This is a genomic window from Neobacillus citreus (assembly GCF_018343545.2).
In the GTDB taxonomy this organism is placed as follows: domain Bacteria; phylum Bacillota; class Bacilli; order Bacillales; family Cytobacillaceae; genus Neobacillus; species Neobacillus citreus.
The window spans coordinates 26,664-84,334 of record NZ_JAGYPE020000015.1; the positions used below are offsets into that span (position 1 = coordinate 26,664).

51 protein-coding genes, 1 riboswitch and 1 other annotated feature (1 of these 53 only partly in view) are annotated in these 57,671 nt (G+C 35.4%); of the genes, 42 read left to right on the plus strand and 9 right to left on the minus strand.

From position 1 onward, the window contains the following. From KHB02_RS10700 to KHB02_RS10710, 3 genes are all read right to left on the minus strand, one after another. Positions 1-2,076 (minus strand): pectate lyase family protein (locus tag KHB02_RS10700; RefSeq protein ID WP_241113809.1); only part of this gene is annotated, 2,076 nt, incomplete at its 3' end. 589 nt (positions 2,077-2,665) lie between these two features. Then, complete coding sequence (locus tag KHB02_RS10705; protein ID WP_213144400.1) at positions 2,666-2,806, minus strand: anti-repressor SinI family protein; 141 nt, start codon at positions 2,804-2,806, stop codon at positions 2,666-2,668. 28 nt (positions 2,807-2,834) lie between these two features. Continuing rightward, positions 2,835-2,919: riboswitch (cyclic di-GMP riboswitch) on the minus strand. A 207-nt stretch (positions 2,920-3,126) separates the two neighbouring features. Beyond that, positions 3,127-3,477, minus strand: a complete 351-nt coding sequence (locus KHB02_RS10710) for a helix-turn-helix domain-containing protein (RefSeq protein ID WP_213144401.1) — start codon at positions 3,475-3,477, stop codon at positions 3,127-3,129. Between the two features lie 1,280 nt (positions 3,478-4,757). On the opposite strand from KHB02_RS10710, the gene KHB02_RS10715 reads away from it, so the two are divergent. The 32 genes from KHB02_RS10715 (at position 4,758) to KHB02_RS10865 (ending at position 37,180) form a co-directional block, all read left to right on the plus strand. Beyond that, positions 4,758-5,480, plus strand: a complete 723-nt coding sequence (locus KHB02_RS10715) for a YveK family protein (protein ID WP_213144402.1) — start codon at positions 4,758-4,760, stop codon at positions 5,478-5,480. After that, complete coding sequence (locus KHB02_RS10720) at positions 5,429-6,130, plus strand: CpsD/CapB family tyrosine-protein kinase (protein WP_213144403.1); 702 nt, start codon at positions 5,429-5,431, stop codon at positions 6,128-6,130. Before KHB02_RS10715 ends, KHB02_RS10720 begins: the two co-directional genes overlap by 52 nt. Positions 6,131-6,517: 387 nt before the next feature. Next, complete coding sequence (locus tag KHB02_RS10725) at positions 6,518-8,347, plus strand: polysaccharide biosynthesis protein (RefSeq protein ID WP_213144404.1); 1,830 nt, start codon at positions 6,518-6,520, stop codon at positions 8,345-8,347. A 41-nt stretch (positions 8,348-8,388) separates the two neighbouring features. After that, positions 8,389-9,057: a sugar transferase gene (locus KHB02_RS10730; protein WP_213144405.1), complete on the plus strand. Its 669-nt coding sequence runs from the start codon at positions 8,389-8,391 to the stop codon at positions 9,055-9,057. Beyond that, entirely contained in the window at positions 9,057-9,875 is an 819-nt protein-coding gene (locus KHB02_RS10735; RefSeq protein WP_213144406.1) for an aldolase/citrate lyase family protein, read from the plus strand. The genes KHB02_RS10730 and KHB02_RS10735 overlap by 1 nt, the downstream gene beginning before the upstream one ends. 21 nt (positions 9,876-9,896) lie before the next feature. Further along, entirely contained in the window at positions 9,897-10,823 is a 927-nt protein-coding gene (locus tag KHB02_RS10740) for an NAD(P)-dependent oxidoreductase (RefSeq protein ID WP_213144407.1), read from the plus strand. Between the two features lie 23 nt (positions 10,824-10,846). Further along, positions 10,847-11,413: a hypothetical protein gene (locus KHB02_RS10745; protein WP_213144408.1), complete on the plus strand. Its 567-nt coding sequence runs from the start codon at positions 10,847-10,849 to the stop codon at positions 11,411-11,413. A gap of 14 nt (positions 11,414-11,427) precedes the next feature. After that, a complete protein-coding gene (locus KHB02_RS10750; protein ID WP_213144409.1) occupies positions 11,428-12,312 on the plus strand; it encodes a 7-cyano-7-deazaguanine synthase in 885 nt (294 codons plus the stop codon). A gap of 19 nt (positions 12,313-12,331) precedes the next feature. Then, positions 12,332-13,435, plus strand: coding sequence for a glycosyltransferase family 4 protein (locus KHB02_RS10755; RefSeq protein ID WP_213144410.1), 1,104 nt, complete (start codon positions 12,332-12,334; stop codon positions 13,433-13,435). 11 nt (positions 13,436-13,446) lie between these two features. Then, positions 13,447-14,832, plus strand: coding sequence for a nucleotide sugar dehydrogenase (locus KHB02_RS10760; RefSeq protein WP_213144411.1), 1,386 nt, complete (start codon positions 13,447-13,449; stop codon positions 14,830-14,832). 3 nt (positions 14,833-14,835) lie between these two features. After that, the gene (locus KHB02_RS10765; protein WP_213144412.1) at positions 14,836-15,825 is read left to right on the plus strand and encodes an SDR family oxidoreductase; all 990 of its coding nucleotides are present in this window, start codon (positions 14,836-14,838) and stop codon (positions 15,823-15,825) included. Continuing rightward, positions 15,810-16,940 (plus strand): glycosyltransferase family 1 protein, encoded by a 1,131-nt coding sequence (locus KHB02_RS10770; RefSeq protein ID WP_213144413.1) that lies wholly within the window; start codon positions 15,810-15,812, stop codon positions 16,938-16,940. Before KHB02_RS10765 ends, KHB02_RS10770 begins: the two co-directional genes overlap by 16 nt. Before the next feature lie 24 nt (positions 16,941-16,964). Beyond that, positions 16,965-18,281, plus strand: coding sequence for a glycosyltransferase family 39 protein (locus tag KHB02_RS10775; protein ID WP_213144414.1), 1,317 nt, complete (start codon positions 16,965-16,967; stop codon positions 18,279-18,281). A 1-nt stretch (position 18,282) separates the two neighbouring features. Beyond that, positions 18,283-19,557 (plus strand): glycosyltransferase family protein, encoded by a 1,275-nt coding sequence (locus KHB02_RS10780; protein ID WP_213144415.1) that lies wholly within the window; start codon positions 18,283-18,285, stop codon positions 19,555-19,557. Positions 19,558-19,729: 172 nt separating this feature from the next. After that, positions 19,730-20,758, plus strand: a complete 1,029-nt coding sequence (locus KHB02_RS10785) for a polysaccharide biosynthesis protein (RefSeq protein ID WP_213144416.1) — start codon at positions 19,730-19,732, stop codon at positions 20,756-20,758. Continuing rightward, positions 20,755-21,516 carry an NAD-dependent epimerase/dehydratase family protein gene (locus KHB02_RS10790; protein WP_213144417.1) on the plus strand — a complete coding sequence of 254 codons (762 nt, stop codon included), beginning with the start codon at positions 20,755-20,757 and terminating at the stop codon, positions 21,514-21,516. The genes KHB02_RS10785 and KHB02_RS10790 overlap by 4 nt, the downstream gene beginning before the upstream one ends. Positions 21,517-21,785: 269 nt before the next feature. After that, positions 21,786-23,273, plus strand: a complete 1,488-nt coding sequence (locus tag KHB02_RS10795; RefSeq protein WP_241113810.1) for a lipopolysaccharide biosynthesis protein — start codon at positions 21,786-21,788, stop codon at positions 23,271-23,273. Positions 23,274-23,291: 18 nt separating this feature from the next. Then, positions 23,292-24,017 carry a DUF2334 domain-containing protein gene (locus KHB02_RS10800; RefSeq protein WP_213144419.1) on the plus strand — a complete coding sequence of 242 codons (726 nt, stop codon included), beginning with the start codon at positions 23,292-23,294 and terminating at the stop codon, positions 24,015-24,017. A gap of 52 nt (positions 24,018-24,069) precedes the next feature. Further along, positions 24,070-24,204 carry a hypothetical protein gene (locus KHB02_RS29760; RefSeq protein WP_277398219.1) on the plus strand — a complete coding sequence of 45 codons (135 nt, stop codon included), beginning with the start codon at positions 24,070-24,072 and terminating at the stop codon, positions 24,202-24,204. A gap of 179 nt (positions 24,205-24,383) precedes the next feature. Further along, the gene (locus KHB02_RS10805; protein WP_213144420.1) at positions 24,384-24,950 is read left to right on the plus strand and encodes a YdcF family protein; all 567 of its coding nucleotides are present in this window, start codon (positions 24,384-24,386) and stop codon (positions 24,948-24,950) included. Between the two features lie 184 nt (positions 24,951-25,134). Further along, positions 25,135-27,123 carry an asparagine synthase-related protein gene (locus KHB02_RS10810; protein ID WP_213144421.1) on the plus strand — a complete coding sequence of 663 codons (1,989 nt, stop codon included), beginning with the start codon at positions 25,135-25,137 and terminating at the stop codon, positions 27,121-27,123. Next, positions 27,077-27,199 (plus strand): paeninodin family lasso peptide, encoded by a 123-nt coding sequence (locus KHB02_RS10815; RefSeq protein WP_213144422.1) that lies wholly within the window; start codon positions 27,077-27,079, stop codon positions 27,197-27,199. The genes KHB02_RS10810 and KHB02_RS10815 overlap by 47 nt, the downstream gene beginning before the upstream one ends. Before the next feature lie 116 nt (positions 27,200-27,315). Next, positions 27,316-28,248, plus strand: coding sequence for an HPr kinase/phosphorylase (locus tag KHB02_RS10820; protein WP_213144423.1), 933 nt, complete (start codon positions 27,316-27,318; stop codon positions 28,246-28,248). Beyond that, positions 28,245-28,547: a lasso peptide biosynthesis PqqD family chaperone gene (locus KHB02_RS10825; protein ID WP_213144424.1), complete on the plus strand. Its 303-nt coding sequence runs from the start codon at positions 28,245-28,247 to the stop codon at positions 28,545-28,547. Before KHB02_RS10820 ends, KHB02_RS10825 begins: the two co-directional genes overlap by 4 nt. A gap of 57 nt (positions 28,548-28,604) precedes the next feature. Beyond that, a complete protein-coding gene (locus tag KHB02_RS10830) occupies positions 28,605-29,045 on the plus strand; it encodes a lasso peptide biosynthesis B2 protein (RefSeq protein WP_241113811.1) in 441 nt (146 codons plus the stop codon). After that, a complete protein-coding gene (locus tag KHB02_RS10835) occupies positions 29,023-30,201 on the plus strand; it encodes a nucleotidyltransferase domain-containing protein (protein WP_213144426.1) in 1,179 nt (392 codons plus the stop codon). The genes KHB02_RS10830 and KHB02_RS10835 overlap by 23 nt, the downstream gene beginning before the upstream one ends. Then, complete coding sequence (locus KHB02_RS10840) at positions 30,201-31,997, plus strand: ABC transporter ATP-binding protein (protein ID WP_213144427.1); 1,797 nt, start codon at positions 30,201-30,203, stop codon at positions 31,995-31,997. The genes KHB02_RS10835 and KHB02_RS10840 overlap by 1 nt, the downstream gene beginning before the upstream one ends. 212 nt (positions 31,998-32,209) lie before the next feature. Beyond that, positions 32,210-33,097: a glycosyltransferase gene (locus KHB02_RS10845; protein ID WP_213144428.1), complete on the plus strand. Its 888-nt coding sequence runs from the start codon at positions 32,210-32,212 to the stop codon at positions 33,095-33,097. Positions 33,098-33,174: 77 nt separating this feature from the next. Then, complete coding sequence (locus KHB02_RS10850) at positions 33,175-33,393, plus strand: helix-turn-helix domain-containing protein (protein WP_213144429.1); 219 nt, start codon at positions 33,175-33,177, stop codon at positions 33,391-33,393. Positions 33,394-34,057: 664 nt separating this feature from the next. Then, positions 34,058-36,019 carry an asparagine synthase-related protein gene (locus KHB02_RS10855; RefSeq protein WP_213144430.1) on the plus strand — a complete coding sequence of 654 codons (1,962 nt, stop codon included), beginning with the start codon at positions 34,058-34,060 and terminating at the stop codon, positions 36,017-36,019. Between the two features lie 4 nt (positions 36,020-36,023). Continuing rightward, entirely contained in the window at positions 36,024-36,179 is a 156-nt protein-coding gene (locus KHB02_RS30020) for a paeninodin family lasso peptide (RefSeq protein WP_213144431.1), read from the plus strand. A 74-nt stretch (positions 36,180-36,253) separates the two neighbouring features. Further along, positions 36,254-37,180: an aldolase gene (locus tag KHB02_RS10865; protein ID WP_213144432.1), complete on the plus strand. Its 927-nt coding sequence runs from the start codon at positions 36,254-36,256 to the stop codon at positions 37,178-37,180. 120 nt (positions 37,181-37,300) lie between these two features. Here KHB02_RS10865 and KHB02_RS10870 read toward each other — a convergent pair whose 3' ends face one another. After that, on the minus strand, positions 37,301-38,359 hold the full coding sequence (locus tag KHB02_RS10870; protein WP_213144433.1) for a lactonase family protein: 1,059 nt from the start codon (positions 38,357-38,359) through the stop codon (positions 37,301-37,303). Between the two features lie 211 nt (positions 38,360-38,570). Between KHB02_RS10870 and KHB02_RS10875 the strand changes: the two genes are divergently transcribed. Next, the gene (locus tag KHB02_RS10875; protein ID WP_213144434.1) at positions 38,571-39,269 is read left to right on the plus strand and encodes a DsbA family protein; all 699 of its coding nucleotides are present in this window, start codon (positions 38,571-38,573) and stop codon (positions 39,267-39,269) included. Position 39,270: 1 nt separating this feature from the next. Further along, positions 39,271-39,693, plus strand: a complete 423-nt coding sequence (locus KHB02_RS10880; RefSeq protein WP_213144435.1) for a disulfide oxidoreductase — start codon at positions 39,271-39,273, stop codon at positions 39,691-39,693. A 117-nt stretch (positions 39,694-39,810) separates the two neighbouring features. On the opposite strand, the gene KHB02_RS10885 is transcribed toward KHB02_RS10880, so the two are convergent. Next, complete coding sequence (locus KHB02_RS10885; RefSeq protein WP_213144436.1) at positions 39,811-40,701, minus strand: DUF2935 domain-containing protein; 891 nt, start codon at positions 40,699-40,701, stop codon at positions 39,811-39,813. Between the two features lie 85 nt (positions 40,702-40,786). Further along, positions 40,787-41,026: a glutaredoxin family protein gene (locus KHB02_RS10890; protein WP_213144437.1), complete on the minus strand. Its 240-nt coding sequence runs from the start codon at positions 41,024-41,026 to the stop codon at positions 40,787-40,789. Between the two features lie 274 nt (positions 41,027-41,300). On the opposite strand from KHB02_RS10890, the gene KHB02_RS10895 reads away from it, so the two are divergent. From KHB02_RS10895 to KHB02_RS10905, 3 genes are all read left to right on the plus strand, one after another. After that, a complete protein-coding gene (locus KHB02_RS10895; RefSeq protein ID WP_213144438.1) occupies positions 41,301-41,897 on the plus strand; it encodes a cell wall hydrolase in 597 nt (198 codons plus the stop codon). A gap of 194 nt (positions 41,898-42,091) precedes the next feature. Continuing rightward, positions 42,092-43,510, plus strand: a complete 1,419-nt coding sequence (locus tag KHB02_RS10900) for an NAD-dependent succinate-semialdehyde dehydrogenase (RefSeq protein WP_213144508.1) — start codon at positions 42,092-42,094, stop codon at positions 43,508-43,510. A gap of 155 nt (positions 43,511-43,665) precedes the next feature. Beyond that, entirely contained in the window at positions 43,666-44,790 is a 1,125-nt protein-coding gene (locus tag KHB02_RS10905) for an HAD family hydrolase (protein ID WP_213144439.1), read from the plus strand. A gap of 297 nt (positions 44,791-45,087) precedes the next feature. Here the strand turns inward: KHB02_RS10905 and serA are convergent, their stop codons facing one another. Continuing rightward, positions 45,088-46,731 (minus strand): phosphoglycerate dehydrogenase, encoded by a 1,644-nt coding sequence (gene serA / locus KHB02_RS10910; protein ID WP_213144440.1) that lies wholly within the window; start codon positions 46,729-46,731, stop codon positions 45,088-45,090. 102 nt (positions 46,732-46,833) lie between these two features. Beyond that, positions 46,834-47,047, minus strand: a binding site (T-box leader). Positions 47,048-47,338: 291 nt separating this feature from the next. Here serA and KHB02_RS10915 point away from each other — a divergent pair. The 3 genes from KHB02_RS10915 to thrB are packed head-to-tail and all read left to right on the plus strand — an operon-like array spanning position 47,339 to position 50,602. Then, positions 47,339-48,634, plus strand: coding sequence for a homoserine dehydrogenase (locus KHB02_RS10915; protein ID WP_213144441.1), 1,296 nt, complete (start codon positions 47,339-47,341; stop codon positions 48,632-48,634). Then, complete coding sequence (gene thrC, locus KHB02_RS10920) at positions 48,631-49,701, plus strand: threonine synthase (RefSeq protein WP_213144442.1); 1,071 nt, start codon at positions 48,631-48,633, stop codon at positions 49,699-49,701. The genes KHB02_RS10915 and thrC overlap by 4 nt, the downstream gene beginning before the upstream one ends. Beyond that, positions 49,688-50,602, plus strand: coding sequence for a homoserine kinase (gene thrB / locus KHB02_RS10925; protein ID WP_213144443.1), 915 nt, complete (start codon positions 49,688-49,690; stop codon positions 50,600-50,602). Before thrC ends, thrB begins: the two co-directional genes overlap by 14 nt. Positions 50,603-50,629: 27 nt before the next feature. Here thrB and KHB02_RS10930 read toward each other — a convergent pair whose 3' ends face one another. Together KHB02_RS10930 and KHB02_RS10935 are read right to left on the minus strand one after the other, a co-directional pair. Further along, positions 50,630-53,167 (minus strand): bifunctional diguanylate cyclase/phosphodiesterase, encoded by a 2,538-nt coding sequence (locus KHB02_RS10930; RefSeq protein ID WP_213144444.1) that lies wholly within the window; start codon positions 53,165-53,167, stop codon positions 50,630-50,632. A gap of 74 nt (positions 53,168-53,241) precedes the next feature. Beyond that, positions 53,242-53,385, minus strand: a complete 144-nt coding sequence (locus KHB02_RS10935; protein ID WP_213117933.1) for a hypothetical protein — start codon at positions 53,383-53,385, stop codon at positions 53,242-53,244. A 156-nt stretch (positions 53,386-53,541) separates the two neighbouring features. Here KHB02_RS10935 and KHB02_RS10940 point away from each other — a divergent pair, with 156 nt between their 5' ends. Both KHB02_RS10940 and KHB02_RS10945 read left to right on the plus strand, forming a co-directional pair. Beyond that, entirely contained in the window at positions 53,542-56,781 is a 3,240-nt protein-coding gene (locus KHB02_RS10940) for a winged helix-turn-helix domain-containing protein (protein ID WP_213144445.1), read from the plus strand. 154 nt (positions 56,782-56,935) lie between these two features. Beyond that, a protein-coding gene (locus tag KHB02_RS10945) for a substrate-binding domain-containing protein (protein WP_213144509.1) crosses the window boundary here: on the plus strand, positions 56,936-57,671 show its 5' portion. 461 nt of this gene lie beyond the right edge of the window; only the first 736 of its 1,197 coding nucleotides appear in the window; it begins with the start codon at positions 56,936-56,938; the stop codon falls past the right edge of the window.

Consider the following 57,671-nt stretch of genomic DNA (forward strand, 5'->3'; position numbering starts at 1 on the left):
TAATTCTAAATATATTTCTGCTTCATTAGGTACGTTTGAGACTGTAACCGTCTTAGTGGTGGTTGTTGTGTTGTCCACAAAAAATTTTCGGCTAGGGCTAGAATTTAGATTTAAAGCGACAGTACTTGCTTGTACACTAACAGGAATGAGCCTTGTAAGTTGATTGTCATTTGCCAACTCCGTTACATAGAATCCCGCTGGCTTAGTTGCTACCGAAGTTGGCATATAGACAGCTACTAAAATCCTAACATCATTTCCATTCGGTTGTAGTGTATATGAATCCTGTTCGTTTACTTTTATTCCTGCCTGTTTAGATACAAATGTAATCGGTCTTTGTCCTCCAGTTTCAACTGCAAATAACTTAAATTTTGTTCCGGTATCTAATTTAAGTGTATAAGCATTTTTATCATCTGGATGATTCTGAATAGTGTTAATGATTAAGTCGTTGTATACTTCATTAGTAGAAGGAGGATAAGCCACAAATTTTTCTTTTGGAATACTTATTTTACCTCCTGCAATTACAGTAACACCTTCGGGTACCTTTGCTTCTCTAGTAGGAAACATGCTCTTAAAATTTTGACCCATTGGCTCAATTATTGTCATGTTTGATGATTGTGATTCTACTGCTACATCTGCCCATGTGTTGTTTTCAAAATAAGGCTTAATCAGTGTGGCTTGTTTCAGTGGAGAGTTTCTGTATTTCCTTGCTGCTAGAACTCCTATATAGTTATAATGTGCAGTCAAGCTCTCGAACGATGGACCATATACGTTAGTCATACGAACCCCAACGCCTTTATTGCTTACTATGTCCGCCATAGCGACTAATATTACTCCGCTACTTTCTCCACCAATATACATACCTCCGCCTTGTCTTAACTCAATGGTAGGTGTATTCGTAAAAGGATATAAAAATCCAATAGTATAAGTCAATGCTGTTGCATCTTCTGTATAGGAAACAACTGGATTTGGTTCACCATCAATTACAAATACGTATTTTAAGAAACTCTCACCTACACCATCTTCAAAAAGTGATTGGTTAAATGTCATATGAGTACTATCAACAAATTTACCAGTTATTGATTTAGTTAATCCATTTAATCTACTACGAACAAATCCGTACTGAGTTAAGTTAGCATTAAAATCATATGTCTCACAAAGTAATCCGTAAATGCGAGCATCATGAACATCTATATGTTCGAAAATGCTTCGCCCACCTCCATAATGCTCAATGCCATATAATTTCTGTTTCATGGCATCTACTTCCAACCAACCATTAAAATAGACACGCTGTTGGATTCGGATAACAGCCCTACCTGTTTTATTGGTTTTTATTACTGTCCTATTAAAGTGGTAAACCGTTTCTTTCGTGAAATGCAAAGTATCTACTATATAAGTCTTCGATCCAAATACAATAGGAAAACCGCTGTCAATAGCTGTCTGTATTGCGACTGTATCATCTGTCACACCATCCCCTACAGCACCAAAACTTTCAGCTGTTTTAGTATTAGTGTCTGCTACGGAAGCTCCTGGCTTCCAAATACCACCAGTATACTTTAATACATTTCCCTCTACTGGTGTAACAGTTGAAGTATCAACGTCAGTTAATCCATCTAGGGTTGATGCACCAGCAGATGTAGGAGTTGTCCATTCTAAATTTCCAGAAGCGGAGTTATAAGTTAGCACTTTACCAATATCACTTGAAACTGGTGCAACTAGTTTATCAAGTGTAGATTTATTAATATGAGTATGCAATTCAGTATAAGTGTGATTTCCTCCACCATTACCCGCAGGTACTCCAACCAATTTTTCATATACATAGAAATCAAATGGTCTGTCTGAAAACTTACGTCCATCTTCAAAAGTTGCTGTCCATTGATATTTATAAACTCCTTCAATCGTTAAATCAGAGGTTAATAACATAAATTGGCATTTCCCCGAAGGAATATCTAAAATTTCGGCAGTTTTAGTAATCAGCTCTTCGCCTCTTTTAACCGTCACAGTTATGGTTGCTCCGTCAAGATTCATGCCAGTATTAAAAGGAATAACCCTTCCGTTATCACCTTGGACGATTGTCATAAACAAATCTCCTTTCTGGTAAATTAAAAAGAACCCAAGTAGGACCCTTTTTTATACTATATGTTCATATACCAACGACGGTGCGCCCCTTGTCCAAATCAAACAACTAGATAAAGTTTTTATTGTTTGACAAATATGCATCCTTAAGCACATCCGGATAATTCCCTTCATAATGGTAAAGGAAATAACTTGTAATAGTTTCGGCATGTGTAATCGATTGAACTTCCTTTGCGGTAAACCGAAGTCAACAAGGCACAGGAAACCGTTTTTGCTTTCACCTTAAGATTAAACTCAAAATCTATCTGAAAGCTATACGGGAATTATACTTTTACCTGTTGAATTAATTCAAAATAATGTAGCAGTATTAATATTGGACGGACAAGTATCTACATCAACAGATTCTTCAAACACTGCCCTTTGGCGTGGACCGGGGTCTGGTTTTCTGCGCCCATAATCTGAAAAAGTGGGACCTATACTTAATAACAATGAAGGATAAAAAAGAGTGGGAATCCATGTAGGGATTCCTAAAAAAACAGACTAAAATCCTTCAAAAATAAGAACAAAATAAAAAACTGACCCAAAAGAGTCGTCATTCAACGACCTTTTGGGTCAGCCTCTTTTTATTAAGAAAGTCTCTAATTTCCTCAATTGATATGCCAAAATCCAGAGCTTCCTCAATAAGTTGTACCCATTCTGTATCTAGTTCTTTCTCACTAGAAACAGCAGCCATAATATAGCCCCCTTAAAATATGTACATTTTAGACAACTTAGCCATCATAGTTGAAAAACCTTAGACCTGTAGCTTTGAGTCCCAATCTTTCGAGAGGTTTGCCTTTATCGATGTAATGGTTTTGAAGTCCTGTTTATATTTTACTCTAAATGTTTTGTAAATCGAACAACCGAAATTCCAAAAATTTCAACATGTGTAAAAATTGTAAATCTGATAAAGTGATATATAAAAATTAAAATATTTAGTTAAAAGTAGTAGTTAGACGATGTTCGCATTTCATAAAATCGCTTTATCGTATTTATAATAGAAACTGAAACTCCTTATTGATTTTTTTCCCAAATTTTGAATTTAATATAGTTTATATATTCCCTAAAATCTTCTTTATTGATCCCTTCTTCAATTGCTTTCTCAATCATGTTCCTCCACTCTTTATCTAATAATTTATCACTACTGCTGTTAGGACCATCTGCTTGGTCCAGCCCTGTAAGCAAATATTCAATCGATACATTCAAAGGCTTGGCAATCTTCATTAAAAAATGTATAGAAGGATTTTTATTTAGATTCCGTTCTATGTAACTCAAATAAGATTTGGAGACATTCGCCAGCTCTGCGAGTTCAGTAATGGAATATTTCTTTTGTTCCCTTATGTTTTTTATTCTTTCTCCGATCATAAATTTCTCCTTATAAAATTTATATGCTCTCTTCTAATAAGTTGTATTAAAAAGAGTCCTTTGGATTGATGTACAGTATTTTGAAAAAGTCCTGAAATGCAAACAAGAATAATATATTATTCTCTTTTTTCATATACGCAAAAAATTTGATGTTATTCCTATTATAATTGATAAACGGTTCTATTTAAAGAACAAATTCGTGTGAGAAAAGGAGCATTTTTAATAAAAAACAAGAAAAATGGTTCTAACACCAGAAAAATCAAAGAAATTTAAGCCATTAAAGATTTTGTATTTTTTAAAAAAACTATTATAATGTTCTTAATGACGAATAACTTATATAAGGATGATTAAAACGGAAAAGATTTGATTCATATTTAATACTTCAGTCGGGTCCATCACTTTTATTTTAGTATAGTTATAAAATTGAAAAAATAAATAGATGAATAAATTTTATAAATCTGAGCACATGCTGGCTAAATGAAAAACAAAAAAAGAAATACTCCCCAAAATGTTGAAATAGTAAGAGTACCAAACAAACATGGATAGTATTCTATAAGGGATGTCAAGAAAAACAGTGAAGAAAAAAATGATTTCTGGTATCTATAAGGTGAATCTTGCTGTAGGCACAAAGAGCCAATATATTCTTCAGTTAACCATTAGTTAAGGAAGCATAAATGATGGTAAAGCTGTTATCGCATTATTAAAGGGATGTTGGAAATTTCCAATTTGTATTTGTATACATTATGGAACTATGGATGCAGGATAAGATTTAGTTGCGGCTTCTCACAAATCCATCAAATGGGCGCTCATTCAAAATTGCATATAACAAGCGGGGGGGGGGGGTGAAATCAAAGGCTTTGATCAGTACTTCACACCAAGTTGTGTACGTGAGCATTTACATTGCTACCATAGCTATGACTCCATATACAGAACATTAAAATAAGTAAGAACAAAAGAGAGTAAAAACGGTCCTTTAGCCAATAGTGAACTATTCCAAGAAATTTATTAAAGGGAAATTGAATCTGCCCTGAGGAAGTATGCACCAACAACTGTGGCTCAAAAATTGGAAATTCCCTTTTACTGAGAGAACAGCTGTTGAAGTGTAATGTATATTTAAAAGAGTTTTCCAATGAACCATGTTCACCATAGTAAAGTGAAAAAACAATATTACATTTTAATTTAGTTACAATTTTGTACTTTACAAAAAAAAAATGCTATGTTAAAGTTCTTTATATAGAACGATAAATTCTTTATAATGTTGGATTCTTAAGGAGGTCTCCATGGGGGATAATTTTGATTTAAAAGATTTTTTGCTAATTATCCGTAAAAAAATTTTGTTCATAATTTCTTTAGTAATTTTAGCATCTGTTTTAAGTGCATATTATTCATACAATTTTTTAACTCCACAGTACCAGGCTGCAACCCAAATACTAATAAAGAGTGGAGGAAGTAATGGAGAAAAGGACAATCAATATATTAGTACCTATAAAGAAATTATTAGATCTTCTAAAATACTAGATATTGTTGCCGGGAAACTAGGTAATTATTCTAGCCCACAATTAAGACAAAAGGTTCAAGTTTCATCTTCTAATTTATTACTAATTATTTCAGCAACAGATTCTGATCCACAGGAAGCTGCTAAAATAGCGAATAAAGTTGCAGAGGTATTTATTAATGAGAATCCTTCTATATTAAACCTTAGTGGTGTTGAAATTTTAATACCTGCATCAACATCTGATAATATCTCTCCAGTTAGTCCTAGTCCCATAAGAAATATTGCTATTGCAATAGCACTGGCATTGTTTATAGGGATTGTAATTACCTTCTTGCTTGAATTTTTTAACAATTCAATAAAAGATGAGGATGACATTAAGAGAAATTTAAATGTACCTGTTTTAGGAGTTATATCAAAATATAATCGGAATTTAAAAGCTAGGGAGGTGCGAAAACAGTGGTCCAATCAAAAAAAGGTAGAAAAGTCAAATCAAATAAACTTGAGTTAATAACTAAATATATCCCTAAGTCATTTATTTCTGAACAATATAAGACTCTTCGAACAAATATTACTTTTTCAGGAAAGGATTCAACTATTCGATCTATTACCGTCTCCTCGCCTTTAAATGGGGAAGGTAAATCAACAATTTCAAGTAATTTAGCTGTTGTTTTTTCCCAACAAGGCAAAAAAATATTAATTGTCGACGCTGATCTTAGAAGACCGAGCCAGCATCATATATTCAAACTTTCAAATTCTGTAGGACTATCTGATGTAATAAATAAACAAACAGATTTAAAGGTGACTATCCAGGAGACGGATATAGATGGATTATTCGTATTGACAAGCGGAGGACAACCGCCAAATCCATCGGAGCTACTAAGTTCAGAAGCAATTGACCAATTTTTAGCAGATGTTTATAAGTTGTTTGATATGGTCATATTTGACACACCTCCTATACTAGCTGTAACTGATGCGCAGTTAATGGCAAATAATACAGATGCATCGATCCTAGTTATAGAAAGTGGTTCTACGGATATAAAAAGTGCCAGCCAAGCAATAGAAATACTTTCATCTACAAAGGGTAGATTTTTAGGCACTGTATTAAATAAAAAAAAGTTTAATAAAAAGGGGAATTATTACAATTACCTTGTAAGGTAAAAAATTTTTTACCAACTAATTCTTTAAAAAGAACGTTATAGTTACTTATAAGATTATTGAACTTTGTTTTCGGTGATGTCTTCTGACCGTTATAAATGAAGGCACTCGGCTATGCTGTGGGACGGTTTAACTGTCCTTAGACATGATTGTCAGTAGTGTAGTGTGAGGACGGGTTTGATGCCCATTTTAATTTAATTATAATTGAAATATTAATTGGTATTTAAAAATGTTTAATGATAGAACATCGATGAATTGTGTTTTATCATTAGATATTTTTAACCAATAAGCAACAAGGTCTCATTTTTTATAAGTTAATTGTAATGAAATATGACAAATGGGTGATATTTTACGAAGTGTTAAAGATGAGTAGAAGAGGGGACGTTTGAGGTGACATATGGAAAAAGACTTGTTTTGTTAGCAATATTAGATTCATTAATTGTTATAACATCTATTTTCGTCAGTATGATTATTATAAAAACAGATATTAATGTTTTCTTAACTCCAACTTTGTTTTTTTCAATTCTCATATTATTAATATTCCATCATGTATGTGCATTTATTTATCGCTTATATCATAGAGCATGGGCATACGCCAGTGTAGGAGAATTAATAGCTATTACTAAAGCTGTTTCATTTTCAATCCTCCTAACAGTATTTACCCAATTATTATTTTTTGAAGAAACGAATTTGAGAGTATTGGGTATTACTTGGATGTTCCATATTTTACTTATCGGAGGCTCCCGTTTTAGTTGGAGAATCTTTAAAGACCATTATATAAAACAAAAGGTACAAGTGAAACGAACGCTAATTGTCGGGGCTGGCTCGGCAGGAACGATGATCGCTAGGTATATTTTAAACAATAATGATACTGTAATGAAGCCGATTGGTTATGTTGATGATGATCCGAAGAAAATAAATCTAGACTTTTTTGGTTTGCCCATGTTAGGTAAAATAAGTCAAATCCAATCAATCGTAGAAAGTAATCGTATTGAGGTTATTATCATAGCCATACCATCATTAAAAAAAACTGAACTTAATATAATTTTTAAAGAATGTACTAAAACAAAAGCAAGAGTACAAATTATGCCTAAGATTGAAGATATAATGACCGGAAAAGTTTCGGTAAGTAGTTTTCGCGATGTTCAAGTACAAGACCTTTTAGGAAGAGAACAGGTGCAATTAGAAATGAATTTAATCTCTGAAAAATTATCAGGGAAAACTGTACTTGTGACTGGTGCTGGAGGTTCTATTGGGTCTGAAATTAGTAGACAGGTATGTGAATTTCATCCCCAAAAAATATTACTCCTTGGGCATGGTGAAAATAGTATTTATCAAATTGATATGGAATTACGACGTAAACATCTATCAGAATTTGAAATAATTCCAATTATAGCAGATATACAAGATCGAAGCAGGATTTTTGAGGTGATGAGAGAACACCATCCTGATGTTGTCTACCATGCAGCTGCTCACAAACACGTTCCTTTAATGGAATATAATCCAAAAGAATCAATAAAGAATAATATATTAGGGACAAAAAATGTTTCTGAAGCTGCAGGGTTTTATGGTGTGGATACATTTGTACTAGTTTCCTCCGATAAAGCTGTAAATCCAACCAATGTAATGGGTGCGACTAAACGTTGTGCAGAACTTATAATTCAAGAACTTAATCAGAAATATATTACGAAATATGTGGCTGTCCGATTTGGAAATGTATTAGGAAGTCGTGGCAGTGTAATACCATTATTTAAGAAACAAATTGAAGAAGGTGGTCCAATAACTGTCACCCATCCAGATATGACACGTTACTTTATGACAATTCCCGAAGCATCACGTCTTGTTATTCAAGCAGGTGCATTGGCGCGCGGTGGTGAAATCTTTGTCCTTGATATGGGCGAACCGGTTAAAATAAAAGATCTAGCTGAAAACCTCATTAAGTTATCTGGATATTCAATCGAGGAGATAGGAATTGAATATACAGGAATTCGTCCTGGAGAAAAAATGTATGAAGAATTACTAAATGAAAATGAAGTTAGTTCCCAACAGATATTTCCAAAAATTCACATTGGAAAAGCTATGTTACATGGGCAAGAAGAGTTGAAAAAATTAATAAGCGAATTTAATGAACTAAGTTCATTGGAAGTTAAAGAAAGATTGCTAGCAATCTCTAATGTATCAAAGCTAAGGGCCAATGTTGAACGAGTAGCGGTAAATTAATACTGTGCCATCGTTTACTCAAATCCGAGAGGTTGTGAGACATGAAGCATTATTTAAAAGTTAAGAGAATAGTAGATATAATTTTATCGTTTATTGGTTTACTAGTATCTTTTCCACTGATGGTTGTTATTTCAATTGCAATAAAACTTGATTCCAAGGGACCAATTTTATTTAAACAAGAAAGACTAGGATTAAACGGAAAATTGTTTCATATGTATAAATTTCGCTCTATGGTTGTGGGAGCAGAAAAAGGCGGAGTTTATGAAACAAAGGGAGACCCAAGGGTAACGAGAGTTGGCAAATTTATTAGGAAAACTAGTTTTGATGAATTTCCCCAGTTTTTCAATATTTTAAAAGGTGATATGTCTTTAATTGGACCAAGACCAACTTTGCCCTATCATCCATGGCCCTTGGAACAATATTCTGATGAACAAATTATCAGATTTAAAGTTCGACCAGGTATAACGGGTTGGGCACAAATTAATGGCAGGAAAGATTTGACTTGGGGAAAAAGGATTCAATTTGACGTTGAATACGTTCAAAATGTATCCTTTTTTTTTGATTTAAAAATATTCTTAAAAACAATTATTAAGGTTGTCATGATGAAAGACAACCTTAATATTGGAGAAACTGAACAAATTAAAGACCGGAGTTTTTATACGGAAAATACGGAACTTGCCACTACAAATGAAGAAGGTGAGTTGGATTAATGTCACTAAAATTAATGTATATCACGAATAATGAAAAAATTGCAAAAATAGCAGAATGTCATGGCGTTGATTGGATTTTTATTGATTTGGAGATTAATGGTAAAACAGAAAGGCAGGGACATTTAAATACTGTTATTTCAAGACATAGCGTTGATGATGTCGTTAGAATCAAGAAAGTATTATCAAAATCACAATTATTAGTAAGAGTAAATCCAATTTTTAATGGATCGAAAGATGAAATTGATAGAGTAATAGAAGGTGGAGCAGACATTGTCATGCTCCCTTTTTTTAAATCAAAAGAGGAAGTAAAGATTTTTATTGATTATGTGCGTGGTCGTGCACAAGTTTGTCTTCTCTGTGAAACCCCGGAAGCAGTTGTACATATTGACTCTATTTTAGAGGCAGGTGCAATTGACTATATTCATATTGGCTTAAATGATTTGTATCTTGGTTATAAAATGAAGTTTATGTTTGAACCTTTAGCAAACGGCACAGTAGAAATGCTTTGTAATAAATTCAAAACGAAGGGAATCAAATTTGGATTTGGCGGAATAGCACAACTTGGTCGAGGTACGCTGCCTGCGGAGAATATCATAGCTGAACACTATCGTCTAGGCTCGACAATGACCATTTTGTCTAGGAGTTTTTGTGATTCAAAACTTATTTTAGATATTGATAAAATAAATGAAACAATGAAAAACGGAATAAAGAATATTAGAGATTATGAAGATTATTTAAGTAAAAAAGAAGACCATTTTTTTAATGAAAATCGGGAAATAGTAGTGAATAAAGTGTTAAGTTTGTATGCAAGAAATTAATAACTTAACGGGGAATATAAAATGAATTTATTATTAACTGGAGCTTATAGCTATAGTCAAACTCAAATAAAATTACTTGAATCCTTAGGTCTGAAGATTGTGTATATACAAGATGAAAGAATACCTTTGGGGTTTGATGTTTCAGATATTGACGCTGTTGTCTGTAATGGACTATTTCTTTATAATGAAATATCAAAATTTAAGAGCCTTAAGTTTATTCAGCTTACTAGTGCAGGAATAGAACGGGTTCCAATAGATTATATAAAAGAAAATAATATAATTATTTGCAATGCCAAAGAGGTTTATAGTAATTCTATAGCCGAATTTGTGATTTTAAAAGTCCTGGAAATATTCAAAAAAAGCCGTTATTTTTATAAGCTTCAAGAAGAGTGTAGATGGGAAAAACAAAGAGACCTGTTAGAATTAACGGATAAATATGTATCAATTATCGGTTATGGTGATATTGGAAAAGCAGTAGCGTATCGACTAAAACCTTTTGGTGTAAAGCTTATTGGTGTTGGACGGCGGCCCATTCAATCGGATTTAATTGATGAATATTATCTAATCGATCAGTTGGAAGAAGTTTTATGGAAAAGCGATATAATTATTTTGACAGTTCCATTGACTAAGCAAACATTCCATTTAATTAACGAACATATGTTGAATCAAATGAAAAATAATAGTGTGTTGGTCAATATCTCCCGTGGAAGTATCATTGATGAACGTGCATTATTCCATTTTGTGAATAATGGAAAATTTTTAGGGGTAGTCCTTGATGTATTTGAGGAAGAACCCCTTCCTCGGACAAATCCATTATGGGGCATGGAAAGAATTATAATCACACCTCATAACTCATATGTTTCTGATAAAACCAATGCTAGACTTTTTTCAATAATTGTAAACAATTTGAAGAATTTTATTCAGAATAGACAATTGAAAGAATTGTAATACTCGAGGTAGGGGGAGCCCATTTGGAAACATATGAAATACAGAATATGTTAGATAATGATCAACAATTTCAAAAGTTAATCTTTAGAAGAGGCTATTTAATATCCACAAAAAAATTAAAGAATGGAAATTGCTTTCCGTTCTATAATCATTGGTCCGAGACTAAAATTAACGATTATTTTTTGTATTTACATGAAGATCAGAAAAAGTTTATTTTAAAAAAATCCGGTAGAGCATTTATTTTAATTGGGCATGCCTATAACCCTTGGGATGATATTGATGACGAAAATCTAATATTGAGCAACTTGGCCGAAGTATACGAAACTAGAAAAACGAATTTTTTTAATGAATTAAGTAAAGTAACAGGTGTATTTGTAATTTTTATTATTGAAAATAATAGTTTTATCGCTGTCCAGGACAGTGTTGGTATTATGCCACTTTTTTATTCTTATCATAATAAACAAATATTTTACTCTTCGCATTCACAGCTAATTGCAGATATATGTAAATATAATATGGACCCAGATATAGAAAGGATAGTTAATTCAAAATTTTACTTATTTGGAATAAGACATTTACCCAATCTTTAATGGATCATTCTGAAGTGATAGATACCATTAGTAACATATTAAAAAATAGTATGAGATTGATTTCAAAGAAATTTAAGGCCTCAATATCACTGACAGGTGGTATAGATAGCAAAATGACATTAGCAGCTGCAAAAGACTTTTATCAAAGTTTTAGATATTTTAGCTTTTATTCAACACAAGCCGAAGAAAAAGATGCGCTTGCTGCAAATAAAATATGTAAAGAATTAACGTTGGAACATAAAGTTTATAAGGTTCCCCAAACAAACGAAGAGATTGGAAACTTTAATTTACTATCGCAGATCATAGATCATAATTCAGCATATATAAAAAAACATAAAGAAACAGAATTACGAAAAATAATTCATTTATATCAGGAAAGTGAAATTGAAATGGAAGTAAAATCGCATGTTTCTGAAATAGGAAGAGCATTTTATTATAAGAAACTGGGTAAAAAAATATTACCAAGGCCTATATCACCAAGACATATGAGCAATTTATATAAAAGAAATATGTTTAATAGAGAAACATTAAGGTATATGGACAATGCATTTCTAGAATTCATTCAAATGACTGATTTTGGAAAATCCTTTAAAAATCGATACGATGAATCAGATATGTTTTATTGGGAGCATCGTATGAGTCAATGGGCATCCTTGGTTAAACAGGATTTCGATTTCTCTCACAATACAACCATTATCTATAATAATAGACAACTGTTAGATTTGTTTATGAATTTTACATTAGAGGACAGAATTAACGATAATCCGCAGAAAGAAATAATTGAGGGGTTAAATCCAAAATTATTTGATTTGAATATAAAAAATGATAATGCAATGAAAAACAAGAAACGTATAATACTTGAAAAAGTATTTTTTGAATTAAATTCATTGATACCATAAAGAAAGGAAAACATATAAAGTGAAATTTATATTAATATCGCCAAAAAATCGAACCATTTATAATTTTAGAGGCGATTTGATCAAGGAAATAAGGTCTAAAGGTTATGAAATAATCGTTACGGGGCCAAACTTGGATAATATTGATAAAGTAAAAGGGCTCGGAGTTAGATTTGAATTAATTCCTTTAAATAAAACAGGACTTAATATTTATGAGGATCTAAAATATCTTATTCGGCTTATTAAACTTTTCAGAAGTGAAAAACCTGATATCACACTTGGATATACGATTAAACCAGTTATTTATGGGAGTTTAGCTGCAAAATTTTCGGGTGTTAAGAATATTTATTCAATGGTAACTGGTGCTGGTTATGTTTTCACAGCGAAAACTTTAAAAGCAAATATAATAAAATACTTTGCCTCGCTTCTCTATCGAATTGGTTTTCGATGTTCAAAGAAAGTAATTTTTCAAAATAATGATGATATGGAAGAGTTTATCAAAAATAATTTAATAAAAAAAGATAAATGTGAACTAGTAAATGGTTCAGGGGTTAACATGGATAAATATCCACCTGTAGATTTCCCTGAAACATTTACTTTTTTTATGCTTTCAAGGGTACTACATAGTAAAGGAATTAGAGAATACCTGGAAGCAGCAAAAAAAGTGAAAGAAAAATACCCGGATGTTCGATTTATGCTTCTTGGAGCTGTTGAAAATATACAAGATTCACTAAAAAGACAAGAATTAGACCCATATATAGAAAATGGAATTATTGATTATTTTGATGAGACGAATGATGTAGCAAGTTTTTATAAACAATGTTCAGTATATGTACTTCCTTCCTACAGAGAGGGCACACCTCGGACGGTACTTGAAGCAATGGCAATGGGAAGACCGATTATTACTTCAGATGCCCCTGGATGCAGAGAAACGGTTATTGAGGAAAAAAATGGTTTTTTAGTACCGGTTAAAAACAGTGATTTATTGGCTAACAAAATGGAATGGTTTATACAACATCAGGATAAAATTCATGACATGGGTCGAGCAAGCTATGAATTATGTCGTGGAAAGTTTGATGTTAACAAAGTAAACGAAGAGATGTTAAAACATATGAGTATAAAATGAGGGATGCTATTATGAATCTTTATGAAAAGATTATTAATAAACAAGAAAAAATCTCTTTACTTGGACTAGGGTATGTTGGTATGCCGATTGCGGTAGCTTTTGCGAAGAAGGTGAATGTTATTGGGTTCGACTTGAACAAGGAAAAAATAGAGTTATATAAATCCGGTAAGGATCCTACGAAGGAAGTTGGGGATGAAGTAATAAGCAATACAACAGTAGATTTTACTTCAGATGATACAAGATTGAGAGAATCAAAATTTCATATTGTTGCGGTACCGACACCAGTAAAAGAGGATCGTACTCCGGACCTTTCCCCTATAGAATCAGCGAGTCGGCTATTAGGGAAAAACCTGACAAGAGGTTCTATTGTCGTGTTTGAATCAACCGTTTACCCTGGGGTTACGGAGGATGTGTGTGTTCCTATATTAGAAGAAGAATCAGGATATAAATGTGGGGTGGACTTTAAAGTTGGATATTCTCCGGAACGAATTAATCCTGGAGATAAAATTCACCGATTAGAAAATATTATTAAAATTGTGGCCGGAATAGATGAAGAAACCCTTGATATTATAGCAAAAGTTTATGAATTAGTTGTTGAGGCAGGCGTACATAGAGCAGAAAGTATTAAAGTTGCCGAGGCTGCGAAAGTGATAGAGAACTCCCAACGTGATATAAATATTGCTTTCATGAATGAGCTTTCAATCATATTTAACAAAATGGGGATAGACACAAAAGCTGTATTAGAAGCGGCGGGTACAAAATGGAATTTTCTTAGTTTTTCACCGGGGTTAGTCGGAGGCCATTGCATTGGAGTCGATCCTTATTATTTAACATATAAGGCGGAACAATTGGGTTATCACTCTCAGATTATTCTCTCAGGAAGAAAAATTAATGATGATATGGGTAAGTATGTTGCAGAAAATACAGTTAAGAAAATGATTAGAGCAAATAAACCAATCAATGGTGGAAAAGTAGCTATTTTGGGGGTTACGTTTAAGGAAAATTGTCCAGATGTTCGTAATACAAAAGTCATCGATATTATTAAAGAGTTAGAGGAATACGGATTGGATGTAATGGTTGTCGATCCAGTAGCAGACCGGGATAATTTGTGGAATGAATATCGAATCAATCCTTATACCATTGAGGAAATTAAGGGGATTGATGCAGTGATTTTTGCGGTTGCACATGATGAGTTCAAGAATATAAAACTTGAAATAATCAAAAATATGTTTACAAAAGTTAATAACAGCTATTTGGAAATTATGCAAGAAATTGCAGCTGCATCCGAGGAAATTACGAATTTTTCCGGCGAAAATGAAGGTGTGCTTATTGATATAAGGGGTTTATTTGATCGTAAAGAGGCTGAAGAATTAGGATTTATATATTGGAGGCTATAATAGATGGGCTATGCAGATATAAAGTTTTCAGAAGGTTCGAAATTCCTTGTGACTGGTGCAGCGGGATTCATTGGTTCCAATTTAGTTGAGGCAATTTTAAATCTCGGCTATAAAGTTAAGGGATTGGATAACTTTTCAACTGGAAAAAAGGAAAATATTGAGTTGTTTATTGGTAATCCGAGATTTGAGTTAATAGAAGGGGATATAAGGAATTTTGAAATCTGCATGGATGCATGTTTGGGAGTAGATTTTGTATTGCATCAGGCTGCTTGGGGAAGTGTTCCGAGAAGTATTGAAATGCCACTAATATACGAAGAAATCAATATTAAAGGATCACTTAATATGCTAGAAGCATCTAGACAAAACCATGTCAAAAAATTTGTCTATGCTTCCAGTTCTTCTGTTTATGGGGATGAACCAAATTTGCCCAAAAGGGAAGGTCGGGAGGGAAACTTACTTTCTCCCTATGCACTCACTAAAAGGGTAAATGAGGAATATGCAAAACTATATTCAAAATTGTTCGGTTTACACACATATGGATTACGGTATTTTAATGTATTTGGTAAAAGGCAGAATCCAAATGGAGCATACGCAGCGGTAATTCCGAAATTCACCAGTCAAATATTAAATGATGAAAGACCAACGATTAACGGAGATGGGCTCCATAGCAGAGATTTCACTTATATCGAGAATGTCATTGAGGCTAATTTAAAGGCATGTTTGGCTTCTCAAGAAGCTGCAGGGGAAGTATATAACATTGCGTATGGCGGCAGGGAATATCTCATTGATGTTTACAAACAACTTTGTAATGCACTTGGTAAAAATATTGAACCAATTTTTGGCCCTGAGAGAAAGGGGGATGTACGACACAGTAACGCAGATATTTCTAAAGCGGTTGCCATGTTGAACTATCAGCCTGACTGGAGTTTTGATAAAGGGATATTAGCTGCAATAAAATGGTATAAGGAGAATTTAGTATGTCTCAGCCAATAAGAATTCTACAAGTTTTTGCACAAATGAATAGAGGCGGTGCAGAAACTATGATTATGAATTTATATCAGAATATTGATCGCTCTAAAATTCAATTTGATTTTATCGTTCATACAGATGAGAAATGCGCGTATGATGATGAAATATTGAAACTAGGAGGGAGAATATTTCGAGTACCAGCATATTGTGGAAAAAATCATTTTAGTTATATTAAGGTTTGGAAAAAATTTTTTGAAGAGCACAATGAGTTCAAAATCATTCATGGCCATGTCAGAAGTACAGCTTCAATCTATCTTAAAATAGCAAAGAAAAGAGGTTTAACAACTATTGCACATAGTCATAGTACTTCCTCTGGCAAAGGGTTAAAAGCAATGTATAAAGATTTTTTGCAATATGGGATTCGATATACAGCCGATTACTTTTTCGCATGTTCTAAACCCGCAGGAGAATGGTTGTTTGGAAAAGAAAAACTAAAAAAGGAAAATTTCTTTATATTAAATAATGCAATTGATATAAAGAAATTTATTTATAACCAGGAGCTTAGGTCTAGAAAAAGAAAAGAATTTAATATTGAAGATAGGTTTGTTATTGGACATATCGGTAATTTTACTATTCCTAAAAATCATAATTTTATAATTGATATATTTAAATTGATACATGAAATAAAACCTAAAACCGTTTTGATGTTAGTAGGAGATGGTAGTCTGAGACCTTCAATTGAGAGAAAAATTCATAGCCTAGGGTTAATGAATCATGTTATTTTAACTGGGGTCCGTACCGATATTTCTGAATTACTACAAGCAATGGATATTTTTGTGTTTCCCTCGCTATATGAAGGTTTAGGGATCGCAGTTATTGAAGCGCAGGCTGCAGGTTTACCTTGTATCATTTCAAATAAACTGCCTAATGAAGTTATGATAACAAACTTAGTAAAAAAACTTTCTATCCATGACCCTGTAGATAGATGGAGTGAAGAAGTTTTAAGAGTGTCAAATGGTTATGTTCGTGAAAATAAATTTGATGAGATATTTATAGCTAAATATGATGTAAATGATAATGTAAAGTGGTTAGAAAGGTTTTATATTACACAATATGGAAAGTCAATAATTTATAGTTAACATTATTTATTTGGAGGTAGAAAGTTGTCCTTTCCTTTATTGAGAAATATTAATCAAATATCCCCAATCCTAATCATATATATACTTCTAACATTTATAGCATCAAGTATAACGAATGCACCTGTACATTCAATTGCTTTTTGTTATATTCTAATTTTATTCTTTTTTTTAAATAATATAAAATTGCTAAGAAAAAGAAATTACCAGATTATTTACACTATTCTTTTCGCTGTTACTAATAGCCTCTTAATATACCAAGCTACAAACAAAAATTTACCTTTGGGCGGAGTTGATTGGTGGAATTTTAATAATCAGGCAATGGCCCTTTTGAATGAATCACATAATTTGGTAAGTTTTTTATTAAACGAAAATAATTTGTTTTCAAAATTAGTAGCAATTATTTATTTAATTTTTGGACCCAATACTGAACAAATATATTTTTTTATTTTCTTAACTTCATTGCTAGTTTTTAATTATATATATAAGACAGCATATTTATTGCTTAATAATAATAATAAAGCCAGTTTAGCTGCTCTCATATGGTCAATATGGCCAAGTGAGATTATTCATTCAATTACATTTCTAAGAGAGATGCCTATTCAACTATTTTTTATTATGTCTTTATATTATTTTATTAGCTTTATAAACAAACGAAATATTTTATTTTTCTTCCTTGCAATTGCATTTTCTATATTTACTGCTATGATGCATTCAGGAATGATTGGTGTAGTAGTATCTTATCTATTTATAGGTGTTTCGATTTTGGGAAATAAAAGATCGTCCATGTTCAGCCCAGTTAGGATAACCATTTTTATTGCCGTCGTAATGGTTCTCGTTAATTCACCAATTGGAGAAGCAATGACTTTAAAATTTCAAAATATTGATTCAATAGATGATGTTATTGATAAAAAGCAAAGAGTTGAGGGAAACACTGCGTATATTACTAGCACACCACAGAATAGTATGGATCTACTTTTACAGACACCATATCGGTTATTAATGTTTGCTCTTGCTCCATTACCGTGGCAGGTTTATAGTTTTGGAACATTATTATCATGGATGTTAGATGGTCTTTTAAGAATTGTGGTTGTTTGGAAATTATTTGAGTTTTTTAAGCTTTTCAAACCCAATAGTGAAAATGAGCATGTATATAAATATTTATTTATATTAATTGTTATTTTTACCTATCTTATCTTTTCATGGGGTACCCAAAATTATGGAACTGCAATAAGACATAGGTTGAAGATTTTTCCAATGGAAATAATATTAATTTTTCCTTATTTAGAAATGGTCAAAAGTAGAATGAGCTTTAAAAATAAACTTAAAGGAGGGGGAGCGTAGTATGGAAAAAAGGCATATTTTATTTATGTTAGAAATGTATTACCCTAAGCCAGAACCTAACGGAATAGTGGTTCATCAGGTGGCCAAAGAATTAATTAAACTAGGATATCAAGTACATGTTATTTCTTATAGGATACCGGGATATCCTAATGAAGATCAATATGACGGAGTATTTATCCATAGAATAAAAAAACGCATGTTCTATAAATTAAGGGAATATGGAGAAAATAATATAAACACTATTAAAGGAAAAATTAGTTATAAACTTGCAAAAATTATTAATAAAATTAAAAAACTAATATATTTGCCATGGTTTCCACTTGCTTCCCCTACAACTGTTATTAGATATTACAAGAAAGCTAGTTTGTTGCATAAAAAATATAAATTTGATTGTGTTATAGGTGTTTTTGACCCAAACGACTGTCTTTATGCTGGTGTTTTATTTAAAAATCGTTTCAAAGATGTAAAATATGGTTCTTATATATTAGATTCATTAATTTATTTATCAGGTCAAAATTACTTACCGAAAAGGCTAAAAGAAAAATTGACTTGGAAGTTTGAAAAAATGGTTTATGAAAACTCTGATATTGTATTTAATATGGAGTGTCATAGAAGGCATCATCTAGGCGGTAAATACGAGCCATTTCAGACTAAAATGAAGTTTCTGGATATCCCACTTTTCATTCCTAAAAAGGTCAAAATGGACAAAAGGTTATTTGATACTGAAAAAAGACATCTAGTGTATATGGGTTCATTATTTAGGGGGTTCAGAACCCCAGATTATATTTATAGAATCTTTAAAAGTATTAATCACAAGGATGGATATCAATTACATTTCTACACAAGGGGTAGTTGTGAAGAAGATTTATTGAATTATCAATATGAAACTGGTGGAGCAGTTATAAGACATGGATTTGTAGAACATTCTCAAATAAATAACATTATAGCAAACGCTGATTTCCTTATTAATCTTGGAGTTTCTAACTCAACAGCCATTTCAAGTAAAATATTCGATTATATGTCAACAGGAAAACCAATCATTCATTTTTATTATAATGATGATGATGTAAATCTAAGTTATTTTGAAAAATACGAGTTAAGTCTAATGATAAAAATGGATGAATCTCTATTTGAAGTTAATGTAGATAAAGTGCGGAACTTTTTAACGATATCATATGGCAAAACAATTGAAAGTGATACTCTTCTAGATATTTTTTATGTAAATACACCTATGTATTCTGCAAGCCAGTTTGATAATTTAACACAGAGCATATAAATATTGAGAAATCTGACTTCAAATACAATCTTAAATTTGAATCTCCTCGAAAATTTTTGAGGAGATTTTTTATTGAAATTATCCTGACGAATCAATTTAATATTGTTTTTTAATTAATTGTGTTGAAGATGGGATAAATATTAAAATATCGAGAATAAGGGGAGATTTTTATATGTTTAAAAATAAAACACTGTTAATAACGGGTGGAACTGGTAGTTTTGGTAATGCAGTATTAGACAGATTTTTAGCATCAGATATTGGTGAGATAAGAATATTTTCCAGAGATGAGAAAAAACAAGATGATATGAGGAAAAAGTACAATAACAATAAAATAAAATTTTACATTGGTGATGTAAGAGATTCCGAAAGTATAAAGAATGCTATCTATGGAGTTGATTATGTCTTTCATGCTGCAGCATTAAAACAGGTTCCTTCATGCGAATACTTTCCACTTGAAGCAGTAAAAACTAATATCCTTGGAACAGATAATGTTCTTACAGCCGCAATTTCTGAAGGTGTCAAAAAAGTGATTTGTTTGTCTACCGATAAAGCTGCATATCCAGTGAATGCAATGGGAATTTCAAAAGCAATGATGGAGAAAGTCTATACATCCAAATCAAGATTTATTTCACCAGATAAAACATTAATATGCGGTACCCGCTACGGAAATGTAATGTGCTCAAGAGGCTCAGTAATACCTTTGTTTATTCAGCAAATAAAAGATGGTCAAAATTTAACTGTAACTGATCAAAATATGACACGTTTTATGATGAGCTTAGACGAAGCAGTGGATTTAATTGTATATGCATTCCACAATGCAAAACAGGGAGACATTATGGTTCAAAAGGCTAGTTCATGCTATATTGGCGATTTGGCCCAAGCTTTAAAGGAAATATTTAATGTAGATAATAAAATTGACATTATAGGAACACGCCACGGGGAAAAACAATATGAGGTCCTTTTAACGAAAGAAGAGTCAGCAAAGGCGATTGATATGGGAGATTTTTATAGGGTACCGTCTGATAATAGGGATTTAAATTATACAAAGTACCTTGAGGAAGGCTCAATACTTCTAACTCATTCCGTTGAATATAATTCAAATAATACAAAAATTCTTACCAAAGATGAATTGAAAGATAAATTACTAAACTTAAAAGAAATTCAAGAGGAATTATTGACATGGAAGGCATATGTAGGATGAATATATTAATCACAGGGGATAAAGGATTTATTGGAAGAAATTTAATTGAAGCTTTAGAGAGTTTTCAGAATATCCATATTTTTAGATGGAACCGGGATACCAACCCAGAATTGTTAGATTCTTACCTAAAAAAATGTGATTTTATTTTTCATCTTGCAGCTGTTCATCGTCCGATTGATGAATCTGAATTTGAAAAAGTAAATCATATATTCTTCGATAATATCCTTAACATTCTAAGGAAACATAACAATAACTGTCCTATATTACTCGCGTCTACTATACATGCAGAATCTGCAAACACTCCATACGCTAGGAGTAAAATAGCAGCAGAAAGGGCACTCCTAACTCATGCAGATATTATGAATTCCAGGGCAATAATATACAGATTAACAAATACTTTTGGTAAATATGCTTTACCTAATTACCATTCGGTCGTAGCTACATTTTGCTACAATGCTATAAATAATTTACCCTTAGTCATAAGTAATCCTGATCATGTAATGAATTTTTATTATATTGAAGATTTAGTCTCATCTTTTATTTCTCATATTCATAATATTATCAGTCCGGAACAAAATGGTTTTTATTCGCTCCCTAAAGAATTAGAGTACAAAGTGACAGTGAAGGAATTAGCACAGAAAATAAAAGATTTTAAATTTAAAGACAAGGATGAAGTTCGTGAGATGTTAACGGATGAATTTTCAAAAAAGCTATATAAGACATATATAAGTTATCTCGAAACCCTAGCTATGAAATAATTTTTAAAACAGTTTAATGATATAAAATTAGATTTTGAGAAGCTTTTGAAGCTTCCGCATTATTTCGCAAGAAAATTGATGATACAGTAGAAAGATATACTTGACTTATAAATCAAAGGATATAAGGTATGATGTGAACTAATGCTTAGATTACTACTATATTTGAAAAAATTAATTGGAATCCGCCTCAGATGTCAGACAAAATCTTTTCAGGTTCCAGGAGGGGTTTATTAAGTGTTTGGGGTTTCAATATTGACGAGGGAAAAGAAATGCAATCTAATCTAAAAAACAAAGTAATTTTATCATTAATTTGGAAACTCTTAGAACGGGGCGGAACACAGGGGATTCAATTTATTCTTCAAATTATCTTAGCAAGGCTTCTTCTGCCAAAAGACTTTGGTCTAATCGTGTTAGTTACAATATTTATTACAGTAGCAAATGTTTTTGTTCAAAGTGGATTAAACACAGCCCTTATTCAGAAAAAGAATACAAATGATTTAGATTATTCATCCGTATTTTATTTTAATATTATTGTTGCATGCATTTTATATTTCATAATTTATTTGTGTGCCCCCTTAATAGCAAATTATTTCTCCGAACCTGAATTGGTTACTATATTAAGGGCTTTATCTATTACCCTAATAATAGGGGCATTTCAATCGATTCAAAATGCAATTATTGCAATAAGAATGCTATTTAAATTGCTCTTACAGAGCAGTTTATTTTCAATAGTCATTTCAGGTACACTCGGCATTGCAATGGCTTATTTAGGTTTTGGTGTATGGTCATTGGTTATACAACAAATAACAAATACATTTTTAGTTACATTAATTCTTTTTTTAACATTAAAATGGAGACCAAAGTTAATCTTCTCATTAGAGCGATTACGAGAGCTATTTAAAAACGGGTGGAAAATATTAGGGGCATCGTTAGCTGAAGCTATTTATACAAATTTACGAAGCCTTATAATCAGTAAAATGTTTACTGCTGATATTCTTGGTTTTTATAATAGGGGGAAACAATTTCCTGCAATTGTAGTTACGAATATTAATGGTTCAATTTTAGATGTGATGCTACCAACATTTTCATCACAGCAAGATAATATTCAAAAGGTAAAGGAAATATTAAGGAGATCCATTGCGAGTAGTTCTTTTATTGTTTTTCCAATGATGATTGGCATGGCAGTAATTGCTGAGCCATTAACATATTTATTACTGACAGAAAAGTGGCTGCCTGCGGTACCTTTTCTACAAATATACTGTTTAATTTTCGCGTTATGGCCTTATCAAACTGCTCATATGCAAGCCGTTATTGCTATTGGACGCGGTGATATTTATTTAGCTAGAGAAGTAATAACAAAAATCATTGGCCTTGTTATTTTAGGAATAACCTTGTTTTATGGAGTAAATGGGATAGTTATAGGTGAGTTTTTAAGTAGCATATTAGCGACCATTCTTTTTTCAAGTCCAAACATAAAATTATTAAACTATAGTTATAAGGAACAGTTTAAAGATATAATACCATCTTTAGCAATATCACTTTTAATGGGATTAGTTGCTTTTAGTATAAAATGGATGGGTCTTTCTATGTTGCACACACTAATTATTCAACTTGCGGTTGGAATTGTAGTATATTTTGGACTCGCGATGATTTTTAAAATAGAAGTCTATCGCTACTTAATTAATACGGTTAAACAAATGATTAATAAAGGAAAGATAACAAGTACTGAAAATATAATTTTTAAAAAAAATATTTAAGTTTGGGAGAATTGAACCTTGTACCTTATTAGGTTAGATGATGCATCTGAATATATGGATGTTGAAAAGTGGGGAAAAGTTGAAAAATTATTAGAAAAATATCATATAAAACCAATAGTTGGAATAATTCCGAAAAACCAGGATACAGACTTAGTCAATAAATATAAATTTAATCCATTATTTTGGGATATGGCGAGAGAATGGCAAACCAAAGGATGGGAGATTGCCTTACATGGGTATACTCATGTTTTTTGTTCCAATAGTGGTGGCATCAATCCTGTTAACTATCGGTCTGAATTTGCAGATATTCCTTTGGAAGATCAAAAGAAAAAAATTTCAAAGGGTATTAAGATTTTTGAAAAACATGGTTTATATGCAAGAGTATTTTTTGCCCCGGCACATACTTTTGATATGAATACACTAAAAGCTTTAAGACAAGTAACTGATATTAGAATTATTAGTGATACTATAGCTAACGATATTTATAAATATGATGGGTTTTATTTTATACCGCAGCAATCTGGAAAAGTTCGTAAACTACCCTTTAAAGTAACGACCTTTTGTTATCATCCAAATACAATGAAAGAGCAGGATTTTATTACGTTAGAAAATTTCTTAATTAAATATAGACATGAATTTGGAGGCTTTACTGATCTAAACTTTAAAGATAAAAGTAATGGTTTCTACGATAAGATTTTGCGGAGCGTTTATTTCTCAATTAGGAAAATAAGGACAATCTTTTAATATTAGTGCTATAGCAATAGGTACTCTAGATTTTCCTTTGGAGGAGAGAAAGATGAACGAATCAGATAAACAAGAGGAACTAAAGGAATTATTAATTAAATCCTATATACAGGCATACACAAACAAAGATATTACTATACGTGACTTGTTATATTTAATAACTGAAAAATTGAATAAACTAGTGTAAAACAATGCTTGCTGATATTGGTTTATTAATTAAATATTTAATGTTCATTTAATTTAATAGAGTCATAAAGGAAATGAATCGGGTGATAATTTCAGTAAAAAAAATCCTATTTTTTTGTTCTTCAATTAAGCTGCCATTTTTTGAGTTATTAAAGCCGTATTATTTTAAGGAATAAAAAAATGAAAAAAATATTGAGATTAATTGTTATTATGTTTGTTCTATTGTTAATCATAGTCCTTTTTTCGGGATTTGGGAAAAAATATTTAATTGTTGATGAAGAACCTAAAAAGTCCGACGTTATTATTGTTTTAAGTGGAGGACCGGGTCGCTTGTATAAGGCAGCGGAACTATATAAAAAAGGATATTCTGATTATGTATTACTATCAAGAGCGTATGTAGATGGTTTGTACCCAGAGGTAGCACAAAATTTGGGGATTCCAATAAACAATTTAATATTTGATGAAAATGCAACCAGCACATATACAAGTGCCGTATATTCTAAGAATTTAATGGAGATATATGAATTTAATTCTGCAATAGTTGTTTCAAATGACTACCACATGAGGAGAACAAAATTATCTTTTGACAGGGTCTTCTCAAATACTGGAGTAGAAATAACGTATGTTGCAACAAAATCACTTAATGATTACTGGTTTCTTAATAAAGTAGAATTCAAAAGGATTTTTACAGAATGGATTAAGTTAGTTGGATATTATTTTAAATTCTATAAGTTTTTAGATCTTTAAAAGATTAGATTGTTTTACAAAAAAACAAAATAAACGGTTGCGTCCCTTTTATAAAACATGCTATATTCTTAATAAAGAACGAAGCTACAGAGAATTTTAAGATATATATTTTTTATCACCGTGTTCTTAATAAAGAATATTTTGAGCGTTTCTTAATAAATTTTAAGTAATGGAGAAAATAACAATGAGTGCAATAGCAGGTATATATCATAATGAGGTACCAATACCAGATAGTTACGGATACCAAATGATGAAAGCATTAGAAAAGTTTCCAGCAGATAGTATACAAATTTGTAGTAAAGAAAAGGTTTTTTTGGGATGTCATGCGCAGTGGATTACTCTAGAATCGATAGGAGAGCGGTTGCCTTATTATGACAATGAAAGAAAGTTAGCGATAACTGCCGATGCCATTATTGATAATCGAATCGAGTTGTTTGATAAATTAGGAATTGATCATTCTGAAAGGAAAATAATGCCCGATAGTATACTCATTCTTCTCTCTTACGCCAAGTGGGGGGAAAAGGTACCATACCATCTAAACGGTAATTTTGCTTTCGTGATTTGGGATGAAAAAAATAAAAAATTATTTGGCGCCAGAGATTTTTCAGGAACCAAGACGCTATATTTTTATAATAAAAATCAAAATTTTGCATTCTGTACAGTAATGGGGCCATTATTAACCTTGCCCTATCTTGAAAAAAAGTTGAATGAAGAATGGCTAGCTGAATATTTAGCTATCACTGCGATGTGGGATACTGTCGAGGCTTCTTCAACTGTATTTAAAGATATTCGTCAAATCCCTCCATCTCATTCATTTTCAGTAGTAGAAGGAAAGGTTACCATTACAAAATATAATAGGTTGGTTATAAGTGACAAAATAAGATTTAAGAGAGACGAAGATTATATAGAATCTTTTCGTGAAATTTTTCAAGAGTCAGTTGATTCGAAAATTAGAACATTTCGAACCGTTGGTTCACAGCTAAGTGGTGGTCTAGATTCAGGGAGCGTTGTTAGTTTTGCAGCTAGGACTTTACAAAAGCAGAATAAACAGCTACATACCTATAGTTTTATACCGATAAAAGATTTCGATGACTGGACTTCCAAATATGCTGTTGCAGATGAGCGGCCGTTTATTCAATCCACTGTCCAATATGTTGGGAATATAAAGGATCAATATTTTAGTTTTAGCAATAAAAGTCCATTTTCTGAAATAGATGAAATGGTTGATATATTAGAAATGCCCTTTAAGACTTTAGAAAATGGTTATTGGATAAAAGGAATATTTGAAAAAGCAGGCATGGATGATGTAGGCGTTTTGTTAAGTGGTTCAAGGGGAAATATGACAATATCTTGGGGACCGGCATTAGACTACTATGGAATTTTATTGAAAAGGTTAAGATTAATTAAACTATATCAAGAAATTGGGCTTTATCAACAAAATTCTGGTATAACAAATAAAAGATTTATCTATTCGAATATTATAAGAAGGGCATTTCCATTTCTTAATAATAACATTCAAACTACTAATCCACTATCCTTGCTTATTAATCCTGAATTTGCAAATAAAATGAATGTATACGAAAAGCTGAAACAATATGGAATTGATCAAATTAATCCATTAAAAATTAACAGAATTGATTTTAGAAGACAACACTTTGAACAGGTTTACAGTATACAGGTTACTGGAACTGCAATTACCAAATTATCATTACGTTATGGTTTAGTAAGTCGTGATCCCACTAATGATATACGGGTAATAAATTATTGTTTATCTTTGCCAATAGAACAATATGTAATGGAGGGGAGGGACCGTGCATTAATTAGAAGGGCAACAGAGGGGTATTTACCCGATAAAGTCCGACTAAATCAAAAGGTAAGGGGAATCCAATCGGCTGATTGGGTTCAACGAATGGCACCTTCTTGGAATCAATTTACTAAGGAACTGCAACAATTGGTAAAAGATGATTTGGTTGCTGAATTTTTGAATATTGACTATCTAAAATCAGCACTCGCCCAAGTAAAAAACGGTCCACAAGAAAATTATGCAATTCATCCGGAATACCAAGTATTAATGCGAAGTTTAATTGTTTGGCGTTTTTTAAAATCCTTTAAAGGAGGTGATAAAGATGAAAATAGAATGGAAACAGCCGCTACTGGAAGTTCTGGATATTAACCAGACAATGAGAGGATTTCCTAATCAGGTCCAAGACGATTGGGATGGTGATGAAGCAATGCATGGTCCATCTTGATAGTTGCTCAAGGTATACTTAATAATTTATCCTAGCAAGAAAACCCTTATACATTTTTGAGTATAAGGGTTTTTCTTTTAATCGGGACACACTTTAATAAAAGTAGGTGTAATTGTTTGATTGAAATCTCAAAGATTGTTGCTTATAAAGCTTTTGGATTGAAAATTTCCAGTGATTTTTCTTTACCTGAATTGGAGGAAGTCCCAGTTGATGGAAATGAAACGGAAGTAAAAATTTTAAACGAGAATTTAGCGGATTTATGGTCATCTCTAGCTGAACCGAAAAAAAGTATCTATGTAACAGAACATTTATGCATGTTCGAAGTCCCTAAAGTGGCAATTTTCAAGGTGGAATCTGGAAGTATTATTTCAATTTCACCAATTGATGGAGCGAATGAATCCCAAATTCGCCTATATATTTTAGGATCCTGCATGGGGGTACTATTAATGCAAAGGATGATTCTTCCTATTCATGGTAGTGCTGTAGTGATAGATGGGCAGGCATATGGCATTGTAGGAGATTCTGGTGTCGGTAAATCAACCTTAGCCTCTGCATTTATTAAAAGGGGATATCAATTATTAACTGATGATGTGATAGCCGTTTCTGTATCTGAAGGAAATATTCCTATTGTAACTCCATCATATCCTCAACAGAAGTTATGGCAGGAAAGTTTGGAGTCTTTTGGGATGGAGTCCGAGCATTTTCAATCAATTTATGATAGAGAAACAAAATATGTAATACCAATCAAAGATCATTTTGTAAATAAACCGATTCCTTTTGCAGGTGTATTCGAACTAATTAAAAGTAATGAAAAAGACGTAGAAATAACAACGATTAACAGACTTGAAAGATTCCCGGTATTATTTCGTAATACCTTTAGAAATTTTATCATTAAACGAGCAGGATTAATGCAATGGCATTTTGACACTTCAGCAAATTTGATAAATAAGTTGGATTTTTACCAAATTCACAGGCCAAATTCCCGTTTCACTGCCCATGAATTAGTTGATTTAATATTATCAAAGGTAAAAAGGGGAGCTGTATCATGATTAAAACTATTTCACTTGAACATATAGTTAGCCAGCTAGAAGGAAATATCACAAGTGATATGGATGGAGAAAAGGTTATGTTAAGCATTCCCAATGGTAAATATTATAATTTGGGGTCAGTAGGTGGGAAAATATGGGATCAAATAAAAGAACCAAAATCCATTAAAGCGCTTATTAATTGTTTAATTGAAACATATGATGTTGGAGAAGAAGAATGCAAAAAGCAGGTTCTTTCCTTTTTAAATATGTTATTAGAAGAAAATTTAATTAAAATATATATGGAAAACAAAGATTTATAGAATAGAAGGGACTAACTTATGAGAAAACTAAGGACCTTTTTTTCTTTTCCAAAGGAAATGAGGAAAATCTTAATAGAAGCATATTTTTATTTAGCATGGGGGCGAATATTAAAATGGATACCATTTTCAAAAGTAGCCCCTTCTTTGGGTTTTCCCATGGAAGATACATCTTTTGATATGGATTCATCGAAATTGCAGACTTTAAAGCAAATATCAAAAGCAATTTATTTAATGAGCGGGTATACATTTTGGGAAAGTGAATGTCTTGTAAAAGCTTTTGCAGCAATGAAAATGCTTGAGAAACGCCATCTGGATTGTACTCTTTATCTTGGTATTGCAAAAGATGAAACAGGAAAATTAATCGCACATGCCTGGTTACGGAATGGTTCATATTATATTACTGGTAAAGAAGGAATGGAGAGCTATACTGTCGTACAAAAATTCGCAAAAATTGTGAAGGGAAGCAAGCAAAATTATGACAGAGTCACTCAATCTTGATATTTCAAGAATACCTAAAGAACTTCAAATGATTATTGAATTAATAAAAGTTGATAAAAGTAATAACCTTGAAAATAGTCTTTTATTTCAAAATATAGACTGGGATAAATTTATTGATCTGGCTATGCACCATCGTGTTTATTCAAAGCTTTATTTGAAGATAAAACAATATGAAAATTTTACCGCTCCAAAAAGTATTATTGATTTGCTTTCAAATCAGTATCAAAAAAATACGTTTCAAATGCTCCATTTAAGTGCAGAAATGGAGTATATAAGCAAACTTTTGTTTGAAGAAAATATTAATCATCTTTATGTAAAAGGACCTGTGATAGCAAAGGATTTATATGGGGATATTTCACTTCGTACATCAAAAGATTTGGATATCTTGGTCGAAATAAATCAACTAGAAAAGACTAAAGCGCTTTTATTAAAAGAAGGCTATATTGAAGAATACCAGGGAAGTATATTGAATGACTGGAAATGGAGAATTCATCATGTGAGTTTTAATCATCCTGTCAAGAAAGTTAATCTGGAGATACATTGGAGGTTACATCCTGCACCTATGATCGAACCACCTTTTACCGAGTTATGGGATAGAAGAAGGAAAAGTGAACTCACTAAATTTCCTGTATATTATTTAGGAAAAGAAGATTTGTTTTTATTTTTAATGGTACATGGCGCTCGTCATGGATGGTTTCGGTTAAGGTGGTTGGTAGATATTCGTCAAATAACAAGCCAGGAATTAGATTGGAAAAAATTAAATTTAATGATTGAAAAATATAATTATCAAAAAATTGTAGGGCAGGGGCTTATTTTAGCTAATAAAATTTTCGGAACGAAAATAAATGATGAAGCTATATTATTTTATAATAAAAAATCATCTAAACTGTTAGCAGAGAAGGCATTATTCTTTTTAGAAAATAAAGTAGAGTTTGATAATGGAGAGTCCTCCCAAATTGCTAAAAAATATAATAAAAGATACCTATTTTCAATTAGAAATATTAAACAAAGAATTATTTTAGGGTTAAGAGTGATGCATCCCTCTTTTTCAGATTATGAAACTTTTCCTTTACCAAAACAAGTTCATTTTCTTTATTTCTTACTTCGCCCTTTTTTGGTGTTTTGGAGAAATTTTAAAAATAGGGAGTTAATTTAATGAAAGCTCTGGTTTATTTTATAGTACAAGTTCGCCATTTTGCTGGTAATTCATTATATTTTAATCTATTGGCAATGAGTTTAAATGGGCTGATTGCTTCCTTCGGTATTTTGTTACTAGTTCCTTTAATAAATATGACTGGAATAGTAAACATGGGCCCAAATGATAACCAACTCTATAACATATTTAGTTTTATAAGTGAACTTCCACCGTCAATCGGTTTTCCAGTTGTATTATTATTGTATTTGCTTTTCGTTATAATTCAAAATATCAATAGCAGAAAAGTTCAAATTAAAAATGCTCAAATTCAGTATGGTTTTTTAAATCATATGAAAAAAGGGATATACCATTCTTTTCTATATGCAAAATGGGGTTTTTTTACACAAAAAAGAAAATCTGATCTAATAAATATACTTACTACAGAAATTGCCCGGTCTAGTTTAGGCGTTCTTTCTTTTTTGCAATTTCTATCTTCTTTGATTTTTTCGTTATTTCAAATTGGTCTAGCTCTTTTTCTTTCACCTGTTATAACTATCTTTGTATTACTTTGTGGTTCAATTTTGCTAGTGTTTAATAGAAAATTCCTTAAACGTTCCTTCTCACTTGGGAAACAAAGTTTTGAATTAGGAAAAGAATATCTAGCGGGTATAACAGATCAGATAAATGGTATTAAAGAAATAAAGAGTAATACTTTAGAAAAATCTAGTATGGAATGGTTCAGCTCTATATCAAATGAAATGGTTTCTCAACAAGTTGAGTATATGAAGATAAAATCAACAACACAATTACATTATAAGATTTCATCTGCTATTTTTATGGTTATTTTCTTATATATATCTGTTAATTTATTTAGTGCACAGGCAGGACAATTGATGTTAATTATTGTTATCTTTGGGAGGCTGTGGCCAACAGTGTCAAGTATCCAAGCTTCTTTGGAACAAATCGCGACAATGCTGCCTTCACTGAAAGCAGTGTTGGCTATTCAAGAAGAAAGTAGGCATGCTAAAGAATTTAAACTTGATGAGGAACGAATAGAATATACACCAATTGGATTTAAAGAAAGCATACAATGTGATCATATTTATTTCAGATACAACAATAACGTAAAATATGCTCTAAAAAACATTAATCTAAGTATTCCTGCCAATCAAATGACTGCCATTGTTGGCAAGTCTGGGGCTGGAAAGACCACGATAATAGATCTCCTCATGGGACTTAATAAACCAGCAAAGGGGCAGATTTTCCTGGACGGAAATCCTTTAACAGAAGATAAACTTTTATCTCTTAGGAAGGCTATTAGCTATGTACCACAAGATCCATTTTTGTTTAATGGCAGTATAAAGGAGAACCTGCTACTAGTTGAACCAAATGCTAGTGATAAACAAATTTGGGGAGCTTTGGAATTTTCATCGGCTGCTGGATTCGTAAAAGCCCTGCCACTAGGTCTTGAAACGATTATTGGTGATCGAGGTGTCAAACTGTCTGGTGGTGAGCGTCAGCGGCTTGTTTTAGCGCGGGCAATTCTTAGAAATCCATCCATCCTTATTCTTGATGAGGCAACCAGTGCTCTGGATACTGAAAATGAAGGGAAGATTCAGGAAGCTATTGAACGATTAAAAGGAAAAGTGACAATTATTGTTATAGCACACCGTTTGTCGACAATTCGAAATGCCGACCAGGTTGTCGTTCTTGAAGATGGTGAAATTATTCAAAAGGGTGAATATGTACAATTAACCATGGATACGAAGGGAATGTTTAGAAATTTAATTGAAAGGCAAATGGAAGGAATATTTTAGGCAGTGACTCCTCTATCATAGGTGAATACACAATTCTGTGTAGTAGTGCTCTCAGGACAATCTCACTATACTAAAGAATAAGGTGTTTTTTCTTACTTTAGTAATTTTGTCAAGGAAAAATTATTTATATAGTAAATAGACTCAAAGTTTTTGCATAAATTAATAATGTGTGAATTTTGAGTAATTAAGGTTTATTAAAGGAGTGTTATATATTGAAGGCGTATATAACATTAGTGTCAACTGACGACTTTGTTATTGGTGCAATAACTTTATTCTTATCATTAAAGGCCGTGAAAGCAAAATATCCATTTTATGTGTTGTTATCCCCAACAGTTTCTTTGCAAAAGGAACAAGAACTGAAGAATTGTAGCGATATTAATGTCATTAGATATAAGAAGAGTCATATCGATGATTATACAACGTATGGGAGTAATGGGAATCACCGTTGGAATAATACTTTCGATAAGTTAGCAATTTTTTCACTAACTCATTTTTCTAAACTGGTTTTTTTGGATTGTGATACTTATGTAATACGAAACATTGATGAGTTATTCGATTTAGAGCATATGTCAGCAGTATATATATATAATACTTACCAAAATCCTTATAAAGATACAAAGTTTTGTTCTGGATTACTTGTAATTGAACCGAATGAAAATGAGTATTTAGAATTACGAGAACAGTTTTTTTATACTGCACACAAACATGCAATAAGCGGTGTTCCATTTGGAGATCAAAATGTCTTGAATGATTATTATAATAAATGGGATTCTGACAAATCTAAACACCTATATGATGAATATAATTCAATGTGGGGAACCATGGAAAAATTGTTAGCATCTAAATGGACTTTGACAGATAAAAAGGGAAGGACTCAAATTAAGGTGATTCATTTTAGCGGATTGCATAAGCCCTGGATGAATAAAACATTATTTTTAATTAAGACAGTTATTCGATCATTTAGACATTATCGAAAAATCCCTAATTTTCAAGCGCTTAAAGTTCTACTAAATTATTTTAATTTAGTGAGAAAAGCCAAAAGATTACCGGTAATTACCAAACGCGGAGACGGATCTTCTGTTTCACAAAGCTATCATTAAGAAAGAATAACAATGGCCTAATATTAACTTTGTAAACTTAATAAAATACATTCATTTTAAGAAAATGAGGGGAATTTATGATTGGAGAAAAAATAAGGGAATTGAGGGAAAAAAAAAATTTAAGTATATCAGAATTAGCTGAGAGAGCCGGTGTAGCTAAATCATATTTGAGTTTGATTGAGAGAAACAATTATTCAAATCCGTCCATACATTATTTAACAAAAATATGTAAAGTACTTGATGTATCATTGAACGACCTAATTAATTTCGAAGAAAACATTAATCAAGGGAATTAATCAAGAATAGGTTAAAGTAAATTAGTTAGGAAACATATACAGTTATTTAAAGAGATATATCGGTACCTCATGTATGATAGAGCTGTACAGAACAATCAACTATCAAAGAATTAAAATCGGACTTGAGTTAATTTGATATTGGTATGCAACTTCGAAAAAGCTTATTAAGAAAAGATTGGTTTTTCAGTTTTCTATTTGTTTCAACTTGTAGTTTGCCTAATTTTCATTACAAAAGTTGGTTAACCTTCTTAAATCAGAGATGGAAAACGAGTGTCTAGCTAAGAATTCTATTTACTGTTTAACGACTCCACAAAAGTTTGCTTGGCTCAATATTTTTATACTTTTTGGGAAAGATGTGTCTTATTATAGCCAATGCTGCTATGAAAATATTGGAACGTTTAAAATTTATTGCACTATATATTTGGGTACAATACTATAATAATACTTAATCTTTATATTAATAGAAAATTGTAAGAATTTTGTTGAGTGTTTGTTCTTTAAAAAGAATATTTTTTGCGCTATATTATAAAGGAGGATTCAACATTAGTTTAATTAACCAGTAAAAAGATTAACCTTAATAAAAATAGATTATCATAAAAGATTACTTTTTTACATTGGAATAAGGTTTAGAACCCACTTGATGAGATGGAGAGGAGATTCAGGAATGAGCGCAATAGCCGGTATTTATAATTTTCATCAGGAGCCTGTTAATCCTGACTATAGCAGAAATCTAATGAATGCTTTTGAACTCTATCCTGCCGATCGTATTCATAAATGGTGCAATGATTCAATTTTTTTCGGTTGTCATGCTCAGTGGATTACTCCAGAATCACTTGGTGAAGTTCTCCCCTATTACGACTATGATAAAGGGTTAGTTATCACTGCTGATGCCATTATAGATAATCGAGATGAGTTATTTGATGAGCTACGAATAAAAGGCAACCAACCTAAATCACTTCCTGACAGCCAATTAATTTTATTGGCTTACGAAAAATGGGGAGAGGAAGTACCAAAGCATTTAATTGGTGATTTTGCTTTCATGATTTGGGATAAAAAAAATCAAAAATTGTTTGGGGCAAGAGATTTTTCTGGATCGAGAACACTGTATTTTCATCAAAGTGAAATTCAGTTTGCTTTTTCAACCACTACTAAATCATTGCTTTCATTACCATACGTGGAAAAAAGACTTAACGAAGAATGGTTAGCGGAATTTCTTGCGATTCCCAGTATGGTTGAGGCAGTGAGTTCTATTTCAACAGTATATAAAGATATTCAACAAATTCCACCTTCCCATAGTATATGTGTGCAAAATGACAAGGTCACTCTTACAAGATACTGTAATCTAGAAGCAAATGAAACATTAAAACTTAAATCAAATGAAGAATATGAAGAAGCTTTTCAGGAGATTTTCCAGAAGGTCGTTACAAGTAAAATTCGTACATACGGTAGAGTTGGAGCACAGTTAAGTGGTGGTTTAGATTCGGGCTCAGTTGTTAGTTTTGCTGCAAAGGGACTAAGAAAAGAAAATAAAACTCTTCATACTTTTAGCTATATTCCTGAAGATGATTTTATAGATTGGACTCCTTTTTATTTTATTCCCGATGAAAGATCTTATATAAAAGAAACTGTAAATTATGTAGGGAATATAAATGATGAATATTTAAGTTTTGAAGGTAGAAGCCCATTAACCGAATTAGACGAGTTTCTGTCAATAATGGAAATGCCTTATAAATTCTTTGATAATTCTTTTTGGCTAAAAGGGATTAGTGAACATGCCAGTAAACAGGGAATAAAGGTTTTACTGAATGGAGCAAGAGGTAATTTTTCTATTTCCTGGGGGTCACAAACTCTTACATTAAACCACTATGCCTCTTTATTAAAAAAATTAAGATGGTTGCAGTTATACAAGGACTTAGGAGCGTTCTGTAATCATTTTAAGACTGAAAAATCTCATATTCTATCAATTGTGACAAAGAAGGCGTTCCCAAGAATATCGAATATGTTAGCAAGGGCAAATCAAGAAAATTATAAGTTTCCATTGCTGCTTAACCCGGAGCTGGCTATAAGAACTAATGTTGCAGAAAAACTGGTGAAATATGCAATAGACATTACTGGGAATAACAATGAGAAACCAAATGATCTAAGGCTTAATCATTTTAAACATTTGTATACTTGGAATAAAAGCGGAACGGCTAATACGAAATTATCATTGCAATATGGTGTGTTGGATCGTGATCCTACAAATGACTTACGTGTAATCCGCTACTGTTTATCGGTACCTGAAGAGCAGTATGTTACGAATGGCATGGAAAGGTCATTAATTCGAAGAGCAACAAGGAATTATCTTCCCGATAAAGTTAGACTGAATCAGTTAAGCCGTGGAATTCAAGGCGCAGATGCTATCCACCGTTTAACGGGGAGTTGGAAACTCATTTATAGCGAATTAAAACAGTTAACTAAAGATTCCAGAATAGAGGGGTTATTAAATATAGACGTAATTAAAAAAGCGTTAGATGATATTGGGGTAAATCCGCGTCCCGAAGTGATTTTTGATGATTCATATAGGGTATTAACCCGTAGTCTTACTGTTTATCGGTTTATAAAAAATTTTACTGAAGGGAGGTGATACCATGAAAAGGGAATGGCGGGAACCAAAGTTAGAAATTTTGGATGTTAGTATGACAATGGGCGGACCAGGAAATGCGATAGTTGATAGCTATTGTACAAATAATCAGAATTTCGAAACTCATGATGGCAGATCAAATAGGTCTAACATGTGTTCATAAAAATTAACTAATGGGGGTCCCTTATACAAATAAAAATTGTATAAGGGATAAATTTTTATTAATTTGGAGGAACCATGGTAAATACTACAACAAAGTTGATATACAAGGCCTTTGGGTTACATATTGATAGTGATATATTTCTGCCGGAATTAATTCAAGTTCCAGAATTCCAACAGAAGATTGATGTCTTAATAAAGAAGAAGGATTTAACGAATTTATGGATTCAATCAAAAAAAACACATGGAGATTATGTAGTTAAAAAGGACCGTGTTTTATTCGACATTCCCAATTTGGCCATTTTTATGATACAAGGCGGCAATGAAATCTTCTTTACACCATTTGTGAATTCAAATGAAGGAGAAATACGCTTATTTATTCTCGGTACTTGTATGGGAGCTATATTACAGCAAAGAAGGATTTTGCCTTTACATGGGAGTGCTATTGAGATTGAAGGCAAGGCTTATGCTTTTATCGGGGACTCAGGAGCGGGTAAATCAACCTTAGCTTCCGCCTTTTTAAAAAGTGGATTCCGATTACTGACAGATGACGTTATTGCTATTTCCTTTTCTGAAAATGATCTTCTCCATGTTGTACCCTCATACCCACAACAAAAACTTTGGGAAGAAAGTTTAAACGGCTTCGGAATTAAGGAACATAATTATCTTCCGTTATTTTCTAGGGAAACAAAATATGCTGTCCCTGTTCATTCCCACTTCTCTTCAAAGGAAATTCCTCTGGCTGGAATTTTTGAACTTGTAATAAATAAAGAAGAAGAAATTACTGTCCAGCCTATTAATCGACTTGAAGGACTTCATAAATTGTTTTACCATACGTACCGTAACTTTATGATTGAGCCTTTTGGGTTACTACAGTGGCATTTAAATAGATCAGCTCAATTAATAAATAAAATAAAATTCTTTCAATTATCTCGACCAACAACTCGCTTTACTCCAGATGAATTAAAAACATTTGTTTTAAATTCATTGGCAAAGGGTTTCTAATTTTATATAAATAAATATCTTATGACTAAGGTCCCTTATAATTAATAGTGTTCCTCCACACACCTTTTAGCCTTATGAATCGAAAAACAGGATAAGCAGGGGGCTTATCCTGTCCTCATTTTAAACCTGCAAAAACTTCACACAAACCGGATGCGGCACTTTTATATCTGACTGCAGCAATGTCAATCTTCCTGAATCTTCATCCCTCGCAAAAAGCACAAGATTCCCCGATTCCTGATTAGAAGCAACAATATACTTCTCGGAAGGATCCAGTTCAAAATCCCTTGGCCAGTCTCCTTCAGTAGACGTATGCTCAATAAACGTCAATTCACCAGTTTCTCCATTAACACTAAAGACAGCAATACTGTTATGCCCGCGATTTCCGGCGTATACAAACTGGCCATCGGATGAGACATGAATCGCGCTTCCTTGGTTATTCTCTTTAAAATCCTCCGGAAGAGTAGAAATATATTGCTTTTCAGTAAAATGGCCATTTTCTGGGTGATAGGTCAGTACAATAACCTCCGAGCTAAATTCTGTCATCAGGTAAGCAATGCGGCCGTTTGGATGAAACGCCAAATGACGCGGCCCGCTGCCTGCTTTTAATGGCAACAACTTCACTTTTGTTAGTGTCCCGTTATCCTCCACCTGATAGGTGATAAGCGCATCAGTTCCCAATTCGACAACCGCTAAGTATTTTTCATCAGGGGTAAGCCCGGCATAATGGGTATGGGCTTTTTCCTGCCTTGGGTCCGGTCCTCGGCCTTCATGTTTGATACTGGACACAACTGGCTGTACGGAGCCGTCCTCTTGGTTGATAAGATGTGACTCAACGGTTCCTTTATGGTAGTTGGCGCTGAAGACAAATTTCGAACCGCTGTCGACACTAACATGGCAAGGCGGAGAACCAGGTGTCATTTGCCGGTTTATAGCTGTCAGCTCCCCGTTATCATTTATTGAAAATGCAGCAACGCCGCCAACTTCCCCCTCTTTCCCCACTGAATAAAGAAAACGATTATCTTTGCTAATCGTTAAGTATGTAGGGTTTTCCAGCTCCGCTGCCACTTTCAAATTTTCAATCTTTCCTTCCTCGGCATTTAAAGAAAAGGAGTAGACACCTTTGCTTTCTCCTTTTGTATAGGTACCGATATAACCCATATAGCTGCTGTTAATCGTCATATTTGTTCTCCTTTATTATCATAATCTAACTTATTTTATCAATTTTAGTTGAAAGTTATAAAAAATAACAACAGAATGAACTGGCCAGTGCAATAAAACTAATAACGGTAAAACCAATTATTTGATTTATTCCAATAGATAAGTAATATTAAAACTATCTGGGAAAATAAATTCATCACATATATAACAGTTTTTTCGAAGGAGTCTGATCATGGCAAATAATAAAAAAACAAATACGAAGAATTCGTCATCGAAGTTTATCTTTTGGGTAATAGGGTTAATCGCTATAGGGGTTTTGGCACTTATTTTTTTAGGCAACCACTCCAAGGATAAAGAAGCAGTTAAATCAAATGAGATTGACTACAGCCATCAGCCGTTCTTAGGTAAGGAATCTGCCCCAGTATCCATCATTGAATTTGGGGATTATAAATGTCCGTATTGTAAGCAGTTTTCTGCATCTGCTGTCCCGTTTATTGAAAAGGAACTGGTGGATACGGGAAAAGCTAAATTCTACTTCTTTAATGATTCCTTTATTAATGTGGATTCTGAGCGTTCAGCGAAATTTGCGGAATCTGTATATGCGGTTCTTGGAAACGATACATTCTGGAAGTTCCATGAACTTCTTTATAAAAAGCAGCCTGAAGATCAGAAATATGAAAAAATCGATCTTTATACGGAAGAGTTCTTAACTGATACACTAAAGGAAGTGGCTAGTGACAAAGAAGTGGATAAGGTGGTTAAGCACTTCAAAGCCGACAAATCGAAGGATGCCTGGCAAAAGGATATGGATTATGTGAAAAAGTTAAATGTTCAAGGAACTCCCGCATTATTTGTTAATGGTAAAAAGTTCGAAGGTCAATCCATCGACGACTTAAAAGAGATGGTCGAAAACGCCGCGAAGGGGAAGTAATATGAACAAATCCCTGCTTCTTTCCTGGATTGCCGCGCTTATCGCCACTTTAGGCAGCTTGTATTTTAGTGAGGTTCTGCATTTTATTCCCTGTACGCTGTGCTGGTATCAGCGGATATTTATGTACCCATTGGCGATTATGTTAGGAATTGCTGTCTATCGAAATGATCTTGACATATATAAATATGTACTGCCATTATCAGTCATCGGTATGCTGGTATCCGGCTACCATACACTGCTTCAAAAACTTCCTTTCTTACAAAGGTTTGAAATGTGTACAAGCGGGGTACCTTGCTCCAAGGATTATATTAACTGGCTTGGGTTTATTACGATTCCTATCTTAGCCTTCATTGCCTTTACAATCATAACAATCAGCATGGTAATCGTGGCGCGCAGCCAAAAAGAAGAGACTATCCGCGGATAGTCTCTTCTTTAGCTAATAGGAAATTATAAATTTTTCAAATTTATAATTTCCTAACGCATAAATTCAACTACGCCTCTGTCTTCGTCCTAACGGACTCGCCAATCGGCAAGTTTACATTTATAGGCGCTGCTGTTCCTGTTGTTTTACCTTTAATCGTTCTTCTAAAACATGCACGATTTGCAAGAAATGGTCTGCTTCTCTGACGACATGGTCGGCTAACAGCGGGTCGATGACATTTCTAATTTGGCAGGTCTTAATAAAATCCAGGCCGGCTTGCTTGAAAGCACGCAGTTCCTGAGTGGCACTTTCACTGTCTTTATTGAGTTTTCCAATAATAGGATACGTAGGGCTTTTTTTATACAACATTGATTCAACATCACGTGCCTGATTTAGGAGGACCTCAAAATCATCCCCAAATTTTCTCGCGGTAATCACCAAATTCCGTTCAGATTGATCGAGAAGGGAGGCGATAAAGCGCGAATGCTCCATCATAATTTTTAGCCAAAAAACATTTTCTTTGATAATCGCATCCTGGATTGGGTCTAATATTCCATCATTTAATTTTTTTAAAGTCCTCATAAAGTATTCAGCTTCACGGGCGATATGGTCCACAAGAAGTGGGAAGTTAAACCCCATGACTTTACAATTAATGATTAAGATGAGCAGGTTCCGCTTAAAATTCCGCAATCCTAATACTAACTGAATGGTATCTTCATTTAATTTCCGTACTGCTGTTACATTATAAGGCGTTTGATGAGCCCTTTTTTCCTGCTCTGCAAAGTATTGATAAAATCGGTCCGTTTGTTGGATAAGCTGCTTGTCTTTCCTATTGAAGCCTTCCCCTAAAAAATAGGAATGCTCCTTCATAATTCGCAGCCAAAATTTATTTTCAGTTAAAGAACGTTCAATAAACATCTGTTCTGTAAGGGATTCAGGTGGTGCTGCAAAGTTTTCTGGGGCAGTTAACATTTTGTTAAATTCCTGTTCGCTAAGTCCTTGATAGACCATGAGCCGCCCTCCTTAAACACGCATAGTACATTATATTTAGGGTTTTAGTGTTTATGATAGGCTGCTTGGTCCAGTTTAATAATTATTACGTTAATCCAAGAAGCTTGCTTAATTTCTTCTCTTGAAAGCCTAATACCAGTTTTCCATCAATAAAGATGGCGGGGGTTGCGAAAATTTTCTTTTCCTTTAACTGATCCAAGTACTCCTTATTATTAGAAGCATTCCGTTCTTCAAATTCAATTTCCTTTTCTTTTAAAAATGTTTTTACCTGATCGCAGTAAGAGCAGCCATTGCTGCTGTATATAATTACTTCATGACGGGTCACCTGAAAAACCTCCATATACAATCTCGTAATTAAAGATAATCAATCACTTACTATATTACAAGCTTGAAACATTATGTAAAAAAGGGACCGGAATCATCCATTTTCTCCAACCACTGGATTAACAAATAAGTTGGTGATTAATACCAAAGAGCATAGGAAGCCTATTATGCTAGTTATTGCACAAGTTTACCACTTTTTAGGCAATGAATAAGTGTGTTACAACTGATAGCCTTGGTTGTAGAGAAAACGAGCTACGAATTTAGGAGGTTATCAAATGAATAAACTTAAAAAACTAGTGATTGCAGCCGGGTTAATGTTATCAATGTCAGCTTTTACTTTAAATGGACAAACAGAAGCAGCAACAACTACACACACAGTACATTATGGTGAGACATACTGGAATATAGCAAAAGGATTCGGTGTTCCTGTCAATAGCTTAATGGCTGCGAATAATAGCAGACCACTGATCGCAGGTAAAAATATTACTCTGCCAAACTCTCCAGTTACTGCGGCAGACAAAGAGTTAATGGCACGTTTAGTCCGTGCTGAGGCTGTTGGTGAGCCATATGCAGGGAAGGTCGCAGTGGCAGTTGTCGTCTTGAACCGAGTAAAAAGTGATCAATTCCCAAATAGCGTAAGGGAAGTTATCTATCAAATTTCAAATGGACACTATGCGTTTACTCCTGTAGAAAACGGTCAAATCAATCAAGCCGCTGATGCTGAGTCAAAACGAGCTGTCAACGAAGCAATAGCTCTAATGGGTAAAGGAAATGGTTCTCTATTTTTCTATAATCCTAATACTGCTCAAAGCTCTTGGATTAAGTCACGTCAAGTGACTGTTAAAATCGGCAACCATGTATTTGCAAGATAAGCTTAGTATTTCCAATAAAATATTTTTTAATAAAAAGCAGCGTATTCCAACAATTGGAATCGCTGTTTTTTTGTTCCTTAATTTAGATGCTTCTAATAGCCGTGTGATTGGATGAGTTGATATAATGGAAGCAGTACAAAAGGGAAGGGGAGAATGCAATGGATACTTTAGGACAGAAATATCAAATTTACCCAATGTATCTTGATGGTAAATGGGTAGGCCAAGATTATGAAACGTTAACGGAAGTCGTAAACCCGGCGACCAAGGAAGTCATAGGAGCAGTACCAACCGGAGGTGCTTTTGAAGCGGAGCAGGCAGTCGATGCGGCTCACAAGGCATTTAAAACCTGGTCGAAAAAAACGGCTGAAGAACGCTATCAGCTCCTCATGAAATGGTACCAGTTGATTGATCAGAACAAACTTGAAATCGCTAAAATTATGACAATGGAGCAAGGCAAGCCGTTAAAAGAGGCAGTTGGCGAGGTCCAGTACGCCAACAGTTTCATTTCTTGGTTTGCTGAGGAAGGCAAGCGGGTTTATGGGGAAACGATACCTGCTTCTCATCCAAACAAACGCATTCTCGTACGCAAGGAGCCTGTCGGTGTTATTGCGGCGATTACTCCTTGGAACTTCCCTGCGGCGATGATTACTAGGAAAGTGGGCCCTGCGCTTGCAGCCGGTTGTACGGCGGTAGTTAAACCAGCTAATCAGACGCCTCTAACCGCGTTAAAGATAGCTGAACTTGCCCATGAAGCGGGAATACCAGAAGGCGTATTAAATGTGATAACTGGAAGATCCTCAGAAATCGGGGATGTTTGGTTGAAAGACCCTCGTGTTACTAAAATTACTTTTACCGGTTCGACCGAGGTCGGTAAAACATTAATGAGGGGCGCTGCCGAAACTGTGAAAAAAGTATCACTTGAGCTTGGCGGAAATGCACCATTTATCGTTATGGACGATGCCAATTTAGCAAAGGCAGCGGCAGGCCTTGTCCAATCAAAATTCCGCAATGCCGGACAAACCTGTATTTGTACGAACCGAGTCTATGTTCAGGAAGGTGTAGCAGAGGAATTCACGAAGTTATTCCAAACGGAATTAGAGAAGCTTAAAGTTGGAAATGGGCTTGAAGACGGCGTCGATATCGGTCCATTAATCGATCAAGCAGCCCGCAGTAAAGTGGAAGAACTCTTACAAGATGCAATCGAAAAGGGAGGCAGGGTCGTTTATACAGGACTAAAACCGGCGGAAGAGAAGGGCTATTTCTATTCCCCAACAATTTTAACGGATGTGCAGGATGACATGGAATGCATGAAGGATGAAATCTTTGGCCCGATTGCACCGATTGCGACCTTTAAGACGGAAGAAGAAGTGATTGAACGTGCTAATAATTCAAACTATGGTTTAGCTGCTTATGTCTATACCGAGAATTTGAGCCGATCGTTTAGAATCACGGAGCAGCTTGAATACGGTATCGTTGGTCTCAACGATGCGCTGCCTTCCGTTGCGCAAGCACCGTTCGGCGGATATAAGGAAAGCGGTATTGGCCGTGAAGGTGGTCATTTCGGAATTGAGGAATTTTTAGAAGTGAAATATATTTCCATCGGTTTGGACTAAAATAAAAAGCAAGCCGTGCACCAGAATGAACACCGGCGCACGGCTTGTTTTTATTTTTGCTATCACTGAATCTTCTCTCTTTTTACTTTTATTCAGTTCGTTTGCTGTGGTACGATAACGTATAAAAGCAGACAGGGAAATGGGGTAATAGGAAATTGATTAAAACGATTTTATTCGACGTTGACGGGGTTCTATTAAGCGAGGAACGTTACTTTGATGCATCGGCGCTAACCGTCTGGGAGATGCTGATAAGCAGTAATTACTTGGCTTTATCACCTGAAAAATTCAAAACAGATTATAGCGATAAAGAAATAGAAGAAATTCGAAATGTTGTATTTGAAAATGATAAAATCCTGAAATTCCAAAAATCACGCGGCCTAAATGCCAACTGGGATATGATTTATTTATCATTTGCCCACCAGCTAATTCATCTACTTTCACAAATCAAAGAATATGAAATTGAAAACATTAGAAAATGGTGTCAAGCACCAATCAATCATAAAACCTTACTTGAGATTGGTGGGGTGTTGAATAATTATTCGGTTGAACTGGATTTCGGTTTGTTTGTGAAGGAGTTTGAAAGGTCCGAGGCAACTAAGCAAGAACTGCTTGATTATTTGAATGTGCTGACCTTTGATAAGCTTGGTGTGGAAACCTCTAGTTTTCAAAAAGGGGAGCTTTGGTCTGTATGTGAGCATGTTTCTCAGGAATGGTATGTGGGCGATGACAATATTATTGCTTCAACTGGCAAGCCTTCTGTTCAGAAAGGCAAGAAAGGCTTTTTAGTTAATGAAACAACATTGGCTCCTAAAGAAGATATAGGAGAGCTATTTCAATTTTTAACAGCCTCGGGGATTGAGATTGGGATTGGAACAGGCCGTCCCGAATTGGAAACGATTCAGCCATTTCAACACTTGGATTGGTTAAAGCATTTTGATGTGAGTCGGATTGTGACTGCGGATGATGTCGCCAAGGCTGAGCAGGAACTTCCAGAAGGTAAATCTTTATCAAAGCCGCATCCGTATACCTACATATTGGGTCTGCATCGCAAAGATCTGTCCGTGCAGGAGTGTTTGAACACGCCGCTGCCAATCAAGGATGGCGATTCGGTCCTGATTGTGGGGGATTCATTGGCAGATCTTCTCGCTGCAAGGCAAATGGGTTGCCAATTCGCCGCCGTGTTAACCGGGTTATCCGGGAAAGACGCCAGAGGTGAATTTGAGAAGCATAAAGCGGACTATATTCTCGAATCTGTGCTTGATTTGAGGGGTATTCTTTAAAAAGTTGCCTGCTATTAGCGTATTTTTTTAGTTTATTAGCGAATTTGAGGATTCTATTAGCGAATCAAAGTCATTTATTAGCGATTTTTAACGTTTTATTAGCGAATCTAACAGTAAAAACCGAACCCTAAAATTTCTATCGGCGATTTTTGAGGTCCAATCGGCGAATCGAAGCTTTTTATGGGCGAATCTCCGCCCTCAATCGGCGAATTCAACCATTCTATCGGCGAATCAAAAAGTTCCAAAATTAAAAGGGCTGCCCCTATAAATGGAGCAGCCCTATTCAAATTCAAAAAATCAAACACTCTCCACAGCCTGCGGCTCAACGCGGCCTGCCTCAAACGTATCGACATTTGATAACTCTAAAAATTGTGCTTCGTCTAAACCAGGAATTTGGACAAGTTCACGGCTGACTTCAGTACCGAGCGTCTTATCAAGCGTCAACACCATGATGGCCTCGCCGCCAACTTCTGTACGGCCAACCTGCATGGTACCGATGTTGATTTGATAGTCTCCAAGTAAAGATCCTACCTTTCCAATCATCCCCGGCACGTCCTGATGTTTAATATATAATAGATATTTCTCAGGCTTCACGTCAATCCGGTATTGATTAATCTTTACAATCCGGGCACCGTAGCCGTTTAACACAGTGGCTCCAATCCGAGCAGTTTCATCACCTTGCGAAACTGAAAGCTCCAAATAGTTGGCAAAGCCTTTATTCGTAGCATTTTTCTGCACATTATAGGAAACGCCCTGCTCTTTCAATAAATGAAGCACGTTGATGAGATTGACAGAATCGCTTAAATGATAGGATAAAACACCTCTAAGCATTGTCCGTGTCAATAATTCTGTATCCTCATCGATTAGATCACCATAATAATTGATTTCTATTTTTGTAGGTGCAGAGTTTTTCAATAATTGAATGACAAGCTGGCCCACTTGGTCGCCAAGTACTAAATAAGGCTGGAGCTTGGCTTGCGTTTCGCCTGACATTTGCGGCATATTTACCGCATGCTGGATGGATTGGTTTTCAAAAATCTCAACGATTTCCGCGCTGACTTCTTCTGCTACTTTCTCTTGTGCCTCAACGGTAGAAGCGCCAAGATGCGGAGTAACGATAATATTCGGATTCTGCAATAGCTCTGGGTCACCAACCGGTTCTTTTTCAAATACGTCAAGGGCAGCACCGGCAACATGGCCAGACTGAATGGCCCGGACTAATGCTTTTTCGTCAATGATACCGCCGCGGGCACAGTTCACGAAGCGAACTCCTTTTTTCGTTTTGCTTAAAAATTCATCATTAATAATTCCGCGAGTATCATTAGTCAGCGGTGTATGGATGGTAATAAAATCAGCCTCGGCCGCAATTAAATCAAGGCTTGCTTTGGTAATGCCAAGCTTTTTCGCGCGGTCTTCCGTCAAATATGGGTCAAAGCCCAAAATATTCATGCCGAAGCCTTTTGCTCTTTTGGCCACTTCAGTACCGATCTTGCCCATACCAACAACACCAAGTGTCTTTTTGTACAGCTCCACTCCTTTAAAAGAGTTGCGGTCCCATTCACCGCCGGAGGTCTTTTGGTGGGCTTGCGGAATTTTTCTTGCCATCGCCAGCATCATCGCCAATGTGTGCTCAGTTGCAGCAATCGTGTTGGCACCAGGTGCGTTAATGACGATGATCCCTTTCTTGGTAGCAGCGTTGACATCAATGTTATCCACACCGACACCTGCTCTAGCAATGACACGCAGGCGGCCTGCTGCCTCAAGAAGCTCTCCTGTTACTTTTGTTTGGCTTCTCACAATAAGGGCGTCGTAATCACCGATAATCCTTTTTAATTCATCTGTAGGCAGTGTTGGCTGTCTTTCCACAATGAAATTGGCATGGTCGACTAAGCATTTTAAACCTGTCTGGCTGATTCCGTCGGTTACAAGCACTTTGTACATTTTTAAAACCTCCAGTTTGTTTTTTTATAAAAATTTTAATAGCTTACGGTATTTCATAGAAAAATAAAAAACGCCCCTCATAACAGACACAGTGGTCGTGTTATGAGGGACGTAAGTTAACGTGGTGCCACCCTCTTTTGCCGCAACACCGGTGCGGCCTCTAAGCAAATAACGGGTTGGTTATACCCGGGCTAGCCTACTAAAATTTCAGCAGCCAGTTCAGAAGGGCTGGGCATTATAGAAATTAGCACCGGTTCGCATCGTCCACCGGCTCTCTGAAACTATTTCCTATTGCCGTCTTCATCATCACTTTTTCATTAATAGAATACATCCAATTGAGTGAAATTTCAAAATTCAACTGAATATAGGCATTATTCTACATCCCGCTTTCGGGCTTGTAAAGGGGTTAAATTCAAAAAAATTTGCCAGTTTTCTCTGAAAATTTTTACTCAAAATGAAGAACCTTGCTATAATGCAATAGTAAGCGATTACAGCGGGGAAAAGTCAGAAATATATCTATTGTAAAAAAATGAACAGACCCTTATAATGTCTACAATAGAAATACAATTGTTCACACCAGAAGGACATAGGAACGGAGGGGAAATGGGTGAAAGCAATTTCGATTGGATTACTGGGGTTGGGTACCGTTGGCTCAGGTGTTGTCCAAATTATTAAAAATCATCAGGATAAATTAATGCACCAGGTGGGCTGCCCAGTAACGATTAAAAAAATTCTGGTTCAAAATTTAATTAAAACAAGACCTGTTGAAATCGAAGCAGGATTATTAACGAATAATGCTGATGACATCTTATTGGATGAAGAAATAGATGTTGTCATCGAGGTTATGGGCGGCATTGACGCCACAAAAGACTATTTGATTACGGCCCTCCGTCAAGGCAAGCATGTTGTGACTGCCAATAAGGATTTAATGGCTCTCCATGGCTCCGAACTGTTAACGGTGGCATCAGAGTATGGCTGTGATTTGTTTTATGAGGCGAGCGTGGCTGGCGGCATCCCGATTCTCAGAAGTTTGGTGGATGGTCTTGCTTCTGATCGTGTTACGCAAATGATGGGGATTGTCAATGGAACAACAAACTATATTTTAACGAAAATGAGCAATGAAGGCCGCTCCTATGATGAGGTGCTGAAAGAGGCGCAGGCTCTCGGTTTTGCGGAGACTGACCCGACATCTGACGTCGAAGGATTGGATGCAGCCCGTAAAATGACCATCCTTGCTACATTGGGCTTTTCCATGCATATTGATTTAGAGGATGTAAAGGTGAAGGGCATTTCGGGCGTAACGGAAGATGATATCCGCTACGGGAAACAGCTTGGCTATACGATGAAGCTGATTGGATATGCCCACCGCGAAGGAGAAAAGGTCGAAGTTAGTGTCGCCCCTACCTTCTTATCTGACAATCATCCGCTTGCTTCCGTTCAAAATGAATACAATGCTGTTTATGTGTACGGTGAAGCTGTGGGTGAAACGATGTTTTACGGGCCTGGAGCAGGCAGTCTGCCAACCGCAACCTCCATTGTTTCCGACCTTGTCGGTGTGGTGAAAAATTTGCGGCTTGGTGTGAATGGGAAAAGTGCCGTGACCCCGCAATATCCAAAGCAATTAAAGGATGATAACGAAAAATATTCGAAGTACTTCCTGCGTATCCACGTCAGGGATGAAGTTGGTGTTTTTGCCGATATAACAACGATTTTTGCCAATTATGGGGTCAGCTTTGAAAAAATTCTTCAGCTGCCAATTAAGAAACATGAAACATCAGAAATTGTCCTAGTAACCCATAAAGCTTCTTTAACAAGCTACGATGGAATTCTACAGGAGTTAAATGACCTGCAAGCTGTAAAAGAAATAAAAAGTGCATATAGAGTGGTGAGGAAAACGATATGAGATGGCCAGGATTAATTGAAGCATATAAAGAATTTTTACCAGTAAATAATGAGACACCAAGGCTAACGCTAAATGAAGGAAATACCCCGCTAATTCACTTGCAGAATCTTTCCAAGGAATGGGGAGTAGAGCTTTATGTAAAAGTAGAAGGAGCCAATCCAACTGGTTCCTTTAAGGACAGAGGAATGGTAATGGCGGTTGCCAAAGCAATTGAGGAAGGCAGCAAAACTGTCATCTGCGCCTCCACCGGAAACACTTCAGCTGCCGCTGCAGCATATGCAGCCCGGGCGGGTATCAACTGTATCGTTGTGATTCCGGAAGGGAAAATTGCCATGGGCAAACTTGCTCAGGCGATGATGTATGGGGCCGAAATCATCTCCATTGAAGGAAATTTTGACCAGGCTCTTAAAATGGTGCGAGATATCAGCGAAGTAGAGCCAATCACATTGGTTAACTCAGTTAACCCTTTCCGTCTGGAAGGGCAAAAAACAGCCGCATTTGAGGTTTGTGACCAGCTTGGTTCAGCACCTGAAATTTTAGCGATCCCGGTTGGAAACGCCGGCAACATCAGCGCTTATTGGAAAGGCTTTAAAGAATATAACAGCAAAAAAGAAACTGGTCTGCCAAGAATGTTCGGTTTTGAAGCTGCAGGGGCCGCCGCTCTCGTACATAACCGCGTGTTTGAAAATCCGGAAACAATCGCAACAGCGATTCGGATTGGCAACCCGGCTAGCTGGGATTTGGCGGTTAATGCAGTCAAAGAATCTAACGGTCAGTTTGATGAAGTTACCGATGATGAAATCGTCGCAGCTTATAAAAAATTAGCTTCTACTGAAGGTGTTTTTGCAGAGCCGGCATCCTGCGCTTCTATCGCTGGTGTTTATAAATCATTACAAAACGGGAAAATCGCCAAAGGGACCAAAATTGTCGCTGTTCTTACAGGAAATGGCTTGAAGGATCCGGACACAGCTATTCAAAGCAGCTTGGTGAAACCTGTTGTATTGCCAAACGATGAAAAGGCTGTGGCAGAGCATATTCGAGGGGTTGTCGGGCATGCCGCTGAATAATCAATGGATGATCAAGGTTCCGGCAAGCACAGCCAATCTTGGTCCGGGATTTGATTCCATGGGGCTGGCGGTAGATCTGTATTTGACTTTAGAGGTGGAGAAAAGTGACCATTGGGAATTCCTTTCTCCTAACCCTGAATTAACCCAGCTTCCAACTGATGAAACCCATTTTATCGCACAAATTGCCCTTGAGACAGCTAAGAAATATGGAAAAGAGCTAACTCCCTGCCGTGTAAAAATGGAAAGTGAGATTCCCTTGGCACGCGGACTTGGTTCAAGCGCTTCTGCTATCATTGCAGGGATTGAACTTGCTGATATCGTGGGTGGCTTAAACCTGACAAAGGAGGAAAAGCTTCTATTGTCAACTGATATAGAGGGCCATCCGGACAATGTTGGGGCATCCCTTTATGGGGGCCTTGTCATCGGAAGTTATCGGCAAAACGAAGTGGAGATGCTGAACTTTACCAATCTTTCCTTTGAGATGGCTGCGGTTATTCCGAAAGAAATCTTATTAACTAAGGATTCACGCGGAGTACTGCCAAACAGCTTTTCGATGAAAGAAGCGATCGAGGCTTCTTCGGCTGCGAACGTATTGGTGGCATCCCTGTTAAGTGAAAATTGGGAAATGGCCGGAAAAATGATGGAACGAGATCGGTTTCATCAACCTTATCGGAGACCACTGATTCCTTTTTATCAAGACGTTGAACAATTTGCCAAAGAGAATGGGGCATTCGGAACAGCATTAAGCGGCGCAGGTCCAACTGTCCTTTGCTTTGCTGAAAAGGGCAATGGCCGTCAGCTGGTTACAGATATCCAAAAGGCATTCCCGGAAATGACCGTTAAGCTCTTGCAAATTGATTCCTCCGGCAGCAGAGTCTGTGAAACAGCGAAACGGAAGTAATTTAAAACAAAGCAAAAAGAGGCTGAATCATTCAGCCTCTTTTTGCTTTTTCAAATATTGCTCAAAATCGCTTTTATTTAATGGTCTACTAAATAAATAGCCCTGCATTAAACAACAATCTCTAGAAAGTAAAAATTCCTTCTGATATTCCTTTTCAACTCCTTCTGCAATTACTTGAAGCTTTAAGCTTCGGCCTAGATTAATAATAGCTTCGGGAATCTCGGAGTTCTCAAAATCTTCTTCGATATTCTGAATAAAGGATTTATCTATTTTTAAGCAATCGATCGGTAAATCTTTTAAATAGCTTAAAGACGAATAGCCCGTCCCAAAATCATCAATAGAAATGGAGATTCCCAAACTTTTAAGTGTACGAAGTGATTGAACAATTTCTCGTGAATTATTCAAAAGAATGCTTTCTGTAATCTCAATTTCAAAACAGTCAGGACGTAATTCACTATTGGCAAGAATTTCTTCAATCATCGTGACCATCTTGCGTGGTTCCTGAAACTGCCGGGCAGAAAAATTTACCCCTACTGATAACGGAATAGGCCTATTCATGTTCCAGAAGCTTACCTGACTGCAGGCTGTTTTCATCACAAATTCCCAGATTGGCTGAATTAATTCTGTTTCTTCGGCAATTGGGATAAAAATTTCCGGCGAAACAACACCCAATTCATCATCCGTCCATCTCAGCAAAGCTTCAACACCAAAGATGGTACCTTCTTTTACATTCATTTTTGGCTGGTAATAGACTTCTAATAATTCATTTTCAATCGCTTTTCTTAAGCGAGCCTCAAGATGTGGTCTTTTTATATTCGCCTTTCTTAACTGTTCTGAAAAAACAACAACTTTGTTTCCTCCCATTTTCTTCGCCGTATACATGGCCGTATCTGCGTAGATAATGAGACTTTCGATATTATCTGTGTGCTCGGGGTAGATGCTGACACCACAGCTGGCTCCCATATAAATTTCTGTTTCATCAAGAAAATAAGGGGCTTTTAAGTTGGAAATGATTCTCTCAGCAGAACTCTTTGTATCTTGTAAATTATAATTGAACAATAAAATAATAAATTCATCGCCGCCTTGCCTGATGATGAAATGATTTTCATTATTGGGCAGGCTATCCTTTATACGGCTGGCAGTCATTTTGAGGATTTCGTCCCCTTTGGAATGCCCAAAGGAGTCATTAACTTCCTTAAAACGGTCCATATCCATGAAAATAACCGATAAGGTTTCTCCATTTTGATTCGCCCTATTTACAATCGAAGGCAGTTTTTCTTGAAAATATCTTCTGTTAAGCAGTCCTGTTAACGCGTCATGATTCGCTTGGTATTCGATAAATTCCCTGCTCTGCTGGAGATCCGTTACATAGTTGTGCAGGTCCTTAGACAAAGCATTGACGTTTTCCGCGAGCATGCCCAGCTCATCCTTGCGTTTCAAATGAAGGTTTTTTCCAAAATTGCCTTTGGCTATTTCATTGACCCGATCCACGATATAACCAATCGGCCTGGTAATGGAGTTTGAAAAAATAAAGCTGATAATTAACACGATAATCATAATGATAATGGAAAGCAGGATATGAACCTTCAGTTCATGCGCCAATTCATTTTCTATCAGTCCATAATCATAAACGAGGCCCGTCACAAAAGCTGTACCATTGGCTGAACCGGGGACGAAGGTTTTCATAACGTTTTTGCCATTTAAGTGGGCCTTGTAGGATTGCGTTTTCCCTGTTTTCATCGCCATTTTGATTAAAGCAGCATCCTTTTTATAGTTTTCGTATTTATAGTCACCGTACCACTTAGGACGCGCTGAAATGCGCATATAGGAGTTTCCGTTTAAATGAACGTATTCGTCCTTTTTTCCAAAATTCTTGGGATTGAAAACAGTTAACTCCAAAATGCCTTTTTGCTTGGTATAATCTTTTATAATTTTTTTAGGGCCAAAAAGATCCTCATATTCTATTGCTTCACTGTCCCGGAAATAAGGGTTTATGATATAATTCGTTGTCCCATCATAATAATAGCCCCATTTATCAACGTGATCCGGATCCGAAGAGGCTACTTCGATTGGTCCCGACCAATAATTTGGCAGTGTTAACCCCTTTCCGACCGTAACAGGCTTTAACGCAAAAAGCTGCTGATAGGCTTCATACCAATAGCCCCATCCCTTGGTGGACATGTTAATTTCCTGAGGGTCGGATGATTTCACACCAATAATGTCATCTTCTGTCTTTGCCATTAAAGTAATGTGTGAGACCCCGACGTCCTTGGCTATTTTTTTGAGCTGCTCGTTTGAGACATCCTCCCAGCGGGGCGGAAGCTGATCCTTGATGGCGAGGGAGGCAATCCGTAAATCGCTGCCAAGAATATCTTCAACATATAAGGAACCCTTGGTTGTATTTTTGACATGATAGGAAATTTCCTTTGTGATCATGGAAATCTCTCGATTGTTAGTACTAATGAGCTGATTTTTTGACCGAATATAATGAAAGGCATTATTCGTAACTAAAATGATAAATACAAGCAGACAAAATAATAGCGGAAGTTTTTTCTTTATAGACAAGCTTTAACACTCCAATGAGCAGCATACACTTCCTTTTAATAAGGTGTGTATGCTGTTGTAGATTAGGGGACAGATTAACCCTTTATTCCATGGAGCCATTCTTCATAGCATTCATCACATAGTGTTTCATGCCTTTCTTGATTGGCTGAATCAAACGAAACCTGATGAAGATGTTTTTCCTCAAATTGGTTTGTGCAATAAAAGCATGTATCAGGCATTTTCTATCCTCCTTTATAAATATAGATAGTTTAGTTTCTTCCCGCAACCTAAGTTTTATAATAGAAAAAAATCTTTCAGCAACTCGTCCTACTATCTCCCAGTATGGTAAAATAGTGTAAAAATTGGGAATTTTTTAGAGGGGGAGGCCTTCAAGTATGAAGCTTCCAATTATCCAAACGAAGCTGCGGGTTCCTGCAGTGAAAGATGAATTTCTAAGAAGAGCAAATCTTACGAGGAAGCTGAAGAAAATACCAGAACATCCCTTAACTATTATTCATTCCGGGGCTGGCTTTGGAAAAAGCACCGCACTTGCCTTGTTCATGAAGGACGAAAATATTAATGGCTGCTGGTATTCCATCTCTTCTATGGATGATGATATCCTTCCGTTTCTGTCTCATATTATCCATTCCATTCGAAAAGCTGCCCCTGAGTTTGGCAGAGAGTTGTTAACCTTTGTGGAAACCACAGATCGTTATATCCGCAATGAAGAAATAGGTTTCCTCTGTTCTTTGTTTATTAATGAAATCCTTGAAACCAGTTCTGAAATCATTTTGATTTTGGATGATTTTCACCAAATTGAACAGTCCTATACCATTAATAGTTTCATGGAAAATCTTCTCGAGCATATCCCTGCCAATTTGCATATTGTGATCTCTAGCCGAAGCCGTCCGGTTTGGAAGCCTCTTACAAAAATGAAAGTGTGCGGACAATTGCTGGAAATTACCAAAGAGGACTTAATTCTGACCATCGAGGAAATGGAATTGCTCTTGTTGGACTTATATGGCCTGGAGGTGGAACATTATCATTTATTAGCTATTTATCAAGTAACAGAAGGATGGATTATTGCCACATGTATGATTGCCCAGCAAATTCCCTTGAAACAGGACATTTCCGCTTTAATTGAGCAAACTTCCCTGTCCCTTCATGACTTTTTTCAGTATCTAGTTTTGGAAGTGTTTTCAAAGCAGCCGCCCATCGTTCAGCAATTTCTTGAACAAACATCTATTTTTGAGGAGATTGAAGAGGAATTATGTGACGAGGTCATCGGCATTCAAGCGGCCTCAAGTATGTTGGAACAGTTAAAAGACCGAAACCTGTTTATCCAAAAAGTCGACTCAAAGCATTATCGTTACCACGCATTATTTAAGGATTTTTTAGAAAATCATTTTGAAAAGAATCATCCGGAAAACTTTATCTTCCTGCATGAACGATGTGCCCGTTTTTATGAAAAAAGGGAGCTTTGGGAAAAGGCACTTTATCATTACAAAAAAATAAAACAGTTTAAAGCGATTGCCTCTATATTGCAGGAAAAGGGCTTTCACATGCTAGAAAGCGGTAAATTGGAAAGCTTAGCGGATTTGTTAAAAAAAATCCCTGAGGATGAGTTCGATACCTACTATCTTCTTTGGCTATTGAAAGCGGAGGTATACCGATACCGTTCCCAATATCTTGACGCCGAAGAATGTTATCATGAGGCTTACGAAGGTGCCCGGAGGAGAAATGATTTTATCGGAATAAGCAGGGCTTTAGAGGGAAAAGCAAAGATTTACTTGGACACGATTCAGCCTCAGCGTGCAGAACAGCTTTTATATGAAGCGATTGCCCACCGGGAAAAAAGCAATAGCCCCGTGGAGGAGAGCGGCAGACTTTATGAATTATTATCCGAGAATCTGCTTAACTCCGGGAAAGCAAAAAAAGCGGAAGTTTGGCTAAAAAAAGCCAAGGAATCGACTATTTCCAAGCTTGACGGAAGCCTCGAGGCAAGATTGTATCTACGAACAGGACGGTTTGAGAAAGCAAAGAAATTTCTATATATGAAAAAAGCTGAAGTTAAGAATGTTCAACTTTCTTCCCTGCCGCAGGCACACCGTGAAATTGACTTATTACTTTCCATTATCGAGGCTTTTACTGGAGAAGGGAATAAAGCAAAAGAGCTTGCCCAGGCAGGCATCCAGCAGGGAATCAGCTTGAAGGCTCCATTTGTGGAGGCCTGCGGGTGGATTAGGATGGGGCACGCTGTTCAAATTTTGAATAAATATGATTCTTCGTTAGCGGAAAACTGCTATCAGACGGCACTAGAATTGATGGATAAATTGCAAGTTGACCGTGGTAAGGCAGAGCCATTAATGGGACTTTGTATTTTATATGGCGTCAGAGGGGAATTCGAACGGGCGATGACGGCCGGTAAACGTGCTTTGCAGGAGACGGAAAGAGTGAATGATCTTTGGCTTTCGGCCATGATTACGCTTGGCATGGGGATCACTTGCATTCATAATGAACGATTCTCAAAGGCCCTGGATTACTTGGAGCAAACGAATACCATGTTTGTACATTGTGAGGACTCTTATGGTCAAATGCTCAGCAATTTCTGGCTGGCCTATTGTTTTCACATCGAGAAAAATTGGAAACAATTCAGGACAGCCTTTGCTGAGTTTTTAAATATTGTCCAAACACACGAATATGAATTCATTTTTCATAAAAGATCTGTCTTTGGTCCAAGAGATTTGCAGGTGTTCATTCCTATGTTAATAGATTGTTTAAAAGAAGACGGACAAACAGGATTTGCGGCCAAAATTCTGCAGGATATGGGAATTGCCGCCTTAGAATCCCACCCCGGTTATTCCATCAGGGTCCAAACCCTTGGGCAATTCAGGATTTGGCTGGCGGATAAGGAAGTCGGTGAAAAGGAATGGCAGAGAGAAAAGGCAAAGGAACTATTTCAATTATTGATGACTACCGGTGAATTAATTTCAAAAGAAGAGATTATTGCAATCCTTTGGCCAAATCAAGAGCGAAAAAGTGCTGACCGGGACTTCAAGGTGGCCTTAAACAGCCTGCAGAATGTCCTTGAACCCGCACGGAAGGCAAGGGCTGCGCCTTTTTTTGTAATAAGAGAAGGAAGCTTCTATGGATTAAATCCACTGGCGGTGATTGAATTGGATACAGTCCTTTTTCAGGACTTGATTCAAAAAGGGCTTCAGGAAGCAGAACCTGAGAAAGGGCAGCTTTTTTTGGAAAAGGGCTTAAAGCTCTATCAGGGGGAGTATTTGCCTGACCGCCGCTACGATGATTGGTGTATCAGCAAAAGGGAGAGGATGCTCGTTTATTTCCTAAGAGGAGCGGAAAAAATGGCTCAAGCCTATGTTCGTCAGGAAAATTATGATGGGGCCATTTTCTGGTGTGAAAAAATATTGGAGCGGGACCGTACCTGGGAAGAAGCATACCGGCTGCTCATGTACTGCTACTATCGTAAAAATAACCGGCCGCAGGCCTTAAAATGGTATCAAAAATGCACCGAGGTCCTCGAAAAAGAACTAGGTGTTTCGCCGCTTGAGCCAACAAGGCATATGCGTGACATGATTATGGAATCTGACAGCTATATACAGCCAATCTGACAGCCTGAAAAAAAGGCTGTTTTTTTTTGTAACTTCTTTGTAACTCCTATTTCCTATGATGAAGTCAAAGCATTTCCATGATTGACCTGAAAAATTTTAAGGGGGAAGAGATGTGAAGGGAAGCAGAAAAAGATGGGCATTTTTAGGATTACTAATGTTTGTGATGCTGTTTGCCAGTGCGTGCAGCTCGGACAAATCATCATCAGAGCCGAAGGACAACGGTGGAAAGAAGGAAGAAAATAAAGCCCCAATTAAAATCGGTGTGCTTGCATCAAAAACTGGAGCCTTGGAGTCCTACGGTAAACAAACATTAAGAGGCTTTGAGCTGGGACTACAATATGCTACAGACGGAAAGATGGAAGTGGATGGCAGAAAAATTGAATTCTATGTGGAAGATACCGAAACGAAGCCGGAAGTAGCTGTACAAAAAGCAACGAAACTATTAGAAGAAGATAAGGTAGATTTCTTGGTTGGATCGTCTAGTTCGGCTGATACATTAGCAGTACTTCCGCTGGCTGAGGAATATAAAAGAATTATGGTGGTTGAACCAGCTGCAGCTGATACGATTACTGGATCCGAGTTCAACCCTTATATTTTCCGAACAGCACGGAACTCTTCACAGGACGCAGTTGCAGGTGCAGCAGCCATCGCGAAAAAGGGTGTCAAAATTGCGACCCTAGCTCCTGATTATTCATTTGGACGTGACGGGGTAGCAGCATTTAAAGAAGCGGCTAAGAAATTAGATGCTGACATTGTAAAGGAAGAATATGCGGATCCGGCAGCAACGGATTTTACCTCTAATATTCAAAAAATCATTGATGCCAAACCTGATTACTTATTCGTAGTCTGGGCCGGCGCTAACTCTCCATGGAAACAGATTGCCGATATGA

Bases quoted from the DNA above. Each gene is read 5' to 3' on its own strand.
- KHB02_RS10840 (WP_213144427.1), top strand. From the start codon at position 30,201: ATGAAAGCTCTGGTTTATTTTATAGTACAAGTTCGCCATTTTGCTGGT.
- KHB02_RS10705 (WP_213144400.1), bottom strand. From the start codon at position 2,806: ATGGCTGCTGTTTCTAGTGAGAAAGAACTAGATACAGAATGGGTACAA.
- KHB02_RS10940 (WP_213144445.1), top strand. From the start codon at position 53,542: ATGAAGCTTCCAATTATCCAAACGAAGCTGCGGGTTCCTGCAGTGAAA.
- KHB02_RS10865 (WP_213144432.1), top strand. From the start codon at position 36,254: ATGGTAAATACTACAACAAAGTTGATATACAAGGCCTTTGGGTTACAT.
- thrC (WP_213144442.1), top strand. From the start codon at position 48,631: ATGAGATGGCCAGGATTAATTGAAGCATATAAAGAATTTTTACCAGTA.
- KHB02_RS10760 (WP_213144411.1), top strand. From the start codon at position 13,447: ATGAATCTTTATGAAAAGATTATTAATAAACAAGAAAAAATCTCTTTA.
- KHB02_RS10710 (WP_213144401.1), bottom strand. From the start codon at position 3,477: ATGATCGGAGAAAGAATAAAAAACATAAGGGAACAAAAGAAATATTCC.
- thrB (WP_213144443.1), top strand. From the start codon at position 49,688: ATGCCGCTGAATAATCAATGGATGATCAAGGTTCCGGCAAGCACAGCC.
- KHB02_RS10835 (WP_213144426.1), top strand. From the start codon at position 29,023: ATGACAGAGTCACTCAATCTTGATATTTCAAGAATACCTAAAGAACTT.
- KHB02_RS10715 (WP_213144402.1), top strand. From the start codon at position 4,758: ATGGGGGATAATTTTGATTTAAAAGATTTTTTGCTAATTATCCGTAAA.
- KHB02_RS10880 (WP_213144435.1), top strand. From the start codon at position 39,271: ATGAACAAATCCCTGCTTCTTTCCTGGATTGCCGCGCTTATCGCCACT.
- KHB02_RS10765 (WP_213144412.1), top strand. From the start codon at position 14,836: ATGGGCTATGCAGATATAAAGTTTTCAGAAGGTTCGAAATTCCTTGTG.
- KHB02_RS10790 (WP_213144417.1), top strand. From the start codon at position 20,755: ATGAATATATTAATCACAGGGGATAAAGGATTTATTGGAAGAAATTTA.
- KHB02_RS10805 (WP_213144420.1), top strand. From the start codon at position 24,384: ATGAAAAAAATATTGAGATTAATTGTTATTATGTTTGTTCTATTGTTA.
- KHB02_RS10795 (WP_241113810.1), top strand. From the start codon at position 21,786: ATGCAATCTAATCTAAAAAACAAAGTAATTTTATCATTAATTTGGAAA.
- KHB02_RS10850 (WP_213144429.1), top strand. From the start codon at position 33,175: ATGATTGGAGAAAAAATAAGGGAATTGAGGGAAAAAAAAAATTTAAGT.
- KHB02_RS10740 (WP_213144407.1), top strand. From the start codon at position 9,897: ATGAATTTATTATTAACTGGAGCTTATAGCTATAGTCAAACTCAAATA.
- KHB02_RS10870 (WP_213144433.1), bottom strand. From the start codon at position 38,359: ATGACGATTAACAGCAGCTATATGGGTTATATCGGTACCTATACAAAA.
- KHB02_RS29760 (WP_277398219.1), top strand. From the start codon at position 24,070: ATGAACGAATCAGATAAACAAGAGGAACTAAAGGAATTATTAATTAAA.
- KHB02_RS10770 (WP_213144413.1), top strand. From the start codon at position 15,810: ATGTCTCAGCCAATAAGAATTCTACAAGTTTTTGCACAAATGAATAGA.
- KHB02_RS10830 (WP_241113811.1), top strand. From the start codon at position 28,605: ATGAGGAAAATCTTAATAGAAGCATATTTTTATTTAGCATGGGGGCGA.
- KHB02_RS10900 (WP_213144508.1), top strand. From the start codon at position 42,092: ATGTATCTTGATGGTAAATGGGTAGGCCAAGATTATGAAACGTTAACG.
- KHB02_RS10825 (WP_213144424.1), top strand. From the start codon at position 28,245: ATGATTAAAACTATTTCACTTGAACATATAGTTAGCCAGCTAGAAGGA.
- KHB02_RS10935 (WP_213117933.1), bottom strand. From the start codon at position 53,385: ATGCCTGATACATGCTTTTATTGCACAAACCAATTTGAGGAAAAACAT.
- KHB02_RS10810 (WP_213144421.1), top strand. From the start codon at position 25,135: ATGAGTGCAATAGCAGGTATATATCATAATGAGGTACCAATACCAGAT.
- KHB02_RS10735 (WP_213144406.1), top strand. From the start codon at position 9,057: ATGTCACTAAAATTAATGTATATCACGAATAATGAAAAAATTGCAAAA.
- serA (WP_213144440.1), bottom strand. From the start codon at position 46,731: ATGTACAAAGTGCTTGTAACCGACGGAATCAGCCAGACAGGTTTAAAA.
- KHB02_RS10785 (WP_213144416.1), top strand. From the start codon at position 19,730: ATGTTTAAAAATAAAACACTGTTAATAACGGGTGGAACTGGTAGTTTT.
- KHB02_RS10780 (WP_213144415.1), top strand. From the start codon at position 18,283: ATGGAAAAAAGGCATATTTTATTTATGTTAGAAATGTATTACCCTAAG.
- KHB02_RS10885 (WP_213144436.1), bottom strand. From the start codon at position 40,701: ATGGTCTATCAAGGACTTAGCGAACAGGAATTTAACAAAATGTTAACT.
- KHB02_RS10875 (WP_213144434.1), top strand. From the start codon at position 38,571: ATGGCAAATAATAAAAAAACAAATACGAAGAATTCGTCATCGAAGTTT.
- KHB02_RS10895 (WP_213144438.1), top strand. From the start codon at position 41,301: ATGAATAAACTTAAAAAACTAGTGATTGCAGCCGGGTTAATGTTATCA.
- KHB02_RS10855 (WP_213144430.1), top strand. From the start codon at position 34,058: ATGAGCGCAATAGCCGGTATTTATAATTTTCATCAGGAGCCTGTTAAT.
- KHB02_RS10730 (WP_213144405.1), top strand. From the start codon at position 8,389: ATGAAGCATTATTTAAAAGTTAAGAGAATAGTAGATATAATTTTATCG.
- KHB02_RS30020 (WP_213144431.1), top strand. From the start codon at position 36,024: ATGAAAAGGGAATGGCGGGAACCAAAGTTAGAAATTTTGGATGTTAGT.
- KHB02_RS10815 (WP_213144422.1), top strand. From the start codon at position 27,077: ATGAAAATAGAATGGAAACAGCCGCTACTGGAAGTTCTGGATATTAAC.